Genomic DNA, 51,120 nt, shown 5'->3' with positions numbered 1-51,120 from the left:
CACCGCGACTCCCCCTGGCTCACCGACCACACCGTGTTCGGCACGGTCATCGTCCCCGGCACCGCCCTCCTCGACCTCGCACTCGCCGCCGGCCAACACCTCGGAACGCAACGAGTCGAAGAACTCACCCTCCTCGAACCCGTCGTCCTCCCCGAAAACGACGACCTCCGCCTCCAGATCACCGTCACCGACAACCACCTCACCATCCACACCCGCCACCACGACACCTGGACCCACCACGCCACCGGCCGACTCGGCGAAGTCACTGCCCTGAGTTCCGAAGACTTCGAACCCCTGCGGCAGTGGCCCGTCGCCGGCGCGGAGCAGATCGATCTGGACGCCTTCTACGAGCGCTTCTGCGATCAGGGAATCGAGTACGGGCCTGCCTTCCAGGGGCTGACGGAGCTCTGGCGCAAGGACGAGAACGTGTACGGGCTCGTCCGGCTGCCCGACGGCGAAGCCGTGGGGGACTTCTGCATCCATCCCGCCCTGCTTGACGCCGCCCTGCACGCCATGAAGGGTCTGAAGGCCGATGAGGGAGTTCTGCTCCCGTTCGAGTGGACCGGTGTGCAGGTGGAAAAGGTCGCGGGCACCGCGCTCCGCGTGCATGCACGACTGGATACCGAAGGATCGGTCGCCAGGCTCGCGGTAGCCGACGAGTACGGAACGCCGGTGGCCAGCGCGGACGGTCTGCTCCTGCGTGAGGCGAGCCCCGAGCAGATCCGTGCGGGTGTGAGGGTCGACAACCTGTTCCGGGTGGAGTTCCAGCCGGTCACCAGCCCGGTGACGGCAGCGGCCGAGCGGACCGTCATCGACGCCCGCGCCTGGACCGGCACCCTCACCGAGATCGCGTCACGCGGCCTGACCGCCCTCCAGGGAGCCCTCACCGACGCCGCGACGACCGGCGAACTCGTCCTCGTCACCAGCAGGGCCGTCGACGACCCCGCCCAGGCCACCCTGTGGGGACTCGCCCGTTCCGCACGCAACGAACACCCCGAACACGTCATCCGTCTCATCGACACCGACGACGACGAGGCACTCAGCGCAGCGCTCCAGGTGACCGGCGAGCCCGAGTTGCTGGCGCGTGACGGGCAGCTCCTCGCCCCCCGCCTCGTCCGCGCCACAGCCGTACAGGACGACACCACCCGAAGGCTGGACCCCGAGGGAACGGTCCTGATCACCGGCGGCACCGGCGAGCTCGGCCAAGCCCTCGCCCACCACCTCGTGACCCGACACGGCATCCGCCACCTCGTCCTCACCAACCGCCGAGGCGACCAAACCCCCCACGCGCAACACCTCGTCACCGAGCTGACCGAAGCCGGGGCCGAAACCGTCCGCGTCCTCGCCTGCGACGCCGCCGACCCCGACCAGGTCCGGACGCTCCTGACCGACATCGACCCGTCCCGTCCCTGGACCGGGATCTTCCACCTCGCCGCCGTCCTCGACGACGGACTCCTCACCCACCAAACCACCCAACGCCTCAACCGAGTCCTCGAACCCAAGACCCTTGGTGCGCTCCACCTGCACGAGGTGTCCACCGAACTCGGCCTCAACCTCGACGCGTTCGTCCTCTACTCCTCCGCCTCCGGCGTCCTGGGCACCCCCGGCCAAAGCAACTACGCCGCCGCCAACACCGCCCTCGACGCCCTCGCCACACACCGCCGCAACCAGGGCCTGCCCGCCACCAGCCTCTCCTGGGGCCTATGGCAACAAACCGGAACCGGCCTGACCGCAACCCTCACCCACGCCGACATCTCACGCATGCACCGCCAAGGCTTCGGCGCCCTCACACAAACCCAAGCCCTCACCGCCCTCGACGCAGCCCTCACCCAACCCCACCCCCACCTCGTCCCCGTCAAGCTGGACACCACACGCCTCGAGAACACCCCCGCCCTGCTCCGCGGGCTCGTCCGCCGGCCCACCCGACGCACCACCACCCCCACCACCGACCGCGCCGAGCAGTCCTTCACCGCACGACTGCACGCCCTCACCGAAACCGACCGGCTGCCCTACCTCCTCCGCATCGTCCGGGAAGAAGCCGCCGTCGTCCTCGGCGCACCCACCCCCGACACCATCGGCGAACACCAGGCCTTCAAAGAGCTCGGCCTGGACTCCCTCATGGCCGTCGAACTCCGACGCCGCCTCTCCACCACCACCGGCACCACCCTCCCCGCCACCCTCGCCTTCGACCACCCCACCCCCACCGCCGTCGCCAACCTCCTGCATGCACAGCTCGCCCCTGCGACCTCAGCCGCTACCGCGCCCCCGAGCCAGCGGGAGCGGCATGTGACGAAGACGCAGATAGACAGCGTCGTCGACCTGTTGCGCAGCGCGACTCCGCAGCAAATCGAGGAGCTCGGGCTAGTCTCCCGCCTCCTGGAACTCAAGGACGGCCTCGCCGTGGCCGTCGTCCCCGAAGCACTGGAGCCCGAGCTTGAGTCCGGTAGCACGGACGACCTCCTCCAGTTCCTCGACCGCAAGCTTGGAGTGAACTCGTGACCGCGTCCCAAGTCGAGAAGCTTGAGTCCTACCTGCGCCGCGCCACCACGGCTCTGGTGGAGACGGAGAAGGAGCTGAGCGCGGAGCGTGCTGCGCGTTCGGAGCCGATCGCGGTCGTGTCGATGGCATGCCGCCTGCCGGGCGGGATCGACACTCCGGAGGGGTTGTGGGAGCTGCTGGCTTCCGGTGGGGACGCCATCGGTCCGTTCCCGTCCCGGTGGGACGGGCTGGACCTGTACGACCCCGACCCGGAGGCGGTCGGCAAGAGCTACACCCGCCAGGGCGGCTTCGTGAGGGACGCCGAGGGCTTCGATGCGTCCTTCTTCGGGATCTCGCCACGTGAGGCGCTGTCGATGGACCCGCAGCAGCGGCTCGTCCTCGAAACCGCCTGGGAGGCGCTGGAGCGGGCCGGCATCCGACCCGAGTCACTGCGCGAGAGCCGCACGGGCGTCTACCTGGGGGCGATGAGCTCCGACTACGGCAATCAGCAGGGTTACGACCTGGACGCCCTCGACGGCTACGTCAGTACGGGCAATGCGAGCAGCGTCGTGTCGGGCCGGGTGTCGTACGCCCTCGGCTTGCAGGGGCCCGCGGTCACCGTGGACACCGCGTGCTCGTCCTCGCTCGTGGCGCTGCACCTGGCGGTGACTGCGCTGCGGCAGGGCGAGTGCGAGATGGCGCTGGTCGGCGGTGTGACCGTGATGTCGACCCCGTCGACCATGGTCGAGTTCAGCCGTCTCAGGGGCGCCGCGGCCGACGGACGCTCGAAGAGCTTCTCGTCCCAGGCTGACGGGACCGGCTTGTCCGAGGGTGCGGGTGTGCTGGTGGTGAAGCGGCTGTCCGCCGCCCAGCGCGACGGCGACCGCGTCCTCGCCGTCATCCGAGGCTCCGCCATCAACCAGGACGGCGCCAGCAACGGACTCACCGCCCCCAACGGCCCCTCCCAACAACGCGTCATCCACGACGCACTCACCGCCAGCGGCCTCACCCCCGCCGACATCGACGCCATCGAAGCCCACGGAACCGGAACCTCCCTCGGCGACCCCATCGAAGCCGGAGCCCTCGCCCAAGTCTTCGGACGACACGAAATCCACCTCGGATCGGTCAAATCCAACCTCGGCCACACCCAAGCCGCCGCAGGCGTCGTCGGCGTCATGAAGATGGTCCTCGCACTCCAGCACGACACCCTCCCGGCAACCCTGCACGCGGATGAGCCCAGTCCGCACGTCGACTGGGCGGACAGTGGCCTCACCCTGCTCCAGCGGGCCCGTGACTGGCCCAAGGGCGAGCGGGTCCGGCGCGCGGGCGTTTCGTCGTTCGGGCTGAGCGGCACCAACGCGCACGTGGTGCTGGAGGAAGCTCCGGTGGTCGAGGCTCGGGACGAGCCGCGGACCACTGCTCCGGCTCCTGTTCCTGTTTCTGTTCCTGTTCCTGTTCCGGTGGTGGTGTCGGGGCACACGGCCGCCGCGCGCGCGGAGAACGCGGGCCGGCTGGCGGACTGGCTGGAGGCACGCCCGGAATCGGTGCTCGCGGACGTCGCGTACTCGGCTGCCCGGCGCACGGCCTTCCCCTACCGGGCCGGTGTCGTCGCAGGGTCGATGGACGAACTGATCACCGGACTGCGAACCATCGCCCACGACGACGCCACCGGCACGGGTCCGGTCACCGCCGCACCGCGCCTGGCGTTCCTCTTCTCCGGACAGGGCGCGCAGCGCCCGGGCATGGGCCGCGACCTGTATCAGGCCTTCCCCGCCTTCGCCGAAGCCTTCGACGCCGTGTGCGCGCACTTCGGGGAGGACGTGAAGCAGATCGCGTTCTCCTCCGGCGACGACATCCACGACACGAACATCACCCAGCCCGCCCTCTTCGCCTACGAGGTCGCTCTCTACCGGCTCGTGGAGTCCTTCGGGGTCCGGCCCGATGCGGTCACCGGGCACTCGGTGGGCGAGATCGCCGCCGCACACGTCGCCGGTGTCCTGTCGCTGGCCGACGCCTGCACCCTCGTAGCGGCCCGAGCCCGCCTCATGGGCGAACTGCCCCGCGGCGGAGCCATGGTCTCCGTCCGCGCCGGCGAGGCGGACGTACGTGAACTGATCACCGGCAATGTCGACATCGCCGCCGTCAACGGGCCGCAGTCAGTGGTGCTCTCCGGTGGCGAGGAAGCCGTCCTCGCGCTGGCCGCGGTCCTGGAGGAGCGAGGCCACAAGACCCGGCGCCTGACCGTCTCGCACGCGTTCCACTCCACCCTGATGGAACCCATGCTCGACGCCTTCCACCAGATCACCCGCACGCTCACCTACAACCCGCCCACCATCGACATGCCACCCGTCGACGGCCAGCGGGACGCCGACTACTGGGTCCGGCACGTCCGCGACACCGTCCACTTCGACCAGCAGATCCACCACCTCGACCAGGCCGGCACCCGCCACTACCTCGAAATCGGGCCCCAGGCGGTCCTCACCCCCCTCACCGCCGAGAACCTGCCCGAAGACACCACCAGCCACCTCACCCCCACCACCCAACGCCACACCAACGAGGTGCAGGGCTTCCTGACCGCACTCCTCGAACTCCACACCCACGGCCACACCATCGACTGGACACCCGCCCTCGCCACCGGAACCCACCTCGACCTCCCCACCTACGCCTTCCAACGCGAGCGGTACTGGATCGAGCTCCCCCGCACGTCCAACGTGACCTCCGCCGGCCTCGAAGCCGGTGACCATCCGTGGCTGGCCGCGGTCACGGAGCTGGCTGACGGTGAAGGGCACGTGTTCAGCGGCCGGATCTCGCGCCGAGAGTTCCCCTGGCTCACCGACCACACGGTGCACGGCACCGTCATCGTCCCCGGCACGGCCGTCCTGGAACTGGCGCTTACGGTCGGTCATCACGTGGGAGCCGGCCGAGTCGAGGAGCTCACCCTGCTGGAGCCGCTCGTCCTGCCCGAGGAGGGCGACCTGCGCCTCCAGGTCACCGTCAACCAGGGACACGTCGCCGTGTTCAGCCGACGCGACGAGTCCTGGACCCAGCACGCCAGCGGCCGACTGGGCGCAGAGCAGACGCTCACCTCCGAAGGTTTCGAAGGCCTGGTGCAGTGGCCTGTGGTCGGCGCTGCACAGATCGAGCTGGACGGCTTCTACGAGCGCCTGGAGGGTCTTGGCATCGAGTACGGGCCGGCCTTCCGCGGGCTTGCCGAGCTCTGGCGCGACGAGCAGAGCGCCTACGGGCTCGTCCGGCTACCGCAGGACACGCCTGCGGGCGAGTTCGGTGTCCACCCTGCGCTGTTGGACGCCGCGCTGCACACGCTCCTTCCCTCTCACGACACCGTCGCGCTGCCGTTCGAGTGGACCGGTGTGCAGCTGGAAAAGGTCGCGGGCACCGCGCTGCGCGTACGCGCAGAGCTGGACGTCGAAGAGGGAGTGGCACGCATCTGGCTGGCCGACGAGGCCGGAGACCCTGTTGCCCGTGTGGAGGGTCTCCAGGTCCGTGAGGCCACTCCAGAACAGATCCGTGCGGGTGTGAGGGTCGACAACCTGTTCCGGGTGGAGTTCCAGCCGGTCACCAGCCCGGTGACGGCAGCAGCCGAGCGGACCGTCATCGACGCCCGCGCCTGGACCGGCACCCTCACCGAGATCGCGTCACGCGGCCTGACCACCCTCCAAGAAGCCCTCACCGACGCCACCACGACCGGCGAACTCGTACTCGTCACCAACGGCGCCATCGACGACCCCGCACAAGCCACCCTGTGGGGACTCGCCCGCTCCGCACGCAACGAACACCCCGAACACGTCATCCGTCTCATCGACACCAACGACGACGAGGCACTCAGCGCAGCGCTCCAGGTGACCGGCGAACCCGAGTTGCTGGCGCGTGACGGGCAGCTCCTCGCCCCCCGCCTCGTCCGCGCCACAGCAGCACATGACGACACCACCCGAAGGCTGGACCCCGAGGGAACGGTCCTGATCACCGGCGGCACCGGCGAGCTCGGCCAAGCCCTCGCCCACCACCTCGTGACCCGACACGGCATCCGCCACCTCGTCCTCACCAACCGCCGAGGCGACTCACAACACCTCGTCACCGAGCTGACCGAAGCCGGGGCCGAAACCGTCCGCGTCCTCGCCTGCGACGCCGCCGACCCCGACCAGGTCCGGACACTGCTGACCGACATCGACCCGTCCCACCCCTGGACCGGCATCTTCCACCTCGCCGCCGTCCTCGACGACGGACTCCTCACCCACCAAACCACCCAACGCCTCACACAGGTCATGGCACCCAAAACCCTCGGCGCCCTCCACCTGCACGAGGTGTCCACCCAACTCGGCCTCAACCTCGCCGCCTTCGTCCTCTACTCCTCCGCCTCCGGCGTCCTCGGCACCCCCGGCCAAAGCAACTACGCCGCCGCCAACACCGCCCTCGACGCCCTCGCCACACACCGCCACCACCACGGCCTGCCCGCCACCAGCCTCTCCTGGGGCCTATGGCAACAAACCGGAACCGGCCTGACCGCAACCCTCACCCACGCCGACATCTCACGCATGCACCGCCAAGGCTTCGGCGCCCTCACACACACCCAAGCCCTCACCACCCTCGACGCAGCCCTCACCCAACCCCACCCCCACCTCGTCCCCGTCAAACTGGACACCACACGCCTCGAGAACACCCCCGCCCTGCTCCGCGGGCTCGTCCGCCGGCCCACCCGACGCACCACCACCCCCACCACCGACCGCGCCGAGCAGTCCTTCACCGCACAACTGCACGCCCTCACCGAAACCGACCGGCTGCCCTACCTCCTCCGCATCGTCCGGGAAGAAGCCGCCGTCGTCCTCGGCGCACCCACCCCCGACACCATCGGCGAACACCAGGCCTTCAAAGAACTCGGCCTCGACTCCCTCATGGCCGTCGAACTCCGACGCCGCCTCTCCACAACCACCGGCACCACCCTCCCCGCCACCCTCGCCTTCGACCACCCCACCCCCACCGCCGTCGCCAACCTCCTACTGGAGCGTCTTGACGCCGCGGCCGGGCCGGAGGCGCGGGTACGCGGGTCGGCGACAGTCGGTGTACGGGAGGGCGGGGCGGCCGACGAACCTGTCGCGGTCGTGTCGATGGCGTGCCGCCTGCCGGGCGGGATCGACAGCCCGGAGGGGTTGTGGGAGCTGCTGGCTTCCGGTGGGGACGCCATCGGTCCTTTCCCGTCCCGGTGGGACGGGCTGGACCTGTACGACCCCGACCCGGAGGCGGTCGGCAAGAGCTACGTGCGTGAAGGCGGCTTCCTGGAGGGGCTGGAGGAGTTCGATGCCGCCTTCTTCGGGATCTCGCCGCGTGAGGCGCTGTCGATGGACCCGCAGCAGCGGCTCGTCCTCGAAACCGCCTGGGAGGCGCTGGAGCGGGCCGGCATCCGGCCCGAGTCCCTGCGCGAGAGCCGCACCGGCGTCTACCTGGGGGCGATGAGCTCCGACTACGACCGTCAGGGGCAGGGGCTGGAAGCCCTGGACGGGTACATGAGCACGGGCAACGCGAGCAGTGTGATCTCCGGGCGCGTGTCGTACGCGCTCGGGTTGCAGGGGCCGGCCGTGACGGTCGACACGGCCTGTTCTTCCTCGCTGGTCGCGCTGCACCTGGCTACGGCCGCGCTGCGGCAGGGCGAGTGCGAGATGGCGCTGGTCGGCGGTGTGACCGTGATGTCGACCCCGTCGACGTTCGTGGAGTTCAGCCGGCTGAAGGGCACGGCTGCGGATGCGCGGTGCAAGAGCTTCTCGGCGCGGGCGGACGGTGCGATCTGGGCCGAGGGTGCGGGTGTGCTGGTGGTGAAGCGGCTGTCCGCCGCCCAGCGCGACGGCGACCACGTCCTCGCCGTCATCCGAGGCTCCGCCATCAACCAGGACGGCGCCAGCAACGGACTCACCGCCCCCAACGGCCCCTCCCAACAACGCGTCATCCACGACGCACTCACCGCCAGCGGCCTCACCCCCACCGACATCGACGCCATCGAAGCCCACGGAACCGGAACCTCCCTCGGCGACCCCATCGAAGCCGGAGCCCTCGCCCAAGTCTTCGGACGACACGAAATCCACCTCGGATCGGTCAAATCCAACCTCGGCCACACCCAAGCCGCCGCAGGCGTCGTCGGCGTCATGAAGATGGTCCTCGCACTCCAGCACGACACCCTCCCGGCAACCCTGCACGCCGACGAACCCACACCGCACATCGACTGGGACTCCACCGGCCTCACCCTCCTCCGGCAGCCACGGCCCTGGAACCGCGGACCGCGCACGCGCCGCGCGGGCGTTTCGTCGTTCGGCCTCAGCGGAACCAACGCGCACGTGGTCCTGGAAGAGGCCCCGGTCGTCGTGGAGGCGCCGGGTGCGCCCGCCGGGGCACCGCCCGCGCGGCCCGCGCTGCCCGCGCTGCCGCTGCTGGTGTCGGGCGGGGACGAGGAGGCTTTGCGTGCGCAGGCCGCGCGCTGGGCGGACTGGCTGACGGCGCACCCGGAGACGCCGTTCGCCGACGTCGCGTTCACGGCGGCGCTGCGGCGGACGCACATGGAGCACCGTGCGGGTGTCGTCGCGTCGGGGGTCGCGGAGGCCGTGGCCGGGCTGCGTGCGCTGGCCGACGGGATCTCGCATCCGCTCCTGGTGACCGGGACGGCCGCGGAGCGGGGTCGGCCCGTGTTCGTGTTCCCGGGGCAGGGCAGTCAGTGGCGGGGCATGGGTCGCCGGCTGCTCGCCGAGTCCGACGTGTTCCGGGAGACGGTCGAGGCGTGTGACGCCGCGTTGCTGCCGTGGACGGGCTGGTCGGTGCGGGATCTGCTGGCCGCCCCGGAGAACGCCGAGGATGCCGAGGATGCCGAGGACGCCGAAGGTGCCGGGGATCGGCGCGGGTTGCCGCCGTTCGACCGGATCGACGTGGTGCAGCCCGCGCTGTTCACGGTGATGGTCGGCCTGGCCGCGGTGTGGCGTTCGCTGGGTGTGGAGCCGGCCGCGGTGGTCGGCAGCAGCCAGGGGGAGGTGCCGGCGGCCGTGGTCGCCGGGGCGTTGTCGCTCGAGGACGGTGCCCGGCTGGTGGCGCAGCGGAGTCTGGCGTTGCTGCGGGAGTGCAGCGGGCGCGGCGGTATGGCGCTGGTGGAGCTGCCGGTCGCGGAGGTGGAGGAGCTGATCGCGCCGTACGGTGCGGCGCTGTCGGTGGCGGTGGTCAACACGGCTTCGTCGACGGTGGTGTCCGGTGACGCGGACGCGGTGGAACGGTTGCTGGCCGCGCTGGACGGGCGTGAGGTGTTCTGCCGTCGGGTGCAGTCCGACGCGGCCGGGCACAGTGCCCACATGGATCCGATCCTGCCGTGGCTGGCGGAGGAGCTGGCCGGGCTGCGGCCGCGCGCGTCGGCCGTGCCGTTCTATTCGACGGTGACCGGGGCGGTCGTGGCCGGGGAGGAGCTGGACGCGGCGTACTGGTGCCGGAACCTGCGGGAGACGGTGCGGCTGGACCGGGCCCTGGGGAGTCTGGCCGCGGACGGGTTCGGGGTGTTCGTCGAGGTCAGTCCGCATCCCGTGCTGGGGATGCCGTTGACGGACGCCTGCTCGGCCGGCGGTGGTCTCGTCGTGGGCAGTCTGGTGCGGGAGCGGGGGGACGTGGCGCAGTTGCTGCGTTCGCTCGCCGTGCTGCACGCGGAGGGGCACGCGGTGGACCTGCCGGTCCTGTTCGGGGTTGGCGGTGTCCCGGTGGACCTGCCGACGTACGCGTTCCGGCGGCGGCGTTACTGGCCGGAGCCGGTGGTGCGGCGACGCGCGGGGGGTGCGGGTGAGGCCGCCTCGATGGGGCTGGTGGCGTCCGGGCACCCCTGGCTGGGTGCGGCGACGGCGCTGGCCGAGGGTGAGGGGCATCTGCTGACCGGGCGGATCTCGGTGGCGGACCAGCCGTGGCTGGCCGAGCACGCGATCGCCGGGACGGTGCTGGTGCCCGGTACGGGTCTGTTGGACATGGCGTTCGCGGCGGCGCGGGCGGTGGGTGCGGCGCGGGTCGCCGAGCTGACCCTGGCCCAGCCGATGGTGCTGCATCCGGGGGTCGCGCTGCGGCTCCAGGTACGGGTGGGGGCGCCGGACGGCGGGGGCCGGCGGGTGGTGTCGGTGCACAGCCGGCCGGAGGACGCGTCGGAGGACGTGGCGTGGTCCCGGAACGCGACCGGTGAGCTGGCGGACGGGCCGGCCTCGGCGGGTGCGGCGGGTGCGGCGGACGTCGTGGCGGGTGCTGCCGGCTGGCCGGTGCCCGGGGCGGAGCCGGTCGCGCTGGACGGGTTCTACGAGCGCTGTGAGGAGCGGGGGCTGGAGTACGGGCCGCTCTTCCAGGGGCTGGTGGAGGCCTGGCGGTCGGGTGACGCGGTGCTCGGGACCGTGCGGTTGCCGGAGGACGCGGCGGAGGACGCGGCGGAGGCCGTGGCCGGGTACGGAGTGCATCCGGCGCTGCTGGACGCGGCGCTGCACCTGCTGGCGGCGGCGGACGAGGGCGGCACGGACGGGAGCGGTACGGAGGGGAGCGGTACGGACGGCGGCGGTGCGGAAGGCGGCGGTGCGGACACCGTGCTGATGCCGTTCGCCTGGTCCGACGTGGTCCTGTACGCCACGGGCGGGACCGAGTTGCGGGTGCGGGCCGAGCGGACCGGGGAATCGGCGGTCCGGCTGGTGGTGACCGACCCGGCGGGCGGGCTGGTGCTGACGGCCGGCGGTCTGGAGGCGCGGCGGGCCGAGGTCGCCGCGCTGCGTGCGGCGACGGCGCCGCGGGCGGGTGTGGAGCACCTGTTCGTGCTCGGGCACCAGCCGCTGGAGCCGGAGCGGATCCCGGAGGTCCCGGAGGTCCCGGAGGTCGCGGAGGTCGCGGAGGGTGCCGGGGCGGCGGACGGGCCGCCGGTGCTGACCGGTTTCGGCGACGGCGGGTTCGTCGGCGAGTGGCTGGGGGTCGAGGCGGTGGCCGGGGACGGGACCCTGCCGGGGTTCACCGGGCCGGGGTCCACCGGTCCGGGGCCGGCCCGGGTGGTGGTCGACCTGACCGGGCCGGCGGCGACCGCTTCCGCGGGGAGCGCCGCGGATGCGGGGCAGGTCGGGGAAGTGACGGTCCGGGTGCTGCGGCAGGTGCAGGAGTTCCTGTCGGATCCGGTGCTCGACGGCACGGAGATCGTGTGGGTCACCCGGGACGCGTCGGTGGCCCGGCCGGAGGACCGGGCCGGGCTGCCGGCCGAGGCGCCGCTGGCCGGTCTGCTGCGGGCGGTGCGGGCGGAGCATCCGGGCCGGTCGCTGCGGCTGGTCGACGTGGGTTCGGACGTGACCGACCGGGGGCTGCTGGCGCGGGCCCTGGCGGTGGAGGGCGAGCCGGAGCTGGTGCTGCGCGGTGACGGCGTGCTGGTGCCGCGGCTGCTGCGGGCGGCGGCCGCGGACGCGGCGGTCGCGCCGGGTCCGGGCGGGCAGCCCTGGTACCTGGACATCCGGGAGCGGGGCCGGCTGGACGCGTTCGCGTTCCGGGTGGCGCAGCCGGAGCCGCTGCCGGCCGGGCACGTGCGGGTTGCGGTCCGGGCGGCGGGCATGAACTTCCGGGACGTGCTCAACGCGCTGGACGTGGTGCGGTCGCCGCGGCTGGGTCTGGAGTGCGCCGGTGTCGTGGTGGAGGCGGCGCCCGACGTGACGGGCCTGCGTCCCGGGGACCGGGTGATGGGTCTGGCCACGGGCACGTTCGGCACCGAGGTGTGCGTGGACGCGCGGCTGATGGTGCGGATCCCGGACGGCTTGTCGTTCGTGCGGGCGGCCACGGTCCCCCTGGTGTTCCTGACGGCCTACTACGGCCTGCACGACCTGGGCGGGCTGCGGGCCGGCGAGCGGCTGCTGGTGCATGCCGCGGCCGGTGGTGTGGGCATGGCCGCGGTGCAGTTGGCGCGGCACTTCGGGGCCGAGGCTTTCGGTACGGCGGGGCCCGCGAAGTGGGAGCACCTTCGGGCGCTGGGCCTGCCGGACGAGCGGATCGCCTCGTCCCGCGACACCGGGTTCGAGGGGGTGTGGCGGGAGGCCACCGGGGGCCGCGGGTTCGACGTGGTGCTGAACTCGCTGACCGGGGAGTTCGTGGACGCGTCGCTGCGGCTGATGCCGGGCGGTGGCCGGTTCCTGGAGATGGGCAAGACGGACATCCGGGATGCCGGGCGGGTCGCGGCGGACCATCCGGGGGTGGCGTACCGGGCGTACGACCTGCGGGACGCGGGCGCGGACCGGATCCAGGAGATGCTGCTGGTGGTCGCCGGGCTGCTGGCGGAGGGTGTGCTCGCGCCGCTGCCGTACGAGGCCTTCGACGTGCGGGAGGCTCCGGCCGCGTTCCGGCACATGGCGCAGGGCCGTCACGTCGGGAAGATCGTGCTGACGGTGCCGGGGGTACCGGACCCGGACGGCACGGTGCTGGTGACGGGCGGTACGGGCGAGCTGGGCCGGCTGGTGGCGCGGCACCTGGTGCGCGAGCACGGGGTGCGGCACCTGGTGCTGACCTCGCGCCGGGGTCCGGACGCGCCGGGGACGGCGGAGCTGGTCGCCGGGCTGGAGGCGGCGGGCGCCCGTTCTGTGGTGGTCGAGGCCTGTGACGTGTCCCGGCGGGAGGAGGTCGCGGCGGTGCTGCGGTCGGTGCCCGCGGAGCGTCCGCTGACCGCGGTGGTGCACCTGGCCGCCGTCCTGGACGACGGGGTGGTGCAGAACCAGACGGCCGAGCGGTTCCGGCGGGTGCTGGATCCGAAGGTGGCGGGTGCCCTGCACCTACACGAGCTGACCGAGGGCATGGACCTATCGGCGTTCGTGCTGTTCTCGTCGGCGGCGGGCACGCTCGGCGCGCCGGGGCAGAGCAACTACGCGGCGGCGAACGCCTTCCTGGACGCGCTGGCCGTGTTCCGGCACAAGCGGGGCCTGCCGGCGGTGAGTCTGGCGTGGGGCCTGTGGGCGCAGAGCGGGATCGGGATGACCGCGCACCTCGGTGAGACGGAGCTGCGGCGGGTCCGGCGGCGGGGCGCGGAGGCGCTGTCCGCGGAGGAGGGCCTGGCGTTGCTGGACGCGGCGCTGGTCCGGCCGGAGGCGCTGCTGGTGCCGTTGAAGCTGGACGTCGCGGAGCTGGGCGGTGACGGGGGTGAGACCTCGGCGCTGTTGCGTGCGCTGGTCAGGCCCCGGCTGCGGCGGGTGAGGCCGCGGGATCCGAAGGCGGGGGGCGAGTCGTTCGCCGTGCGGCTGGCCCGGATGGCGCCGGAGGAGCGGATGGCCGCACTGTTGGGCACCGTGCAGGGTGAGGTCGCCGATGTGCTGGGGCTCGCCGGTGCGGGTGCGGTGCCGGCGGACAAGCGGCTGAAGGAGTTCGGCCTGGACTCGCTGATGGCGGTGGAGGTCCGCAACCGGCTCGCGAAGTTCCTGGGGATGTCGCTGCCGAGCACGATGGCGTTCGACTATCCGACGCCGCGGGCGATCGCCGAGTTCCTGCACGTGCGGCTGGACTTCGGGGCGCAGCCGGAGGTGGCGGAGCCGCCGCGGGATCCGGCACGGGCGGCGCGGTGGGCGCTGGAGCGGGTGACGCCGGCGCAGCTGGAGGAGAGCGGTCTGCTGGGCAGGCTGCTGGAGCTGGCCCGGGCCGGGGCGGGAGCCGAGGCCGCGGACGGGGCTGCGGACGGCGGTGCCGAGGACGCGTTGCGGGCCGCCGGGGAACTGACCGCCGAGGAGATGGACGAGGCGCTGGACGCCGTCCTGGGGAGTCTGTGAGTGAGTGACATGAACGAAACGATCTCCGCGGCGGCGGTGCCGCCCGGGCGGGCGTCGCGGCGCCGCTGGCTGGCGCTGGCGGTCGTGGGTGCGGCGATGTTCCTGGACACGCTGGACGCGTCGATCGTGACGGTGGTCCTGCCGGCGATCCAGACGGACCTGGACGGCGGCTACGCGATGGCGCAGTGGACGCTGGCGGGGTACACGCTGGCGTTCGGGCTGCTGCTGATCACGGGTGGCCGGCTGGGGGACGTGTTCGGGCGGAAGCGCGTCTTCATGGCGGGCGTCGCGGGGTTCACGGTGGCGTCGGTGGTGTGCGGGCTGTCGGTGAACGGCGAGATGCTGGTGGCCGGCCGGTTCGCGCAGGGGTTGATGGCGGCGCTGATGGTGCCGCAGACGATGGCGGTGGTCGTCACGCTGTTCCGGAAGGAGGAGTGGGCGAACGCGTTCACGCTGGTGGGGGTCGGGCTCATCGTCGGCAGTGTCAGCGGGCCGCTGCTGGGCGGGGTGCTGACCGAGCTGGACCTGCTGGGGCTGGGCTGGCGGGCGATCTTCCTGATCAACGTGCCGCTGGGGTTGCTGACTCTGCTGCTGGCGGTGTTCTTCGTGCCGGAGAGCAGGTCGGAGGAGCCGCTGCGGGTGGACGTGCTCGGCGTGGTGCTGCTGGCCGCGGCGGCCGTGGGTGTGCTGTACCCGCTGGTGCAGGGGCGCGAGGAGGGCTGGCCGGTGTGGATGTTCGCCGTGCTGGCGGCGGGGCTGGTGCTGCTGGTGGTGTTCGCCGGGCAGCAGCGGTCCCGGCACCGGCGGGACGGTTCGGCGCTGATCCCGCCGCCGCTGTTCCGGCCGCGTTCGTTCCGGGTCGGGCTGACGGTGACGCTGCTGTTCTACACGGGGATCAGTTCGTTCTTCCTGGTGCTCACCTACCACCTGCAGTTCGGGCTGGGCTGGTCGGTGTGGCGGACGGCGCTGGCGACGTCGGCGTGGCCGTTGGCGATCATCGCGGCCACGCAGGTGTCGTGGCGGGTGAAGTCGGTCGCCGGGCGCACGTGGGTGGGGGTCGGTTCCCTGGTGCTGGCGGCCGGGGTGCTGTGCGCGATCGTGTCGGTGCGGGTGTCGGGGGCGGGTCTGGCGCTGTGGCAGGTGTCGTTGGCGGGTGTGGTCATGGGGCTCGGCATGGGCCTGTGTTCGCCGGTGCTGACGGCGGTGGTGCTCGGGGACGTTCCTCCGAAGGACTCGGGGGTGGGTTCCGGTGTGGTGAACGCGTTCATGCAGCTGGGGTCGGCGGTCGGGATCGCCGTGGTCGGTCTGGTGTTCTTCGGGCTGGTCGGCGGGGACGGGGACGTGGGACTGGACGGGGGCCGGGACGGGTCCGGTGGCGGCGCGGTGGTGGGTGACGCGCTGGCGGCGACGCTCTGGTACAACGTGGCCGCGTTCCTGCTGACGGCGTTGCTGAGCCGGCTGCTGCCGGGGTCGGCCGGGCCGGCGGACGGGGCGGAGGGGGCGGACGGGAAGCCGGTGGCCGGGGAGGGCGTGGCCGCGGAGCCGGTCGCGCGCTGAGCGGTGGGCGGACGGCCGGGGCGGCCGGGCGTGAGCGTGCGCGTGCCCGGGCCGGTGCCGTCGACTGTGGGTCCAGTCCGTCTCGACCGGTCTGCGTGAGAGTCCGTAGCAGCTGTGCACCGGTTCTGGAGGGCCTGGAGGTCCTGGATGAGAACGATCGCCGCCCGGCGCGTGCGGCTGCTGTGGCTGCGCCTGCGCACGGGGCTCGGGGCCTGAGCCGCCCCCGCGCGCCCCCCGTCGCCTTTCCCACCGAACGTCCCCAACGCCTTGTGGAGAGTCATGTCCCGTCGTCTGTTCACCTCGGAATCCGTGACCGAGGGCCACCCCGACAAGATCGCCGACCAGATCAGCGACTCGATCCTCGACGCGCTGCTGCGCGAGGACCCCGCGTCCCGCGTCGCCGTGGAGACCCTGATCACCACCGGTCAGGTCCACGTCGCGGGCGAGGTCACGACCAAGGCGTACGCGCCGATCGCCCAGCTGGTCCGCGAGAAGATCCTGGAGATCGGTTACGACTCGTCCCGGAAGGGCTTCGACGGCGCTTCCTGCGGCGTGTCGGTGTCGATCGGTGCGCAGTCCCCGGACATCGCCCAGGGTGTCGACACCGCCTACGAGTCGCGGGTCGAGGGTGCCGCCGGAGGGGAGGGAGGGGACGAGCTGGACCGGCAGGGCGCGGGCGACCAGGGCCTGATGTTCGGTTACGCGTCGGACGAGACGCCGAACCTGATGCCGCTGCCGATCGAGCTGGCGCACCGGCTCTCCCGCCGGCTGACCGAGGTCCGCAAGGACGGCACCGTCCCCTACCTGCGCCCGGACGGCAAGACGCAGGTCACCATCGAGTACGACGGTGACCGGGCGGTCCGCCTGGACACGGTGGTGGTGTCCTCGCAGCACGCTGCGGACGTCGATCTGGAGGGTCTGCTCGCGCCGGACATCCGCGAGTTCGTGGTCGAGCACGTGCTCGGGCAGCTGGCCGAGGACGGCATCAAGCTGGACACCGAGGGCTACCGGCTGCTGGTCAACCCGACCGGCCGGTTCGAGATCGGCGGCCCGATGGGTGACGCCGGCCTGACCGGACGCAAGATCATCATCGACACGTACGGCGGCATGGCCCGCCACGGCGGCGGTGCCTTCTCCGGCAAGGACCCGTCCAAGGTCGACCGTTCGGCCGCCTACGCCATGCGCTGGGTCGCCAAGAACGTCGTGGCCGCGGGCCTGGCCTCCCGCTGCGAGGTCCAGGTCGCCTACGCCATCGGCAAGGCCGAGCCCGTCGGCCTGTTCGTGGAGACCTTCGGCACCGAGAAGACCGACGTGGCGAAGATCGAGAACGCCATCGCCGAGGTGTTCGACCTCCGCCCGGCCGCGATCATCCGCGACCTCGACCTGCTCCGTCCGATCTACGCCCAGACCGCCGCCTACGGCCACTTCGGCCGCGAGCTGCCGGACTTCACCTGGGAGCGCACCGACCGGGCCGAGCGGCTGAAGTCCGCCGCCGGCGTGTGATCCGCCGCCCGGACCGACGCCGGGAACGCCGCTGCCCCACTCCCTCCGGAGGGAGTGGGGCAGCGGCGTTCCCGGCGTCGGTCAGGCCCTGGTGCCCGCCCTGGACTCGGCGTACGCCTTGGCGAGGTTGAGGGTGGCCGTGCTGTTGCGGCCGAGGGCCTCGCGGACGTAGCGGCGGCACTCCGCGACGCCGGCCTCGGGGCCGAGGACGCGGGTGATGTTCTCCTCGCGCAGCACCACGCTGTGCTGGGAGGTGGCGATGACCCCGCCGGCGTCCTCGGTGATCGTCCACTCGCCGGTGTGGGCGGCCATCAGCAGCGGGGTCGCCGTCTGCTTGTAGACGATGCGGTGCGCCGCGGGGAAGCAGACGCGGACGGACTCGGTGGTGTGCTTGTTGCCGTCGGCGGTGAGGGTGTCCATGGCCATCACCTGCACGCCCGGCTCCGGCTCGGTCAGGTCCAGCCGGGCCACGTGCGGGACGAGCTCCGGCCAGTCCTGCACCCGGTGCAGGAAGCCGTACACCTCCTCGGCGGGCCCGTCGACGCGGACCGAGTCCTCGAAGGACATCACCAGTTCGTCGAGCCGCTCCCAGTCCTCGGCGAGCCGCTGGAGGTTGCCCAGTTCGGCCCGGCTGTTGGTGTCGGTGGCGCGTTCGACCCAGGCGGCGTCGCCGGCGTCGTCGCCGATGACGGTGAACTCGTGGAGCAGGACCAGCCGGCAGGACGCCGCGCCGCGCGGCTCGACGATCCAGGTGCCGGACATAGACTCCACCGGGGCGGCGGACACCTCCTGCCGGAACTCGACGCGGCGGCTTCCCGGGTCCAGGGTGCGCCGCGAACGCCAGGACTTGACCTGGCCTTCGGCGGTCGCCCACATGTGCAGGCGTTCCCGGGAGCCGTCCGACTCCAGCTGCTCGACGTGGACGTTCGGCGGGAAGTACAGCGGCCACCGGGCCGCGTCGGCGATGAGGCCGTACACCACCCCGGCGGGGGCGGCGATGGTCACCTCGTGGGTGGTGCGGTGCACGCGCCCAGCGGACATCGTGGCTCCTTACGTCCGGATCAGAAGTTGCCGAGGCCGCCGCAGACGTTGAGCGCCTGGGAGGTGATGGAGGCGGCCGTGTCGGTGGTCAGGTAGCCGACCAGGCCGGCGACCTCCTCCGGGGTGGAGTAGCGGCCGAGCGGGATCTTCGCGGTGAACTTCTGCATGATCTGCTCTTCGGAGGTGTCGTACGCGGCCGCGTAGCCGGAGCGCACGCGCTGCGCCATCGGCGTCTCGACGTACCCGGGGCAGACGGCGTTCACGGTGATGCCGGTGGGGGCGAGCTCGTTGCCGAGGGCCTTGGTGAATCCGACGACGCCGTGCTTGGAGGCCGAGTAGGGGGCGCCGAGGACCACGCCCTGCTTTCCGGCGGTGGAGGCGATGTTGATGATGCGGCCGTGGCCGGCCGCGGCCATGCCGCCGTTCTTCAGGACCTCGCGGGTGATGCGGAAGACGCTGGTGAGGTTGGTGGTGATGACGTCGTCCCACAGCTCGTCGGTGAGGTCGGCGGTGGGGCCGCCGCCGCTGCGGCCGGCGTTGTTGACGAGGATGCCGATCGTGCCGAACGCCTCGACGGCGGCCGCGACGAGCGCCTTGACCGACTCGGGGTCGCGGACGTCGGCGGCGGTGCCGTCGACCTCCAGGCCCTCGGCGCGCAGCTCCTCGACGGTCTCCTTGACCTGCGCCTCGGTGCGGGCGCAGAGGAAGACCCGGTGGCCGCGGCGGGCGAGGTCGCGCACCACGGCCAGCCCGATCCCGCTGGTGCCGCCGGTGACCAGGGCCACCGTGTTGGTCGTTGTCGTCATCGGTCTACCTCCGTGAAGGGCATGGATGCGTCCGACCGTCTCCCGGCGCGCTCGACGGCCGCCCGAGCGGCACTTGAGGGCGGGCGCCGCGGCGCTCCGGCCGGGACCCGCCGGAGATCCGCTCGAAATCCGCTGAGCGGTCCGTCCAATTCCTTTCGGGAATTGTTCGACTTTCCCCGGCGGAGGCGTTTTCGGGCCTTTCCGGAGGTTGTCCGGACCACTTTTCCCGGACCAAGATTGCGCAAAGACCGGAGAGCTGGAGACCCATTTCCGTGGAGGGAATGCAATGAGCGTCCAGATAGACGCCGTGCGCCGGATGATCGAGGCGTACAACACCGGGAACACGGACGACGTGGCGGAGTACATCCACGCGGACTACCTGAACCCGGCTTCGTTGGAGCACATGGACCTGAAGGGCCCCGACGCCTTCGCGATGGCCGTCAAGTGGCTCCGGATGACGTTCTCCGAGGACGTCCGCCTGGAGACGGTGCAGCTGGAGGAGCGTGGTGACTGGGTGCGCGCCTACCTCGTCCTGTACGGCCGTCACGTGGGCGACCTCGTCGGCATGGCCGCGACCGGCCGGGTGTTCTCCGGTGAGCAGATCCACCTGATCCGCTTCGTCGACGGCAAGATCCGCGACCACCGCGACTGGCCGGACTACCAGGGCACCTACCGTCAGCTCGGCTCCCCGTGGCCCGAGGAGAAGGGCTGGAGGGACTGAGCATGTTCCTGATCACCGGAGCCACCGGCAAGGTCGGCCGCGAGGCCGTCGACCAGCTCCTCGCGCTGGGCCACCCGGTTCGGGCGCTGAGCCGCAAGCCCGAGGAGGCGAACCTGCCGGAGGGCGTGGAGGTGGTCGCGGGCAGCCCCGCCGACGCCGACTCGCTCGCGACGGCCTTCGACGGGGTCACCGCGGCCCTGGTGGTGCTCTCGGGCGACGTCGGCGGTGAGGCGGCGAACGTGGCGGCCGCCGCCCGCGCGGCCGGCACCTCGCGGATCGTGCTGCTGTCCTCCGCCGGTATCGAGCACCCGCTGCCGCACGGCATCTCGGAGGAGCACCGGGCCGCCGAGGTGGCGATCGAGGAGTCCGGCGTGCCGTGGACCTTCCTGCGTCCGGGCCCGTTCCACGCCAACACCTCGTGGTGGATCCGCACGGTCCGCGAGAACAGCTCGGTGCGGTGCTGGATCGGCAACAACCCTGGTGCGCCGATCGACGAGTACGACATCGCCTCGGTCGCGGTGGTCGCGCTCACCCAGGACGGCCACCTCGGCAGGTCGTACCTGCTCACCGGTCCGGAGACGCTGACCTCCGAGGAGCAGGCGGGGATCCTGGGCGAGGTGCTGGGGCGGGAGCTGGAGTTCTCGGTGGCGCCGCCGGAGGAGGTCGTGGACGTGTTCGCCGGGATCACCGGGGACCGGCCGGCCGCCGAGACCAACGTGGCGGCCCTGCACAGCCCCGAGGTGCCGTGGGCGAAGCCCACCTCGGTGGTGCGCGACCTGACCGGGCGCGAGCCGCGCCCGTACCGCCGGTGGGCCGAGGAGAACGCGGCCCTGTTCGGCTGAGCAGCCGGAAGACCGGAAGACCAATCCGAAGGGGAAAGTCAGAGATGAGCAGGATCCTGGTGACCGGCGCGACCGGTCTGCAGGGCGGGGCGGTGGCCCGCGAGCTGGTCCGCCGCGGCCGGTCGGTGGCGGCGCTGGTACGGGACCCTGAGTCGGAGCGGGCGCGTGCGCTGGCCGGCCTGGGCGTGGAGCTGGTCCGCGGCGACCTCGACGACGAGGCGTCGCTGCGTCCGGCGCTGGAGGGCTTCCACGGCCTCTTCTCGGTGCAGAACTTCATGACCCCGGGCGGGCTGGGGGCCGAGGTGCGGCAGGGCCGGGCGCTGGCCCGGGCCGCCAAGGCGGCGGGAATCGGCCACGTCGTGTACTCCTCGGTGGGCGGCGCGGAGCGGGAGAGCGGGGTTCCGCACTTCGACTCGAAGCGGGGCATCGAGCGGTACCTGGAGAGCAAGGGCGTGCCGCTGACGGTGCTGCGTCCGACGTTCTTCATGGACAACTTCGCGGCCCACGGGCCGGAGCTGGTGGACGGCACGCTGGTGGTGCGGCTGGCGCTGAAGCCGGACACCCGGGTGCAGTTCATCGCTGTCGACGACATCGGCTACTTCGCCGCCGAGGCCTTCGACCGGCCGGACGAGTACGTGGGCCGCGCGGTGGAGATCGCCGGTGACGCGCTGACCGCGACCGAGGTCGCGGAGGCGTTCGCGGCCCGCTCGGGCCTGCCGGCCCGGTTCGAGGAACTTCCGCTGGATGCGGTGGCGAACAACCCGTACATCCCCAACGCCCCCGAGATCGCCCTGATGTTCGAGTGGTTCCAGTACCACGGGTACCAGGCCGACATCGAGGCGCTGCGGGAGCGGCACCCGGGCCTGCAGTCCTTCGCGACGTTCCTGAAGGGCGTCGAGGTCCCGACGGCCTGACGGCGTCCGGGAGCAGGGCAGGGACAGGCCGACGAGGCCGGAAACCGCAGGGTCGGTTTCCGGCCTCGCCGGCGTTCGCGCGAGCAAAACTCCAGCGGCGGTCGCAACGGTTGGAAGGCCGTCCGCCCACCGGCCTCCGCCAGGCCGGGAAGGTGCGCGGTGCCTCCACCCCCATGTGCTCCCCGCCGCCGCGCCCACCGGCACGGCGGCGTCCGGGTGGCACGGGAGGCAGCGACAGCGACAAGCGCAGGGAATGCACGAAAGCAAGACGAAAGCGAGGCCGCCTTGGCAAGCCCGACTCTGCACCGGTCCTTATCCACCCCCGACAAGCCGCAGGAAGCGACCATCAAGGAGGAGCCGCGGCCCAGAACCCGGGACAGAAGGCAGCGGAAGGAATTCCGCCTCGGCGCCAAGGGGCGGAAGCTCACCCTGGCCCTCCACATCACGTCGTCGCTCGGCTGGATGGGCCTGTCGATGTCGATGGCCACGCTCGCGCTCATCGGCTACTTCACCTCGGACCCGGGCGTCGCCGAGGGCGCGTACTACGCGATGTACGTCTTCGACGAGAGCACCGTCTCGCTGGTCAGCCTGGTCTGCGGGGTCACCGGCGTTCTGCTGGCGTGCGGCACCCCTTGGGGGCTGCTGCGGCACTGGTGGCTGCTGGTGAAGTGGGTGCTGTCCCTGGGCGTGGCGGTGTTCGCCTGGGTCTACACCCATCCGCTGGTGCTGACCGCCGCCGAGAAGGCGGCCGCCGCCGAGGGCGGGGTCTACCGCCCGGGGCCGGAGGGCACCCTGCTGGCCTGGACCGTGCCGCCGGTCTTCGGCGTGCTGGTGTTCCTGGGCATCGTCTCGGTCTACAAGCCGTGGGGGCGGACCCGCCGCGGCCTGCGGTACGCGCGGAACCGCGGCGGTTCCGCTTCCGGTTCGGCTCCGGCCGCTGCTCCGGCCGCTGCTTCGGCCGCAGGCCCGGCCGCCGGTTCGGCCGGCTACGCCGAGGGCATCGCTCCGGCCCTGCGGGCCGGTACCGGCCCGGCCCGCACGGCTGACGTCCCGGTGACGGTCGAGGCCGCCGACCGGCTGGCCGAAGGCGTCGTGGGCCTTCGGCTGGCCCCGGCCTCCGGGGCCGCCACCGAACCCTGGCGGGCGGGTGCGCACATCGACCTCGTCCTGCCCTCGGGCAAGGTGCGGCAGTACTCCCTGCACGGCGACCCCGCGGACGGGTCGGCGTACCAGGTGGCGGTGTTGCGGGACCCGGACGGCCGGGGCGGCTCGGTCGAGGTGCACGGCCTGTCCGTGGGCGACCGGATCGCCGTGCGCGGGCCGCGCAACCACTTCCCGCTGGCCGACGCCCCCGCCTACCTGTTCGTCGCGGGCGGCATCGGGATCGTCCCGTTCCTGCCCATGATCGACGAGGCCGAGCGCCGGGGCGTCCCCTGGCGGCTGCTGTACGTGGGCCGCAGCCGCGCCTCCATGGCGTTCCTGCCACGGCTGGAGCGGTACGGCGCGGAGCGGGTCTCCGTGTACGCCCGGGACCTGACGGGCCGCCCCGACCTCGCCGCGCACCTCTCGGCCGGTCCGGCCGGCACGGCGGTGTACTGCTGCGGGCCGGACGGGCTGATGCGGGCGGTGGAGGAACTGATGGACACCGCCTGCCCCGGGGGAACCCTCCACCTGGAGCGGTTCGCGGCCACGGCGGACACCGCCGCGGGTGAGGACCTGCCGTTCGAGGTGGAACTGGCCGCCACCGGCGCGGTGGTGACCGTCGGCGCCGGGCAGTCGGCGCTGGACGCCCTCCGGCAGGAGGCGCCCGGCCTGGCCGCTTCCTGCGAGGACGGCCTGTGCGGCAGCTGCGAGCTGCGCGTGCTGCGGGGCACCCCCGACCACCGGGACCACGTGCTCTCCCCCGCCGAGCGCGGGCGGACCGACGTGATGTACCCGTGCGTCTCGCGGGCGCACGGGGACCGGCTGGTGGTCGACCTGTAGGCCCGCCCGCCGCCCGCCGGGCCTGCCGCCCCCGCAGCACGGGGACGGCGGGCCCGGCGGCTCAGGCGTCGAGGAGTTCGGCGAGGGCCTCGGCCGGGTCGGCGTGGGGCGCGGCGGCCGGCCACCACAGGCCGTCCTCCTGCCGGTACGGGTACCAGCGGCCGTCGCGGCCGTAGCGCAGCTGGAGGCCGCGGCCGGCCAGCGTCCACTGGTTGTCCCGCACCTCCAGCTCGGGCAGTTCGTTCTGCTCCCAGCCCGCGGTGAGCGCGGTGCGGGCCCGGGCGGTGTCCCGCTGCGGCGGCGTCCAGGCCTCCTCCAGTACGTCCAGTCCGGCGCTGCCGCCCAGCCGCCAGGCCTCGGCCGCCCGGTCCAGCAGCTCCGGGCTGCCGCAGGCCTCCCGGAGGCGGGCCAGGACCCGCTGGTCGGGGCGGGTCGCGGCGATCCGCACGCAGTCCCGCCACAGGTCGAGGGGGGCGGGCGCCTCGGCGGTGAACCCGTGGGCGTAGGCGAGGAGTTCACGGGCGCGTACGGCCGCGTCGGTGACCAGCTGTTCCAGCGGGTCGGCACCGGCCGCGGACGGGTCCTTGCGGGTGGGCGGTCCGGGCAGCGGCGGCAGCTCCGGCAGGGGTGCGGGCCTTCGGCCGAACAGCTCCCCGGCCGGTGTGCCGTCCGGGAGCGGCGCCGCGGAGGCCGTTGCGGCCTCCGCGTCCCCGCCCTCGTACGCGTCGCCGTCCTCGCCGTCCTCGTCGCCCTCGCCGTCCTCGCCGTCCTCGTCCCCGAAGCCGACGATGGCCTGCATCAGCAGGACGGACCGGAGTTCGTCCCTGGCCTCTTCGGGGCCGCGGCCGCGCAGCAGGAGCAGCAGCAGCGGGTCCTCGTCGAGCAGCCAGGACGCCTGGTAGCAGAGCGCGGCGGCGTGCTTGCAGGGGTGGTCGAAGGAGTCGCAGTCGCAGTCCGCCTCCAGGTCGCCGTAGCCGGGCAGCAGCCTCACCCGGGCGTCCTCGGCGGCTTCCAGCAGGTCGGGCGGGAGTTCGCCGGCGAGCAGCTCGTCGGCGACCGCCGACCGCTCGGCGGTCTTCTCCCAGAGCGACTCCCACTCCTCGGCGTCGAGTTGCTCCAGGGTGAGCACCGTCTCGAACGGGGTGTCGTCCTCGTAGCCGGCGGTGGCGATGCGCCCGGGGCTGACCGTGATCGGTCCGAGCCGGCCCGTGCGCGCGTAGGCGCGGCCCTTCTTCAGCGCCTCCTCGTCCAGGGAGGTGTCCTCCAGGGCGTCGGCCCACGCCTTGCCCCACCAGGACTGTCCGCGTGCCCGGCCGCCCCGGCGCGCGGCGAAGGCGGGGAAGCCCCGCGCGCCCGTGTCGTCCCCGCTCATCCCGCACTCCTCAGCTCGACCAGGTTGGCCAGCTCGTCGTTGGTCAGCTCCGTCAGTGCCTGCTCCCCGGATCCGAGCACGGCGTCCGCCAGGCCCTTCTTCGCTTCGAGGAGGGCGGCGATGCGGTCCTCGACCGTGCCTTCGGCGATCATCCGGTGCACCTGGACGGTGCGCGTCTGCCCGATGCGGTAGGCGCGGTCGGTGGCCTGGGCCTCCACGGCCGGGTTCCACCAGCGGTCGTAGTGGACGACGTGGTCGGCGCGGGTGAGGTTGAGTCCGGTGCCGGCGGCCTTGAGGGAGAGCAGGAAGACGGGCACCTCCCCGTCCTGGAACTGCCGGACCATCTCCTCGCGGCGGGGCACCGGGGTGCCGCCGTGCAGCAGCAGCGTGGGCACTCCGCGCTCGCGGAGGTGCGCCTCCAGCAGGCGGGCCATGGTGACGTACTGGGTGAAGACCAGGGCCGCCCCGTCCTCGGAGACGATGGTGTCCAGCAGCTCGTCGAGCAGTTCCAGCTTGCCGGAACGGCCGGCCAGGCGGGTGCCCTGCTCCTCCTTGAGGAACTGCGCGGGGTGGTTGCAGATCTGCTTCAGGCCGGTGAGGAGCTTGAGCACCAGGCCGCTGCGGGCGATGCCCTGGGTGGCCTTGATCTGCGCCATGACCTCGCGGACCTGGGTCTCGTACAGGGTGCGCTGTTCGGGGGTGAGGGCGACCGGGCGGTCCGTCTCCTGCTTGGGCGGGAGTTCCGGGGCGACGCCGGGGTCGGACTTCTTGCGGCGGAGCAGGAAGGGCCGGACGAGTTCGGCCAGCCGCTGGGCGGTGGGGCCGTACTCGCCCTCCTCGCCGGGCGGGGGCCCGAACTCGGCGCGTTCGGCGCGTTCGGCTTCGATGGCGGCGATCCAGCGGCTGCGGAAGTGGCCGTGGCCGCCGAGGAGTCCGGGGGTGGTCCAGTCGAGGACGGCCCAGAGTTCGGAGAGGTTGTTCTCGACGGGGGTGCCGGTGAGGGCGATCTTGGCGTCGGCGGGGATGAGCCGGAGGGCCTTGGCGGTGCTGGAGTGCGGATTCTTGACGTGCTGGGCCTCGTCGGCGACGACCGTGCTCCAGCGGTGCGCGCCGAGCCGCTCGGCGTCCAGGCGCATGGTGCCGTAGGTGGTGAGGACGAAGCCGGAGTCGGCGCCGTCGAGGGTGCGGCCGGGGCCGTGGTAGCGGCGGACGGGTGTGCCGGGGGCGAACCTGCCGACCTCGCGCTGCCAGTTGCCGAGCAGGGATGCGGGGCACACGACCAGGGTGGGGCCGGCGGTGTCCGGGTGCTCCTGGCGCCGCAGGTGCAGGGAGATCAGCTGGACGGTCTTGCCGAGGCCCATGTCGTCGGCGAGGCAGCCGCCGAGGCCGAGCGAGGTCATGCGGTCCAGCCAGCGCAGGCCGCGCAGCTGGTAGTCGCGCAGGGTGGCGGCGAGCGCGGCGGGCTGTTCGACGGTCTCGGTGCCGCCGTCGGGGTCGGCCAGGCGGCGGCGCAGGGCGAGCAGCCAGGCGCTGGGGGCCACCCGTACCTGTTTGCCGGAGATCTCGGTGTGGCCGGTGAGGGCGACGGCGAGCGCCTCGATGGCGGTGAGCGGCTTGAGGTCGCGTTCGCGGGCCTTGCGTGCGATGTCGGCGCCGATGAGGACCCAGCGTCCGCGCAGCAGGGCCAGGGGTTGGTCGGCGGCGGCGAGCCGGGCCGTCTCCTCCTCGGTGAGCGGGTCACCGTCGAGGTCGAGCTGCCAGCGCAGGTCGACGGTGCCGTCGCCGCCGAGGAAGGAGCGCATGTCGGCGGGCGGGGTGCGTTCACCGCCGACGACGGCGCGGGCGGTGAGGGAGCGGGCGGCGTCCTCGGGCCAGAGGACCTCGACGCCGTGGGCGGCGAGCCGGCCGGCGGTGTCGCCGAGGAGGTCCTGGACCTCGCGGTCGGTGAGTTCGAGGGCGGAGGGTACGGGCAGGAGGCGGGACAGCGGCTGCCAGACGTCGGCGGCCCGGCGTACGGCGAGGACGGTGTCGGCCTGGGCGCGCGGCCCGAACCCGGCGGCTTCGACGGCGGCGAACAGTTCGTCGGCGTCGGCGACGAGGGTGGGGTCGGCGAGGCTGGACACCTGGGGCACCAGGCGCAGGGCGGGTGCCTCGCCTTCGCCGGCGGGGGCGACCAGGTCCAGGCGCAGGGCCAGGCGTACGCCGGAGTCGAGGCCGGCGGAGATCTCCTCGGCCCACGCGCGCAGCTGGGGGACGTACTGGGGTTCGACGGCGGCGAAGGCGGGGCGGCCGGCCGCTGCGGGGGCGGCGGCGGTACGCGGCAGGGTGTCGGCGACCGCGTCGACGAAGGAGCGGAGCAGGGTGGCGGCGTCGGGCAGCAGGAGGGGGCCGCCGTCGGGGACGGGCAGCGGGGTGGCGAGGGCCTCGGCGGGGGCGGCGGCGGCCAGTTCGCGGATGCGCCGGACGTCCTCGGGGTCGAGGGGGCCGGCGCGCCAGGCGTCGTGTCCGGTGGCGGAGACACCGGGGAGGAGGCGTTCGCGGGCGGCGATGTGCAGGCCGAGGGCGGTGGCGGCGCCCCAGAACGCGGCGGACGGGCTGGGGGTGGTGGCGGGCCCGGTGCCGGTGTCGTCGCCGCTGCCGGTGGCCGTGCCGGTGTGCAGGCGGCGGGCCAGGGTGAGGGCGGGCAGGGACTCGGCGACGGTCAGCCGCAGCACGGGGCTGCGGCTGACCGTGGGGATGCCGTCGGGGGCGGAGACCAGGTCGGCCTCGCCGGGCTCGCCGAAGGGGACTTCGGCGGCGAGGCGGGGGCCGGCCTGACCCTCGGGATGCCGGAACACGAGACGTCCGGTGCGTGCGGGGTCGCCCGGTTCGAAGACGACCTCGCACTGCGCCAGCAGGCCCGCCTGCTCACGCGTCATCCACACCATCTGGTCCCGCCCCCCTGGTTCGGCTGTCCGGTCAACGTCCGCCGTCTACGCGGCGCTTTGCCCAGTCCTGTGCGTAGGCGTACCACATGGGTGCCGTGCGGTGCATGTTGAGGACGTGCCCGGTGGCCGGAACGGCCAGGGCCTCGAGCCGGGCTTGAGCGCCGTACAAGGGTGCGGCGGATTCCCTGAGGGCGGCCGAGCTGGAGCAGTCGGCGCCCTGGCCGCCGCAGATCAGCTTGTCGTCCTGGCCGACGACGACGAGGACGGGGACGCGGATCCGCTGGTTGAGCGAGATGTCGCCGTACGCGGGGTCGGCGGGGTAGACGTCCGGTTCGGTGGTGAGTTCGTCGCGCAGCAGGACGTACGGCTCGGTGGTCCGGTGGTCGTAGAACCACTTGGCCTTGCCCCCGGTGCGCAGGGCGAGGTAGCCCTCGTCGAGGCCGCGGCGGGCCAGCAGGGGGTGCTGCGCGGCGGGCACGTACATGCGGCCCATCTCCTCGAACGCCGCCATGTTGGGCGGGGCTCCCTCACCGGTGAGGACGAGTCCGTCGACGGCGTCGGGGTGCTTGACGGCGACCATGCGGGCCACGGTCGCGCCGAAGGAGTGGCCGACGAGGACGACCTTGCGGTAGCCGCGGTCGCGGAGCTCGCGGATGAGCCGGAGGGTCACCAGCTCGTGGGTGGAGTCGGTGAAGCGGGAGCTGTGGGGGGCGGAGCTGTCTCCGGTGCCGAGCCGGTCGAAGGCCAGCGCGGCGTGCCCGGCCTGGGCGGCGGCCTCGGCGTACGAGGGGCCGCCGGTGCGGCCGCGCACGGTCCAGTAGTCGCGGTCGTAGGTGCCGCCGTGCAGCAGGAGCTGGGCGGTGGTGGCGCGCTTGCCGCGGGGGGTGCAGAGGGTGCCGGCGATCCGCTGGTCGGCGGGGGCGCCCTCGGCGAGGGGCGCCTTCACGGTGAGCGGGGCGCAGTTCACCCTGGCCGGTCCGCCCGCGTGGACGGCGGAGGCGGCGGGGGTGGTGGTGGCGCCGGGGTGTTCCGGGGTGGTGGAGGCGGCCGCGGGGCTGTGTAACAGGGGCAGCAGGAGCGCCGCCACGGCGGCTGCCACCAGGGCGCGGGGGCCGAGGGCCATGGGGGGTTCCCTCCAGGGAGGTCGGTGCGGGCGTACGGGTGTGCGGGTACGCGGAAGGGGCCGGCCGGTGGTGTCCGGCCGGCCCGTCGTCACGTCAGCTCGTCAGGTTGCGGAACCGGTTGACGGCCAGCGGGAAGAAGATCGCGAAGAGCACGATGGGCCACACTACGGCCATCAGGGTGGCGTTCTGCGCGATCCAGGAGTCGCCGCCCCAGCCGGGGTTCCCGAACAGCTCGCGGGTGGCCGCGACCGTGGACGACAGCGGGTTCCACTCGGCGATGGTGCCGAGCCAGCCCGGCATGGTGGCCGGCGCGACGAACGCGCTGGTCAGGAAGCCGATGGGGAATTCGAGGGTCTGCACCATGGTGATGCCCTCCGGGCCCTTCATGAGGAGCCCGAGGTAGATGCCCACCCAGGTGAGGGCGAAGCGCAGCAGCAGGAGCAGGCCGACCGCGAACACGGTCTCGCCGACGGTGCCGTGGGCGTCCCATCCGACCAGGAGGCCGACGACGAACAGGACGACGAGGCCGAGCACCGAGTTGAGCATGTCGGTGAGGCAGCGGCCGACGAGGACGGCCGAGGGCGCCATCGGCATGGACCGGAAGCGGGAGGTGACGCCGCGGTTCTTGTCGGCGGCGACGGCCGCGACGGTCTCGCCCATGCCGAAGACCATGGTCATGACGAACATGCCGGGCATGAGGAACTCGCGGTAGTTGCCGCCGCCCGGGACCTGCATCGCGCCACCGAAGAAGTAGCCGAACATCAGGACCATCATCACGGGGAAGAGCATTCCGCTGATGACGGAGCCGGGTTCGCGGGTCCAGTGGGTCAGTCCGCGCAGGGTGACGGTCCAGCCGTCGGCGAGCGCCCAGCGCAGCCGCGACAGCGGGCTGGTGGGGAGCTCCGGGATGGTGATGCTCATGCCTTCACGGCCTCCGACTTCGACTTCGACTTCGACTGGGACGCCTGCTCGGCGTCGGCCTCGGCCTGGGCCTTGGCCTGGGCGGACCGGTCCGTCCCGGTGAGGTGGAGGAACACCTCGTCGAGGGTGGGCCGGCGCAGGGCGATGTCCTCGGCGGCGACGCCCTCGGCGTCCAGGGCGCGGACGATCTCCGCGAGGGCGGTGGCGCGGTCGCGGACCTGGACGCTGACCTGCCGGGTGTCCTCGGCGGTGACGGGCTCGGACTCGCCGATCCGGGCGACGGCGGCGGCGGCGCGCTGCAGTTCGTCGGCGCGGCGCACCACGAACTCGATCCGGTCGCCGCCGATGCGGGCCTTGAGCTGCTCGGGGGTGCCCTCGGCGATGACCTTGCCGGTGTCGATCACGGAGATGCTGTCGGCGAGCTGGTCGGCCTCCTCCAGGTACTGCGTGGTGAGCAGCACGGTGGTGCCGCCGCCGACGAGTTCGCGGACGGCGTCCCAGACCTCGTTGCGGCTGCGCGGGTCGAGGCCGGTGGTCGGCTCGTCGAGGAACAGCACCGGCGGGGCCAGCACCATGCTCGCCGCCAGGTCGAGGCGGCGGCGCATGCCGCCCGAGTAGTCCTTCACCGGCTTGTTGCCGGTGCCGTCGAGGCGGAACCGCTCCAGCAGCTCGTCCGCGCGGCGGCGGGCGACGGCCGGCGGCAGGTGGTAGAGCCTGCCGAACATGACGAGGTTCTGGCGGCCGCTGAGGACCTCGTCGACGGCGGCGTGCTGGCCCACGAGTCCGATGCGGTAGCGGACCTGGGCGGCCTGCCGGGCGACGTCGAAGCCCGCGACCTCGGCGCGGCCCTCGTCGGAGGTCAGCAGGGTGGACAGGATGCCGACGGTGGTGGTCTTGCCGGCGCCGTTGGGCCCGAGGAGGCCGCACACGGTTCCCTGCGGCACGACGAGGTCGAGCCCGTCGAGCACCTGGGCCTTGCCATAGCTCTTGCGGAGCCCCTCGGCGACCACGGCCGACTTGCTCGATTCCACGTCTGTTCCTTTCGGTCGGATGAGTCCGGATCAGTACGGTCCGATGAAGCCGGCGTCGACCCCGGTCAGCGCGGGCACGGCCGTCCCGCTGCCGCCCACCAGGTCCAGACAGGCCTCGGCGATCTTGGCGGCGCTCGGGTGGAACGCCTCCTCCAGCGGCCACGACACCGGCGCGGGGCAGTCCGGCGGGGTGATCCGGCGGACCGGGGCGCGGAGTTCGCCCGGGATCCGCTCGGCGATCACCGCGGCCACCTCGGCGGAGAAGCCGTAGCGGGCCCAGCTGGTGTCGGCGACGACGACGCGGCCGGTGCGGGCGACGGACTCGCAGATGACGTCCTCGTCCAGCGGCCGGATGCTGCGCACGTCGACGACCTCGACGCTGACGCCCTGCTCGGCGAGCAGGTCGGCGGCGCGTTCGGCCTCGTGGACCATGAGGGAGGCGGCCACCACGGTCACGTCGGTGCCGTGGCGGGCGATGCGGCCCACGCCGAAGGGGACGGGCACGAGTTCCTCGGGGACCTCGCCCTGCACCGGGTAGAGCGAGCGGTTCTCCATGAGCACCACGGGGGTGTCCGACTGCAGGGCGGACGCCAGCAGGCCCTTGGCGTCGGCCGGGGAGGCCGGCGCGGCGACGTACAGGCCGGGGAAGTGGCCGAACGTGGCGTGCAGGCTCTGCGAGTGGGTGGCGCCCTGGCCCCAGCCGCGGCCAACGACGCCGCGCATGACGACGGGGACGCCGCCCTTGTCGCCGTACATGTAGCGCCACTTGGAGGCCAGGTTGATCATGGCGTCCATGGCCAGGAACATGAAGTCGGCCCGGGTGTGCACCACCAGGGGGCGCATGCCCTGGTCGGCGGCGCCGATGCAGATGCCGGCGACGGCGTTCTCGCTGTTGGGCGTGTCGATCACCCGCGCGGCGCCGAAGCGTTCGAATGCGGGGCGGGTGGTGCCGTAGGAGCCCTTGTGGTCGTCGACGTTCTGCCCGGCGATGATGATGCGCGGGTCGGCCTCCATGGCCTGGAGGGTGCCCTCGGCGATGGCCTGCCAGTACGTGAGCGTGCGTGTCATCGTGGTACTCCTGTCAGCTCGCGCCGGCCGGGCGCCCGTAGGCCCCGTCGGTCAGCCGGGCCACGGCGGGGAACGGCGCGGCCTTGGCGGCGGTGACCGCGAGCCGGGTCTCGTCGCGGAACTCCTCGTCCCAGCGGGCGAGTCGCTCCTCGATGTCGGGTACGTCGGCGAGCAGCGCCGCGGTGCTGCGGCGGACCGGGCAGCGCACCAGCCAGTCCTCGACCTCGGCCTCGGGGCGGTCGATCCCGGTGTCGTAGCCGGGGCCGACGTGCTCGCGCCAGCGGTAGGTGTCCAGCTCCAGGACGTAGGGTCCCTGGCCGGACCGGCAGTGGGCGGTGGCCCGCAGGGTCGCCTCGTGGACGGCGAGGACGTCGTTGCCGTCGACGCGCTCGGCGGCGACGCCGTACGCGCGGGACCGCTCGGTGATACCGGTGGTCGCCGAGTTCTCCGGCTGGCGGGCGGCCAGCGGCGAGGAGATCGAGTAGGCGTTGTTCTCGCAGACGAAGACGACGGGGACGCGGTGGACCGCGGCGAAGTTCAGGGACTCGTGGAAGACGCCCTCCTCGGAGGCGCCGTCCCCGAAGAAGGTGACCACGACCTGCGAGGAGCCCTGCATGGCCAGGCCCCACGCGGCACCGGTCGCCACTGAGATCATCTCGCCGAGGATGGCGGCGGAGCCGGCGAAGCCGACGGCCCGGTCGGTGAGGTGGACGGAGCCGCCGCGCCCGTTGGAGCAGCCGGTCTCCTTGCCGTAGAGCTCGGCGACCATGCCGTCGAGGTCCCCGCCCTTGGCGAGGTAGGCGGCGTGGCTGCGGTGCCCGGTGTAGACCAGGTCGTCGGCGCGCAGCGCGGCGCAGACGCCGACGGCGGCGGCCTCCTGGCCGATGGAGAAGTGGACCGGGGTCCGCATCTGCTGTTCGTCACGGTAGAGGTCCGCGAGCTCCTCCTCGACGCAGCGGATGCGCACCATGTCGCGGAGCAGCGCGGCCGGATCCGCCACCGGGTCTTCCGGTGTGTTGGGGTTCGGCACGACCGACGTCACCTCCGGGATCGACTACACAACCGAGTCGTGATCGTCCCCCCGTCCGATCGAGCCCGTCTGGAGCCCAGCAGGAGCGCCCCCACACCCCGGCCGCCGCCGGGCGAATCCAGCCCCGCCGGCGATTGAGGCGCGGGGTGTGGGGCAGCGCCCCACGAGCCCGGGCGGAGCCGTGGCCGGGCCCGCTCAAACGCCGCCCGGGCTCGAGGTGCCCCACCGGCACTTGGCCGCGGGGCGGAGCCCCGCCCGCCGCTCCGGCCCCGCCGCGCCAATCCAGCCCCGCCGGCGATTGAGGCGCGGGGTGTGGGGCAGCGCCCCACGAGCCCGGGCGGAGCCGTGGCCGGGCCCGCTCAAACGCCGCTCGGGCTCGAGGTGCCCCACCGGCACTTGGCCGCGGGGCGGTGCCCCGCGTTGCCCGGGCGGGGCCGTGGCCGGGCCGGGTGCGGGGCTCGACCGGGGCTCTGTTCGGGGCGCCTAGCCTGCGCCGTGCCCGCGGCGCGGACGCGCCCGCGGAGGAGGGAGCCGTAATGGTCGTGGCGGAGAAGGAGCTGGGCCGCCGGCTCCAGCTCGTGCAGGGGATCCACTGGTTGTACGGGGCGCAGGGCGACCCGTACGCCGCGCTGCTGCGCGGTCACCCCGGGACGGACCCGCGGGAGGCGTACGCCCGCAACCGGGAGGCGGGGCCGCTGTGGCAGAGCCGCCTGGGTACGTGGGTGGCGGCCCGGTACGCGGCCGCCGCCGAACTGACGGCGGTCGCGCCGGCGCCCATGGCGGCGCCGCAGCCGCAGGTGGCCGTGGCCTGGGACGAGGGGCTGCCCGGTCCCGCGGACGGAGCCGGCGCAGACCGGGTGCGGGCGCTGGCCGGCCGGGCCTGCGAGCGGGTCCTGGCGGGGCTGGGCGCCGAAGTGGACCTGGTCGCCGAGGTCGCCGCCCGGATCCCGGTGGAGGTGCTCGCGGACCTGCACGGGCTGGCCGGCGCGGACCGCGGCCGGCTCGCCGACGCCTGCGCGGCGGCGGCCGGGGCGCTCGACGCCGCGCTGGCGCCGCCGTCGTACGCGGACGCCGCCCGGCTGGCGGAGGCGGTCTCCGTCCTGCGCGGGCTGCTCGGCGACCGGGCCGTGGTGCGGGCGGTGGTGGAGGTCGTCGCCGCCCGGGAGCTCGTCGCCGGGGCGCTGCACGCGGCGCTCGTCGTGCCGGGGCAGTGGGAGCTGCTCGTGGAGGGCGGGCCGGAGCGGGCTGCCGCCGTGGTGGCGGAGACGCTGCGGTTCGATCCGCCGGTGAAGGTGCACGTGTTCACCGCGGCGGCGGACACCGCCGCGGCCGGGGCGTCGGTCGCGGCCGGGGAGCAGGTGGCCGTGCTGGTCGGTGCGGCCAACCGTGACCCGGAGGTGTTCGACCGGCCCGACGTGTTCGACCCGGAGCGGGTGTCGGCGGCGGGCGGCCCGCGGCCGCTGGTCCCGGCGCCGTACGGGGTGGAGCTGGAGCCGTTCGCGGGGACGGTCGCCGCGACGGTGGTGGCGGCGCTCGCCGCGGCCCGTCCGGGGCTGCGCGCGGCCGGTTCCGCGGTGCGGGCCGGGCGGGCTCCGGTGACGGGTGGTCTGCTGGCGGTGCCGGCCGCGGGGTAGCGGCGGCCGGCGGAACGCGTGAGGGCCCCCTCCGGTGAGGAGGGGGCCCTCGTGCGTGCCGCGGGTGTCAGGGCCCGCGGCGGTGTCAGGTGGTCGCGGTGCGCTCGTACAGCGGGGTGTACAGGTTCGGGTCGCTGGTCGCGAGCGCCTGGAGGGCCGCGCGGTGGGCGGCGAACTCCGGGTGCCGCACGGCGTTGAGGAAGGACTCCTCGTCCTCCCATTCGGCCAGGTTGGCGTAGGCGGTGGGGTCCTCGTGGTGCCGCATCAGGCGGTGGCGGACGAATCCCGGCTGGGCGGTGAAGAAGTGGGAGCTCTCGTCGAAGGCCCGCTCGAACTCCTCGGCCGGTCCGTGGACCGTGAAGCGGTTGATGAAGGTGATCAAGGTGTGGTGGTCCTTCCTTCGGTACGGGGAGCTGCCGGACGGGGTCAGCGGGCGGCGGTGGTGGACCGGGCCGCCCGGTGCGCGGGACGGTCGGCGGCCGGGGCGGCCTTCGTTCCGCGCTGCGGTATCCGGGCGAGCACCACACCGGCGAGGATGATCGCCATGCCGGCTATCTCGCGGCCGGTGAGCTGGTAGTTCTCCATCACGACCATGCCCAGGGTGAGCACCACGGGCACGACGTACAGCACGCTGGAGGCCTTGGCGGCGCCTTCGTCGCGGATCAGCCAGGCGAAGCACATGTACACCAGGCCGGTGTTGAGGACGCCGAGGACGAGGAGCGCGCCGATGACGGCCGCGGAGAACTGGGGGGCGCGGTCGAAGCCGCCGTTGGGCAGGTTGATCGCGGCCCAGCCGACGCCGATGACGGCCTGGGAGGTGGCGAGCACCAGCGGGTGCATGTCCTGGCCGCCGTCCTCGGTGGCCGGCTTCATCAGCTTCTCCATGAGCAGCATGGACCAGCCGTAGGCGAGGGCCGCGACGGCGTTGACGGCCGCGGCGGCGGAGAGCCACTGGGCGCCCGCGTTCCAGGGCGCGTACAGGACGAGGACGCCGGCGAAGCCGACGAGCAGGCCCGCCACCAGGGTGGCCGGGATGCGGCCGGTGCGGCGGCGCACCAGGTAGAGGGCGACCACGCACAGCGGCACGCTGGCGTTGAACACCGAGACCATGCCCGCGTCGGCGCCGAGGGCGTCGTCGACGAGCTCGACCAGCAGCACCGGCAGGGCGTTGGCGAGGAACGCGATGAGCACCAGCTGCCCCCAGACGGCGGGGCGGCGGGGCAGCCGGGCGCTGCTGAACAGCAGCACGCCGAGCATGGCGACGGCGCCGACGAGGATGCGGAAGAAGCTGAACTGGGCGGAGTTCAGACCCTGGAAGACGATCTTGATCCAGAAGTAGCTGATGCCCCACATCAGGCCGACGACACCGAAGCGCGCCATTGGACCGAACCGCACGACTTTTTCTCCTGTCTGTTAAGAGTCCGAGGTGCGCGCGGCGGCGGCACCGGAGGGTCGGATGAACAAGGCGGCGATGAAGGCGGCCGCGGCGAAGCCGGCGCCGGCGAGGAAGCTGGCCGTCATGCTCTCCATGAACACGTGACCCATGGCGGCCTCGGGCGGGGCCCCGGCCGGGACGGTCTGCTCGGCGGCGCGGCCGGCGTTGGTGCCGACCGTCACGAGGATGGCCAGGCCCAGCGAGGCGCCGACCGTCTGCAGCGCGTTGTGGACGCTGGAGGCGGCGCCGGCCTCGTCGGTGTGCAGCCCGGAGGTGGCGAGGATGGTCGGCGGGACGACGCAGAAGGCCATGCCGGTGCCGAACAGCAGCAGGGCCGGCAGGACGCTGCCCGCGTAGCCGAAGTCGGGGGTCAGCCGGGACAGCCAGACGTTCGAGGAGATCAGCAGCACTGCGCCGGCGAGCATCAGGTTGCGGGGGCCGATACGCCGTTCCAGCCAGACGGCCGCGCCGGACATGAGGATCATCGCGGCGGCGACCGGGGTGAGGGCGACGGCCGAGCCGAGCGGGGTGTAGCCGGCGAACTGCTGGAAGAACTGGACGAGGAAGAAGCCGGTGCCGATCAGGGCGCCCTGCACGGCGAAGGTGCCGGCGTAGGCCCCGGTCCGGTTGCGGTCGGCGAACAGGCGCAGGACGACGATGGGCTGCTGGGCGCGGCGTTCGATGGCGAGGAAGACGAGCAGCAGCACCAGGCCGGCGGCGGCCGGGCCGGCGACGGTCGCGTCGGTCCAGGGGTGTTCGGCGGCCCGGGTCAGGCCGAAGACCAGGGAGACGGCGCCCAGGGTGGACACCAGGGCGCCGGCGAGGTCGAACCGGCCGCGGGTGGGCCGGGTCTCCTCGACGACGAGGGGGGCGAGCAGCAGGATCAGCAGGCCGAGCGGCACGTTCAGCAGCAGCACCCAGCGCCAGGAGCCGACCGAGGAGAACACGCCCGCGAGGAGCAGTCCGCCGGCGGTGCTGGCGGCGCCGACCGCGGTGTAGACGGCGATCGCCCGCTTACGGGGGCGGCCTTCGCCGAACATGCTGAGCAGCAGGGCCAGGGCGCTGGGCGCGGCGAGGGCGGAGCCGACGCCCTGGAGGGCGCGTACGGCGATCAGGAGGTCGCCGGAGTCGACCGCGGCGCGCAGGGCCGCGGCGACGGTGAAGAGGGCGACGCCGGTGAGGAACACCTTGCGGCGGCCCAGCAGGTCGCCCATCCGGCCGCCGAGCAGCAGGAGTCCGCCGAAGGCCAGCAGGTAGGCGGTGATGACCCAGCCGAGGTCGACGGGGGTGAGGGCGAGGCCCTGGGCCATGCCGGGCAGGGCGATCTGCACCATCGACTCGTCGAGGAGGATCATGGCGTTGCAGCCGGCCAGCAGTCCGAGGGCGACGCCCGCCCGTACCGCCCCTCGCGTGGGAGCCGCCGGTGCCGGCCGGGCCTCGGCCGGCGCCGGCCCGGGCGCCGGAAGTTCGGACGTGTGCACGGACATGCCTTGCCTCCTGGGTGTTCGACAGGGGACCGCCCGGATCGGCGGAGCGTGGAGCGGGCCGGGGTCGCGACTCCCCGGGGGGCCGGGCGCGCGGGGGAACGGTCCGGCCGATGCTTTTCGGCCTGGACACCGTCCCAACGGGCGCTAGAGCCGCCTTCGAGTACCGGTGGCTAGCGTCCGCGACCATGACGCAATCGACGCATTCCCCCATCGGCGGCGCGGACCGGAGGACGGTGGTCGTCACCGGCGGCGGCACGGGCATCGGGCGGGCGACCGCGCGGGCCTTCGCCGCCGAGGGTGCCGACGTCCTGGTCGTGGGCCGCACCGCCTCGACCCTCGCCGCCACGGCCGCCGGCCACGCCGGCATCAGGACCCTGACGGCCGACATCACGGCGCCGGACGCCGCGGAACGCGTCGTCGCCGCGGCGGCGGGTCCGTCCGGCCGGATCGACGTGCTGGTGCACAACGCCGCCGCCGTGCTGCCCGAGCCGGCCGGCTCGCTCACCCGCGCGTGCGTACTCGACCAGGTGGAGACCAACCTGCTGGCACCGCTGTTCCTGACGCAGGCGGCGCTGCCCGCCCTGGAGGCCGCCCGCGGCACCGTCGTGTGCGTGGGCACCGCGGCGGTGCTGGGCCGGCGGGCGTTCCCCGGCATGTCCGTGTACGGGGCGACGAAGGTGGCCCTGGACTTCCTGGTGCGCACCTGGGCGGTGGAGCTCGCGCCGCGCGGGATCCGCGCGGTGGGTGTCGCCCCGGGCGAGACCGACACGGGGATCGGGGAGCGGATGGGCTGGAGTGCCGAGGACATCGCCCGCTACCAGGCGGAGGCCGCCGCGCGCACGCCCTCGGGCCGGGTCGGCCGTCCCGAGGACGTGGCGTGGTGGGTGCTGCGGATGTGCCGGCCGGAGGCGGGTTACGCCAACGGCGCGGTGGTGGCGGTCGACGGAGCGGCCTCGGTGGTCTGACGCGCCGAGGCCGTCATCCGCTCCAGGACCGGCACGACGTCGTTGGGCGACGGCTCGGCGAGGATCTCGTCGCGGACCTTCGCCGCCGCCTCGGTGAACGAGGGCTCCTCCAGCAGCCGCAGGACCGCGGTGCGCAGCCCGTCCACGGTGAGCTCGTGGGCGGGCAGGCACAGCCCGTAGCCCAGTTCCTCCACGCGGCGGGCCTTGGCGACGGTGTCCCAGCCGTACGGCAGCACGATCTGCGGCACGCCGTGGAGTTCGGCCGTGGAGCGGGTGCCGATGCCGCCGTGGTGGACGACGGCCGAGCAGGTCGGCAGCAGGTCGTTGAGCGGGACGAAGTCCACCAGGCGGGCGTTGCCGGGGACGGTGCCGAGGTCCTCGCGGGCCTGCGCGCCGAGCGTGGCGACGATCTCCGCGTCCACGTCGGCGAGGGCGTCGAGGACCGCGCCGAAGGAGAACGAGGCGTGGTCGATCTCCCCGGACACGCCCAGGGTCAGGCAGACCCGGCGCCGCCCGGCGGGCGCGCGCAGCCAGTCGGGCACCACGGAGGCGCCGTTGTGCGGGACGTACCGCACGCCGACGGTGGGCACGCCGAGGTCGAACCGGGAGCTGGGCGGGGTGACGTCCACGGTCCACTGGCCGGTGACCATCGTCTCGTCGAAGCCGAGGCCGGGCGCGTAGCGGTCCATCACCCGGCCCAGCCACTCCGCGGTGGGGTCCTGGGCGGTCCCGGCCGGGAGCTGCGCGTTCAGCCGGAGGAACTCCTGCCGGGCCCGGACGGTGATGTCCATGCCGTGCAGCAGGCGGGCGTGGGCGGCTCCCACGGCGCGGGCGACGACCGGCCCGGCGAAGGTGTGCTGTTCCCAGACGACCAGGTCGGGGCGCCAGTGCCGGGCGTAGGCGACGAGGTCGTCGAGCATCGGGTCGTTGCTGACGGAGGCGTACAGCGCGGGTACCGCGACGGCTTCCAGGGCGAGCAGGGACTCGTGGGTCCACTGGGAGCGGTCCTCGCCGGTGAAGTCGAAGCCCTGGACGAGGCCGGAGCCCTCGCCGAGGATCTGGCCGAGGAGTTCGGGGGCGTACGGGTCGTTGAAGTACCAGTCGGTGACGCCGACCGGTACGGCGGTCAGGCCGGCCGCGGTGATCTGGTCGGTCAGGTCGGGGTGGCTGGCCACCCGCACCTCGTGGCCGGCGGTCCGCAGCGCGGACGCCAGCGGGACCATCGAGAAGTAGTGGGTGTTGTGCGGGAACGAGACGAACAGCACCTTCATCGGACGTTCTCCGCCCTGACGGACAGCGCGTGGCTGAAGACGTCGCGGGGGTCGTAGGCCGCCTTGACGCGCTGGAGGCGCGGGTAGGCGTCCTTGTAGTAGAGGCGGTGCCAGGGCACGCCGGAGGTGTTCCACCGCGGGTCGGCCATGTCGATGTCGGGGTAGTTGACGTAGCAGCCGTCGGTGTCGCGGCCGGGGACGGGGACGCCGCCGGTGGCGCCGAACACGTCGCGGTAGAGCCGGCGCAGCCAGTCGACGGCCGCCGCGTCCGCGTCGGGGTCCTGCCAGGTGTTCATGTACAGCGCCTTCAGGACCGAGTCGCGGTGCGAGGAGGCGGTGGCGTGGCCGGGGACGGTGTTGATGCGGCCGCCGTAGGACTGGAAGGACACCGAGGCGGAGTCGTGCCGGTTCCCGGTGCTGTTGAGGTACGTGTAGAGGACGTCGGCCTGGGCGTCGCCGTGGCCGCGCCGCAGGTACGCCGACTTGATCTTGTGGCGGCCGGTGTCGCCGTCCTGGGCGGCGGCCAGGTACTCGGTCGCGGTGAGCCAGGGCTGGCTGGTGATCTCGGAGATCTGCGGGGAGCCGCCGACGCCTTCGGTGAGGGTGCGCAGGAAGTCCGCGAGGAGGCGCTCGGCGTCGGGCCGGGTGCCGTCCATGTGGGCGAAGCCGATGGCCGCCGCGCCCGGGTCGCCGGTCTCGGGGCGCCCGTAGAGGACGAGTCCGCCGAACAGGCCGGCGTACGGGGAGTCGGCGCCGCTGTTCTGCTCGTGCCACTGGCCGTGGTTGCGGATCAGGCGGCGGAACGAGGCGCGGTCCATGCCCTCGCGGGGGAAGTAGACGCTGCCGGCCAGGACGTTGCCGGGCGGGCGGGGCAGCAGCCGGGACGGGTCGGTGCAGTGGCGGGAGGCGTCCGGGGAGCGGAACCAGTAGCGGGTGACGACGCCGAAGTTGCCGCCGCCGCCACCGGTGTGGGCCCACCACAGGTCGCGGTGGGGGTCGTGGCGCTCGCGGGTCGCGATGACCGCCCGGGCCCGGCCGGCGGCGTCGACCACGACGACTTCGACGGCGTACAGGTGGTCGGCGGCCAGGCCGAAGGCGCGGGAGAGGGCGCCGTAGCCGCCGCCGGTGACGTGGCCGCCCATGCCGACGGTGGCGCTGGCGCCGCCGGGCAGGGTCACGCCCCAGCCGTAGTAGAGCCTCTTGTAGACGTCCATCAGCTGGGCGCCGGCCTCGACCATGAAGGCGCGGCGGCGGGCGTCGAAGGTGACGGCGTTCATCCCGCCGAGGTCGAGGACGAGGCGGACCGCCGGGTCGCCGACGACGTTCTCGTAGCAGTGGCCGCCGCTGCGGACGGCGATCCTCTTGCCCTCGCGGACGGCGTCGCCGACGGCCCGCACGACCTCCTCGGTGGTGGTGGCGAGGCGGAAGGCGTCCGGGCGGGCGGTGAACCGCTTGTTGCTGCCGCGCGTCGACAGGGCCGCGTAGCGCGGGTCCTCGGGGGTGACGAGGGTCCCACCGCCCCCGGGCGTGGGGGTGGTTCCGGGGGCGGGGGTGTCCTGGGCGTGGGCGGGGACGATGCCGGCGGCGGCGAGCCCGACGGCGGCGCCCGCCGTGAGCGTGCCGGCGACGAAGCTCCGGCGGCTGGGAACGGTCATCGTTCACCTTTCTCGGTGGCTGTTCCGGTGGCGGCGCGCACCCCGCCCGCGTACTGCGCCGATGCTCGGGGCCGCTGCCGCAGTACGGCTCGGGTGGCGCTGGAGCCGCCGGGCGGTCGCCGCCGGCGTCGACCGGCGCTCGAGACGGCCCCACCACACTGGGCGGGCCGCAGCCGCGCCGTACCCGCACGCATGGAGGACAGATGAAGACCGACGGGCGCACCGCCCCGGAAGCCGCCGCCCCGATCACCGTCCGGGCGCTGGCCGTCGAGGGCGCGTTCGAGTTCACGCCGCGGGTGTACGGAGACGACCGCGGGGTGTTCCTGTCGCCGCTCCAGGGCGAGGAGTTCGTCCGGACCGTGGGCCACGCGATGCCCGTCGCACAGACCAACCACAGCCGGTCGGCGCGCGGCGTGCTGCGCGGAGTGCACTTCACGACCACCCCGCCGGGGCAGGCGAAGTACGTGCACTGCGCCCGGGGCCGGGCGGTGGACTTCGTGGTGGACCTCCGGCTGGGCTCCCCCACGTTCGGCGTGTGGGACTCGGTCGAGATGGACACGGAGTCCTTCCACGCCGTCTACCTGCCGGTGGGCGTGGGGCACGCGTTCCTGGCGCTGGAGGACGACACGGTGATGTCGTACCTGGTGTCGTCCCCGTACCGGGCGGGCCTGGAGCAGGCCCTCGACCCGTTCGACCCGGAGCTGGGGCTGCCCTGGCCGAAGGACCTGCCGCTGATCCTTTCCGAGCGGGACGCCTGCGCTGTGGGGCTGTCCGAGGCGCGGGAGCTGGGCATGCTCCCGCGCTACGAGGACTGCGCGGCGGTCACCGACACCTACCGCTGAGCGGGTACCGCCCCGGCGAGCGCGGGGGTGCCGTCCGCGACCCGGTCGGCGACCCGGTCGGCGATCCGGTCGGCGGGCAGGAAGCCGAGCAGGGCGAGCAGGGTGCGCGCCTCCACGTTGAGGTGGCTGCCGTGCCGGACGAACCCGATGAGCTGCCGCACCGTCATCCAGACGAACTCCGGCGGCGCGTCGAGCGGGAAGTCCTCGCCGGTCTCGACGAGCAGGTAGCGGTTGCGGGCGTGGTAGAAGCGGCCGCCCTCCTCGGACTGCACGGTGTCGAACCGGATCCGGCCGGGCGGGGCGGACAGCACCTCGTCCAGGAACACCGGGCGGGGCGCCGAGCCCGGACCGTGGTCCTCCGGCTGGCACTGCACGGTCGGGGCCAGCTCGACCCGGGCCAGCGCCCCGGTCTCCACGCGGGCCTGCACCAGCAGGTGCAGCACCCCGTCCACCCGCTTGGCCAGGAAGGCCGACACCCCGACGCTGTTGGGGGCGAACATGGGCTGGGACCAGCCGGACACCTCGCGGTTGGAGGCCTCCACCCGTACGCCGAGCACGGTGAAGTGGCGGCCCCGGTCGTGGGAGACGACCCCGTCGCGCAGCGACCAGCCGCCGATGCCGGCCAGCGGCACCAGGCGGCGGGTCAGGGTGCACCGCTCCTTGGCCAGCGCCAGGTGCCGCAGCAGGGCGTCGGTGCCGTGCAGGCGGCGTCCGTGCGGTTCCCAGGAGGCGGCGAGCGCACCGGCGAAGGAGTCCGGGTCGGGCGCCCGGCCCTCCGTGCCGGCGGGCGGGCGCAGGCCCACCGCCCCGGAGAGGGCCGTACGGGTGTCCATGTTGATCAGGTCGTCGGTCTGCAGGAGTTCGGCGATCTGGTCGAACGACAGCCAGCAGAACTCGTCGAGGACGGGCACGTCCTCCTCGGTCCACACGATCATGTTGCGGTTCCGCTTGGCGAGGAACCAGGACGCCTGCTCGGACTGGAGGGCGTCGGACAGGACCCGGCCCCGGCCGGGCCGCAGGAAGTGTTCGAGGTAGGGGACGGGGCGGCCGCCGTGCACCCCGGTGTAGTTGCTCCGGGTGGCCTGCACCGTCGGCGACAGCTGCACCAGGTTCGCGTTGCCGGGCTCCATCTTCGCCTGGAGCAGGCAGTGCGGCACCCCGTCGAACTCCTTGACCAGGATGCCGAGGATGCCCTGCTCGGGCTGGACCAGTATGGGCTGCTGCCAGGCCTCCACGGCGCGGCCCGAGCGGGTGACGTCCAGGCCCTGGACGGAGAAGAACCGCCCGCTGCGGTGCACCAGGTTCCCGGTCCCCTCCTCCAGCGACCAGCCGTCCATCCGGTCGATGGGGACCTGGGTCACCTCGTACGTCTGCTCCTCGCAGACCCGTCCGAACCAGCGGTGGAATTCCGTCGTGCTGGAGAACATGGGGCCCTCTCGTCAGGTCGTCTGCCGGCCCCCTGGCGGGGTCCGTGCGGGGTCGGCCGCGGCGGCCGCCTGCAGCCTCGCCCAAGCCGCTCGCCCGCCTCTCGACCCGCAATCGAGCTGCGAACGAGCCGCTGCCGCCACCGTGGGCCGCGTTCTCGCCCGACCCGGACGTCTGGAGCCCCGCCATGCCTGTTCCGTCCGACGGGAGCCCGGCCGCCGGGCCGGTACTGCGGCTGGGCGTGCTCGGCTGCGCCGAGATCGCCCGCCGCCGGATGCTGCCCGCGATGGCCGCCCACCCCGCCGTCGAACTGCGCGCCGTCGCCAGCCGGTCCGCCGCCCGGGCCGCCGCCGCGGCCGCACCGTACGGGGCGCGTCCCGTCACCGGGTACGAGCGGCTGCTCGCCGATCCCGAGGTGGACGCCGTGTACCTGCCGCTGCCGGCGGCGCTGCACGCCGAGTGGGTCGGGGCCGCCCTGGACGCCGGCAAGCACGTGCTGGCCGAGAAGCCACTGACCCTGGAGCCGGCGCGGACCCGCGCGCTGCTGGAGCGGGCGCGTGCCCTGGGGCTGGTGCTGCGCGAGAACGTGATGTTCGTCCACCACGGCCAGCACGCGGTGGTGCGCCGGCTGCTGGCGGACGGCGCGATCGGCGAACCGCGTTCCCTGCACGCCGCGTTCACGGTTCCGGCCCCGGCGGACGGGGACATCCGTTACGACCCGGGCCTGGGCGGCGGCTGCCTGGCCGACATCGGCCTGTACCCGGTACGGGCCGCGGTGCACCTGCTCGGCCCGGAGCTGGACGTGGCCGGCGCGGTGCTGTCGTCGGCCCCCGGCCGCCGGGTGGAGACCTCGGGCGCGGCGCTGCTGCGCCGTGCCGACGGGGTCGTCGCCCAGCTGTCCTTCGGCATGGAGCACGCCTACCGGTCCCGGTACGAGGTCTGGGGCAGCGAGGGGCGGATCACGGTCGACCGGGCGTTCACCCCGGCCGCCGACCACCGTCCCGCGTTGCTCCTGGAGCGCGCCTCGGGCACCGAGACGCTGGCCCTCCCGGCCGAGGACCAGGTGGCGGCGTCCGTCGGCGCCTTCGCGGCAGCCGTCCGCGGCCTCCCCGGCGGTCCCGCGGACGAAGCCGCCCTCCTCGCCCAGGCGGACCTCCTGTCGTCGATCCGCCGCGCGGCGTCCTAGCGGGTACGTGTGGGCTAACAGGGGGCGCCGGTCCGCTGGGCGAAGCGGCGCAGCCCCGGCATGTCGGGGTTGGAGGTGAGCAGCTCGGCGGTGATGGCGCGGACCTTGGGGCGGGTGGCTTCCTCGGGTGCGTACTGGGTCAGGACCCGCAGGGTGTGGAATGCCTTCCCGGGTTCGCCGAGGCTTTGCCAGACGCGGGCGACGTCCATGCACATCCGGCCACGGCGCTCGGCGTCGGGCAGCCGGCGCGGATCGATCTTCACGGCATGGGTGAGGGCCTGGTCGTCTTCGCCGAGAGCATGGTGTACGGAGATGCGGAACACGCGGGTCTGGTCTTCGCCGAAGACGCCGGGGATGCACAGCTTCTTGCCGGCCACCTCGCGGCGCTTCGCGGTCTCCTCGGCCTCCCCGATGAACTCCATGGCCGCCCCCCCCGCCATCCCGCCTGAGCAGCGCTGTAGGAAGCGGTCAGCAGGAGTGTGCCGCGCATGGCGAGTTCCTCCGGCCGTCGACCTAGCGAGGCTGCGGCCTGCTGGAGATGGTCGATCGCGGCCTGGTAGTCGCCGCTGCGTCGCATGGCGATGCCCATGCAGTGGGCGGCCTCGCCCATCACGATCGGGTGGCCGGTCATCTCGGCCTGCGTGCGGGCGCGTTCGGCGGCGACCCAGGCCATGCCCTGGTAGTTCTTGATCGCGAGCTGGGCGAGGAGTACGTGGGCACGGGCTGCGATGTCGTGGGCGTTCGATGCGAGAGAGCTGTGTACCTGCCGCGGCGCGGGCCGCCGCAGCCGAACACTGCGGCGGCGACCTCGTCCTCACCGAGGTCACCGACCGGCGTGGCTCCGCCGTCTGGAAGGCCACCGGGCACCGGCGCACCGCCGCCCTGAAGGTCGGTCGCGGCGAAGGCGTACCGGTCACCGCCCGGGAGGCCGCCGCACTGGTCGCCCTGAAGCAGGACCACTTCCTCGGCGGGGGTCTCGCCGACGGTGCCGCCTGGCTGTTGACCGCCTGGCTCGAAGGCCCCACGACATGGGAACTTTTCGCACCCGCAAGGGCGGGCGGCACCGGCCGCGAGCGGGCTCTGGAGGCGGCGGCCGACCTGTGTGCGGCCGCCGGCGTCCTCCACGCGGCCGGGTGGGTGCACGCGGACCTCCAGCCGTCCCACGGCATCCACACCACAGCAGGGGTCAGGCTCATCGACCTCGCCTGGGCCTGGCGGCCCGGCTGGGACCAGGGCAACGGCTTCGAGGGCGGCATCACGCATCTGCTCTCCCCCGAGCTCGCGGCCGCCGTCCTCACCGGGGACAAGCCCGTCGTCGTGACCCCAGCGGCCGAGGTGTACGCGCTCGCCGGGGTCGTCTGGACGTGTGCCACCGGAACGTGGCCGCTGGACTACGAGGCTGCCGGTATCGACCCGAAGGCATGCGGGCCCGGGGACCTCCGCCGGTACATCGCGACTGGTCGCGTGCCCGTCACGGCCCACCGCCCGTGGCCGAGGCTCCAGGACGTCCTGTTGCCCGTGCTCCTCGACCGCCCGGCCGACCGGCCCACCGCCGGCGAGCTCGGCAGGACGCTGGCGGCCCTGTGACCCGCCGGGTGGGACGGGTGCCCGCCCACGCCCAGCCGGTTCAGCTCACCGCTCCCGCCGTCAGGGCGTGAGGACCAGGGTGCGGGTCGGGGTGGTCGCCGGTTCCCACCAGGGGCGGTTGGCGCGGTACCAGGCGACGGTTTCGGCGAGGCCTTCGGCGAAGTCCTTGCGGGGGCGGTAGCCGAGCTCTTCGGTGATCTTGGTGCAGTCCACCGAGTAGCGGCGGTCGTGGCCCTTGCGGTCCTCGACGAAGTCGACCCGGGACCAGTCGGTGCCGCAGGCCTCCAGGAGGAGTCCGGTGAGTTCCCGGTTGGCCAGCTCGGTGCCGCCGCCGATGTTGTAGACCTCGCCCGGGCGGCCCCGGCCGCGGACCAGTTCGATGCCGCGGACGTGGTCGTCCACGTGCAGCCAGTCGCGGACGTTGCCGCCGTCGCCGTACAGCGGCACGCGGCCGCCGTCCAGGAGGCGGGTGACGAACAGCGGGATGATCTTCTCGGGGAACTGGTACGGGCCGTAGTTGTTGGAGCAGCGGGTGACCCGTAGGTCCAGGCCGTGGGTGCGGTGGAAGGCCAGGGCGACCAGGTCGCTGGCGGCCTTGGCCGCGGCGTAGGGCGAGTTGGGGCCGAGGGGGTGCGTCTCGGGCCAGGAGCCGCTCTCGATCGAGCCGTACACCTCGTCCGTGGAGACGTGCACGAAGGTCTCCAGGCCGTGCCGCACGGCCGCGTTCAGCAGGGTCTGGGTGCCGCTGACGTTGGTGCGGATGAAGTCGGACGCCTCGTGGATGGAGCGGTCGACGTGCGACTCGGCGGCGAAGTGCACGATCTGGTCGTGCTCGGCGACGAGGGCGTCGACGAGCACGGCGTCGCAGATGTCGCCGTGGACGAAGGAGAAGCGGGGGTCGGCGCGGACGGGGTCGACGTTGGCGGGGTTGCCCGCGTAGGTCAGCTTGTCCAGCACGGTGACGCTCGTGCCGGGGTCCCCGTCCGGGCCGAGCAGCGTGCGGACGTAGTGCGAACCGATGAAGCCGGCACCGCCGGTCACCAGGATCCTGGATCCGGATGTGGATGTGGTCATGTCGAGATCTGCACCTTGCTGTGGTCGCCGAGGATGAGCCGGTTGCCGGCCGGGATCCGCGGGGCGGGCGTCACGGTCACGTTGCGGCCGATCAGCGAGCCCTGGACCCGGCGCACGCCGCCGAGGTGGGTGTCGCGCTGGACGATGGAGAACTCGATCTCGCTGTCCTCGATGCGGCAGCCTTCCGCGATCGAGGTGAAGGGTCCGATGTAGGAGCCGCTGACGACCGTGCCGGCGCCGATGACGACGGGGCCGACGATGCGCGAGTCGCGGACCTCCGCCCCGGCCTCCAGCCGGACCCGTCCGACGAGCTCGCTGGCCGCGTCGGCGAAGCCCGCGGTGTGGGGTTCGATGCCTTCCAGCACCGACCGGTTGACCTCCAGCATGTCCGTGACGTTCCCGGTGTCCTTCCAGTAGCCGGAGATGGTCGTGGACCGCACGTCCCGGTCCGCGTCGATCAGCCACTGGATGGCGTGGGTGATCTCCAGTTCGCCGCGCGGGGAGGGCTGGATGGAGCGCACGGCCTCGTGCACGGCGGGCGTGAACAGGTAGACGCCGACGAGGGCGAGGTCGCTCCTGGGCCGCGCGGGCTTCTCCTCCACGCCGACGATGCGTCCGGCGGCGTCGAGCTCGGCGACGCCGAAGGCGGTCGGGTCGGGTACGCGGGTGAGCAGGACCTGGGCGTCGGGGCGCTCGGCCTCGAACTGCCGGACGGCGCCCGAGATGCCATCGATGATGAAGTTGTCGCCGAGGTACATCACGAAGTCGTCGTCGCCGAGGAACTCCTGGGCGATCAGGACGGCGTGGGCGAGCCCGAGCGGCGCCTCCTGACGCAGGTAGGTCACGTCGAGCCCGAACGCCGACCCGTCGCCGACGGCGGAGCGGATCTCCGCGGCGGTCTCTCCCACCACGACGCCGACATCGGTGATGCCTGCCTCCGCGATGGCTTCCAGCACGTAGTAGAGGACGGGCTTGTTGGCCACCGGGACCAGTTGCTTGGGGGAGGTGAGGGTGAAGGGCCGCAGGCGGGTGCCGGAACCTCCGGCCAGGACGAGTGCCTTCATGCACGGGACGCTATGCGGCCGGCCTCGACTTCGGGTCGGGACCGGGTCGCGCTGCGGCGGACCCGGTCCCGGCCCCGGCGCGTCAGGCGAGGCAGCAGGGCAGTCCGCCGTTGTACTCGATCATCTCGCGCAGCGCGGTCTGGAGGACCGGCATGGGCAGGGCGTCGGCGGCGGCGGTGCCGTCGAGTTCCGCGTAGGCGCGGTGCAGGTTGGGCACCAGGCGCTCGGGGTCGAGGAGTTCGGCGTACGGTCCGAGGTCGGCCTCGCGGGCCGTCTCGACGGGGGTGAGGCCGGCCGCGCGGCCCTGCTCGGCCAGCTCGCGCACCCGCCGCAGGTAGCCCTCGACGGTGTCGAGGACCTCGGGGCCGCAGACGGGGCCGTGGCCGGGGACGACGGTGGTGGCGCCGAACGCGCGGAGGCGTTCCACGGCGGCCAGGGAGCCGGCGATCGAGCCCATCAGCACGAAGGGGGTGACGCCCGCCATCACCAGGTCGCCGGTGAACAGGACGCGCTGCTCGGGCAGCCACACCACGGAGTCGTTGGAGGTGTGGGCGCGCGGGCCCACGTGCACGACCTCGGCCCGGACCTCGCCCACGTGCAGGGTGAGGGCGTCGCGGTAGGTGACGGACGGCGGCACCAGTTCGATGGCGCCCCAGTCCACGTCGGGCCACAGGCCGGTCAGGTGCAGGCCGGAGGCGATCATCTCCGAGCGGGTGCGCTCGTGGCCGAGGACGAGCGCCTCGGGGAAGAGGAAGTTGCCGAAGGCGTGGTCGCCGTGGAAGTGGGTGTTGACGACGGCCTTCGGGGCGGCCGGGTTCAGGTGCAGGGCGGCCTCGCGCAGGGCGCGGGCCCGGGACTCGGTCGCGACGGTGTCGACGAGGACGCTCTGGCCGCCGGAGACGATCACGCCCGCGTTGTTCAGGCACCACCCGCCGGGCGGCTGGGCGTAGGCGTGGACGCCGTCGGCGATCTCGGCGGCCCGGGTGGGCGCGGGGGCAGCGACGGGGGCGGTGGTGCGTGACGGCACGGCCGGTCTCCTCACACGGTTCGGCGGACGCGCCGAGTCTGTCCGTGGCTGCTCGCAGCGCGGTCAAGGTCCGCTGAGGCCGGGGAGGAGCGGTGGCGGCCCGCCGTCAGAGGCTGTCGCCCCAGCCGCCCTGGATCATGGTCTGGAAGGCCCAGGTGCCGTCCTTCCTGATGAGGACGTCGGCGTAGTGCATGCGGCGGGCCTCGCCGGCCACGGTCATGGTGCAGTCGGTGAAGACCACCGCCATGGCGGCGGAGAGGAAGACCGGGGTGCGGGTGGAGCGGAAGGACACGTCCTCCCCGGCGTCCCCCATGACGTGCTTCATGGTGTCGACGAACTGCCGGCGGTCCCACTGGGCGGACCGGCCGTTGCCCTGGGAGTCGTCGCTGACCAGGTTGAGCGGGAAGGCGGCCATGTCGGCCATCTCCTCGATCCGGCAGGCGGCGGAGTGGGCGTCGTACGCGGCGAACCAGGCGTCGAGGGAGGCGCGGTCCTCCGCGGTCGCGGCGTAGCCGGTGTCGACGGGCAGGGACATGGCGCGGCTCCAACGGGGCTCCGGCGCCTCTCCACGGGACGCGGAGAGGCTCGATCGGACGTGTAACGACTGCTACCCGATGGGGGTTTCGCGAGATGACGCAGACGACGGTCGACCGACCGGCGGTTTCGGCTCTTCAGCAGGCTGTGCAGGGCGCGGCGGACCGCCTCGTCGAGGCGGGCGCGGCGGGCGTGCAGTTCCGGGTCGCCCGTGGCGACGAGGCTTTCGTCGTGACCTCCGGCATCGCCGAGCTGGGCACCGACAAGCCGGTGCCGGCCGACGGCCGCTTCCGGATCTCGTGCATCACCAAGCCGTTCGTGTCGGTGGTGGTGCTCCAGCTGGTCGCCGAGGGCAAGATCGTCCTCGACGACACGGTGGAGAGCTACCTGCCGGGCCTGCTGCCGTACGGCGAGAAGATCACCATCCGCAACCTGATGCAGCACACCAGCGGCCTGTACAACTACATGGACTCGTTCCAGAAGCCGGGCGACCGGTTCCTGCGCGACCGCTACAAGCACTACGAGCCGGCCGACCTGATCGCGATCGCCGCGGCCAAGCCGCTGGAGTTCGAGCCGGGCTCCAAGTTCGCCTACTGCAACACGAACTACTTCATCATCGGCCTGCTCATCGAGAAGGTCACCGGCCGTTCCTACCGCACGGAGATCACCGAGCGCGTCCTGGAGCCGCTGGAGCTGACGGAGACGGTCCTGCCGGGCGACGACCCGAACATCCCCGGCCCGCACGCCCGCGGCTACATGCAGATCGGCGGCGAGCCGGTCGACGTCACGCTGATGAACCCGTCCGAGGCCGGCTGCGCGGGCGAGATCATCTCCACCACGCG

The 51,120-nt window shown here is 73.2% G+C and carries 34 protein-coding genes (1 of these 34 only partly in view); 14 read left to right on the top strand and 20 right to left on the bottom strand.

From position 1 onward, the window contains the following. The 4 genes from ACFY61_RS26885 to metK all read left to right on the top strand — a co-directional run. A partial coding sequence (locus ACFY61_RS26885) for a type I polyketide synthase (protein WP_389475962.1) occupies positions 1-2,499 on the top strand: 2,499 nt, incomplete at its 5' end. Further along, positions 2,496-14,252: an SDR family NAD(P)-dependent oxidoreductase gene (locus tag ACFY61_RS26880; RefSeq protein WP_389475960.1), complete on the top strand. Its 11,757-nt coding sequence runs from the start codon at positions 2,496-2,498 to the stop codon at positions 14,250-14,252. The genes ACFY61_RS26885 and ACFY61_RS26880, both read left to right, overlap by 4 nt. 9 nt (positions 14,253-14,261) lie before the next feature. Beyond that, positions 14,262-15,809: an MFS transporter gene (locus tag ACFY61_RS26875; RefSeq protein WP_389475958.1), complete on the top strand. Its 1,548-nt coding sequence runs from the start codon at positions 14,262-14,264 to the stop codon at positions 15,807-15,809. A gap of 279 nt (positions 15,810-16,088) precedes the next feature. Beyond that, a complete protein-coding gene (gene metK / locus ACFY61_RS26870) occupies positions 16,089-17,312 on the top strand; it encodes a methionine adenosyltransferase (RefSeq protein WP_389475956.1) in 1,224 nt (407 codons plus the stop codon). An 81-nt stretch (positions 17,313-17,393) separates the two neighbouring features. On the opposite strand, the gene ACFY61_RS26865 is transcribed toward metK, so the two are convergent. Both ACFY61_RS26865 and fabG read right to left on the bottom strand, forming a co-directional pair. Then, on the bottom strand, positions 17,394-18,353 hold the full coding sequence (locus tag ACFY61_RS26865) for an aromatase/cyclase (RefSeq protein ID WP_389475954.1): 960 nt from the start codon (positions 18,351-18,353) through the stop codon (positions 17,394-17,396). A 20-nt stretch (positions 18,354-18,373) separates the two neighbouring features. Further along, complete coding sequence (fabG, locus tag ACFY61_RS26860) at positions 18,374-19,159, bottom strand: 3-oxoacyl-ACP reductase FabG (RefSeq protein ID WP_389475952.1); 786 nt, start codon at positions 19,157-19,159, stop codon at positions 18,374-18,376. A gap of 286 nt (positions 19,160-19,445) precedes the next feature. Between fabG and ACFY61_RS26855 the strand changes: the two genes are divergently transcribed. The 4 genes from ACFY61_RS26855 to ACFY61_RS26840 all read left to right on the top strand — a co-directional run bounded on the left by ACFY61_RS26855 (position 19,446) and on the right by ACFY61_RS26840 (position 23,619). Continuing rightward, on the top strand, positions 19,446-19,880 hold the full coding sequence (locus ACFY61_RS26855; RefSeq protein ID WP_389475950.1) for a SnoaL/DnrD family polyketide biosynthesis methyl ester cyclase: 435 nt from the start codon (positions 19,446-19,448) through the stop codon (positions 19,878-19,880). A 2-nt stretch (positions 19,881-19,882) separates the two neighbouring features. Next, positions 19,883-20,722, top strand: coding sequence for an NAD(P)H-binding protein (locus tag ACFY61_RS26850; protein WP_389475948.1), 840 nt, complete (start codon positions 19,883-19,885; stop codon positions 20,720-20,722). A 44-nt stretch (positions 20,723-20,766) separates the two neighbouring features. Continuing rightward, complete coding sequence (locus tag ACFY61_RS26845; RefSeq protein ID WP_389475946.1) at positions 20,767-21,636, top strand: NmrA/HSCARG family protein; 870 nt, start codon at positions 20,767-20,769, stop codon at positions 21,634-21,636. A gap of 285 nt (positions 21,637-21,921) precedes the next feature. Then, positions 21,922-23,619 (top strand): PDR/VanB family oxidoreductase, encoded by a 1,698-nt coding sequence (locus tag ACFY61_RS26840; protein ID WP_389475944.1) that lies wholly within the window; start codon positions 21,922-21,924, stop codon positions 23,617-23,619. A gap of 61 nt (positions 23,620-23,680) precedes the next feature. Here the strand turns inward: ACFY61_RS26840 and ACFY61_RS26835 are convergent, their stop codons facing one another. From ACFY61_RS26835 to ACFY61_RS26805, 7 genes are all read right to left on the bottom strand, one after another. Continuing rightward, positions 23,681-24,991 carry an SWIM zinc finger family protein gene (locus ACFY61_RS26835; RefSeq protein ID WP_389475942.1) on the bottom strand — a complete coding sequence of 437 codons (1,311 nt, stop codon included), beginning with the start codon at positions 24,989-24,991 and terminating at the stop codon, positions 23,681-23,683. Continuing rightward, the gene (locus tag ACFY61_RS26830) at positions 24,988-27,918 is read right to left on the bottom strand and encodes a DEAD/DEAH box helicase (protein WP_389475941.1); all 2,931 of its coding nucleotides are present in this window, start codon (positions 27,916-27,918) and stop codon (positions 24,988-24,990) included. The genes ACFY61_RS26835 and ACFY61_RS26830 overlap by 4 nt, the downstream gene beginning before the upstream one ends. A 31-nt stretch (positions 27,919-27,949) precedes the next feature. Beyond that, the gene (locus tag ACFY61_RS26825) at positions 27,950-29,041 is read right to left on the bottom strand and encodes an alpha/beta fold hydrolase (protein ID WP_389475939.1); all 1,092 of its coding nucleotides are present in this window, start codon (positions 29,039-29,041) and stop codon (positions 27,950-27,952) included. 94 nt (positions 29,042-29,135) lie between these two features. Continuing rightward, entirely contained in the window at positions 29,136-29,963 is an 828-nt protein-coding gene (locus ACFY61_RS26820) for an ABC transporter permease (RefSeq protein ID WP_389475937.1), read from the bottom strand. Further along, on the bottom strand, positions 29,960-30,994 hold the full coding sequence (locus ACFY61_RS26815; protein WP_389475935.1) for an ATP-binding cassette domain-containing protein: 1,035 nt from the start codon (positions 30,992-30,994) through the stop codon (positions 29,960-29,962). Before ACFY61_RS26815 ends, ACFY61_RS26820 begins: the two co-directional genes overlap by 4 nt. Positions 30,995-31,024: 30 nt before the next feature. Next, positions 31,025-32,062 carry an alpha-ketoacid dehydrogenase subunit beta gene (locus tag ACFY61_RS26810; RefSeq protein WP_389475933.1) on the bottom strand — a complete coding sequence of 346 codons (1,038 nt, stop codon included), beginning with the start codon at positions 32,060-32,062 and terminating at the stop codon, positions 31,025-31,027. A gap of 13 nt (positions 32,063-32,075) precedes the next feature. Beyond that, positions 32,076-33,092, bottom strand: coding sequence for a thiamine pyrophosphate-dependent dehydrogenase E1 component subunit alpha (locus ACFY61_RS26805; RefSeq protein ID WP_389475931.1), 1,017 nt, complete (start codon positions 33,090-33,092; stop codon positions 32,076-32,078). Between the two features lie 536 nt (positions 33,093-33,628). Between ACFY61_RS26805 and ACFY61_RS26800 the strand changes: the two genes are divergently transcribed. Further along, positions 33,629-34,726 (top strand): cytochrome P450, encoded by a 1,098-nt coding sequence (locus ACFY61_RS26800; RefSeq protein WP_389475929.1) that lies wholly within the window; start codon positions 33,629-33,631, stop codon positions 34,724-34,726. Positions 34,727-34,811: 85 nt separating this feature from the next. Here ACFY61_RS26800 and ACFY61_RS26795 read toward each other — a convergent pair whose 3' ends face one another. From ACFY61_RS26795 to ACFY61_RS26785, 3 genes are read right to left on the bottom strand one after another with little or no spacing between them, the layout of a single operon-like run. Beyond that, on the bottom strand, positions 34,812-35,108 hold the full coding sequence (locus ACFY61_RS26795) for an antibiotic biosynthesis monooxygenase family protein (RefSeq protein ID WP_389475927.1): 297 nt from the start codon (positions 35,106-35,108) through the stop codon (positions 34,812-34,814). 44 nt (positions 35,109-35,152) lie between these two features. Beyond that, a complete protein-coding gene (locus ACFY61_RS26790) occupies positions 35,153-36,121 on the bottom strand; it encodes a DMT family transporter (protein ID WP_389475925.1) in 969 nt (322 codons plus the stop codon). Between the two features lie 18 nt (positions 36,122-36,139). Then, on the bottom strand, positions 36,140-37,648 hold the full coding sequence (locus ACFY61_RS26785; protein WP_389475923.1) for an MFS transporter: 1,509 nt from the start codon (positions 37,646-37,648) through the stop codon (positions 36,140-36,142). Between the two features lie 185 nt (positions 37,649-37,833). Between ACFY61_RS26785 and ACFY61_RS26780 the strand changes: the two genes are divergently transcribed. After that, positions 37,834-38,613, top strand: a complete 780-nt coding sequence (locus tag ACFY61_RS26780) for an SDR family NAD(P)-dependent oxidoreductase (RefSeq protein ID WP_389475921.1) — start codon at positions 37,834-37,836, stop codon at positions 38,611-38,613. Here ACFY61_RS26780 and ACFY61_RS26775 read toward each other — a convergent pair. Continuing rightward, complete coding sequence (locus ACFY61_RS26775) at positions 38,562-39,884, bottom strand: activator-dependent family glycosyltransferase (RefSeq protein WP_389475919.1); 1,323 nt, start codon at positions 39,882-39,884, stop codon at positions 38,562-38,564. The genes ACFY61_RS26780 and ACFY61_RS26775 overlap by 52 nt on opposite strands. Further along, on the bottom strand, positions 39,881-41,539 hold the full coding sequence (locus ACFY61_RS26770; RefSeq protein WP_389475917.1) for an FAD-binding oxidoreductase: 1,659 nt from the start codon (positions 41,537-41,539) through the stop codon (positions 39,881-39,883). Before ACFY61_RS26770 ends, ACFY61_RS26775 begins: the two co-directional genes overlap by 4 nt. A 203-nt stretch (positions 41,540-41,742) precedes the next feature. On the opposite strand from ACFY61_RS26770, the gene ACFY61_RS26765 reads away from it, so the two are divergent. Then, the gene (locus ACFY61_RS26765; protein ID WP_389475915.1) at positions 41,743-42,381 is read left to right on the top strand and encodes a dTDP-4-dehydrorhamnose 3,5-epimerase family protein; all 639 of its coding nucleotides are present in this window, start codon (positions 41,743-41,745) and stop codon (positions 42,379-42,381) included. On the opposite strand, the gene ACFY61_RS26760 is transcribed toward ACFY61_RS26765, so the two are convergent. Then, complete coding sequence (locus ACFY61_RS26760; protein ID WP_389475913.1) at positions 42,372-43,808, bottom strand: NDP-hexose 2,3-dehydratase family protein; 1,437 nt, start codon at positions 43,806-43,808, stop codon at positions 42,372-42,374. The genes ACFY61_RS26765 and ACFY61_RS26760 overlap by 10 nt on opposite strands. Before the next feature lie 185 nt (positions 43,809-43,993). Between ACFY61_RS26760 and ACFY61_RS26755 the strand changes: the two genes are divergently transcribed. Then, on the top strand, positions 43,994-44,992 hold the full coding sequence (locus ACFY61_RS26755; protein WP_389475911.1) for a Gfo/Idh/MocA family protein: 999 nt from the start codon (positions 43,994-43,996) through the stop codon (positions 44,990-44,992). A 14-nt stretch (positions 44,993-45,006) separates the two neighbouring features. Here ACFY61_RS26755 and ACFY61_RS26750 read toward each other — a convergent pair whose 3' ends face one another. Next, entirely contained in the window at positions 45,007-45,414 is a 408-nt protein-coding gene (locus ACFY61_RS26750) for a hypothetical protein (protein WP_389475909.1), read from the bottom strand. A gap of 322 nt (positions 45,415-45,736) precedes the next feature. On the opposite strand from ACFY61_RS26750, the gene ACFY61_RS26745 reads away from it, so the two are divergent. Next, positions 45,737-46,579, top strand: a complete 843-nt coding sequence (locus ACFY61_RS26745) for a hypothetical protein (RefSeq protein WP_389475907.1) — start codon at positions 45,737-45,739, stop codon at positions 46,577-46,579. A 60-nt stretch (positions 46,580-46,639) separates the two neighbouring features. On the opposite strand, the gene rfbB is transcribed toward ACFY61_RS26745, so the two are convergent. The 4 genes from rfbB to ACFY61_RS26725 form a co-directional block, all read right to left on the bottom strand. Then, the gene (rfbB, locus tag ACFY61_RS26740) at positions 46,640-47,653 is read right to left on the bottom strand and encodes a dTDP-glucose 4,6-dehydratase (RefSeq protein WP_389475905.1); all 1,014 of its coding nucleotides are present in this window, start codon (positions 47,651-47,653) and stop codon (positions 46,640-46,642) included. Beyond that, positions 47,650-48,717 carry a glucose-1-phosphate thymidylyltransferase gene (locus tag ACFY61_RS26735; protein ID WP_389475903.1) on the bottom strand — a complete coding sequence of 356 codons (1,068 nt, stop codon included), beginning with the start codon at positions 48,715-48,717 and terminating at the stop codon, positions 47,650-47,652. The genes rfbB and ACFY61_RS26735 overlap by 4 nt, the downstream gene beginning before the upstream one ends. Before the next feature lie 82 nt (positions 48,718-48,799). Then, the gene (locus ACFY61_RS26730) at positions 48,800-49,744 is read right to left on the bottom strand and encodes an MBL fold metallo-hydrolase (protein WP_389475901.1); all 945 of its coding nucleotides are present in this window, start codon (positions 49,742-49,744) and stop codon (positions 48,800-48,802) included. A gap of 106 nt (positions 49,745-49,850) precedes the next feature. Then, on the bottom strand, positions 49,851-50,279 hold the full coding sequence (locus ACFY61_RS26725; protein ID WP_389475899.1) for a nuclear transport factor 2 family protein: 429 nt from the start codon (positions 50,277-50,279) through the stop codon (positions 49,851-49,853). Between the two features lie 95 nt (positions 50,280-50,374). Between ACFY61_RS26725 and ACFY61_RS26720 the strand changes: the two genes are divergently transcribed. Beyond that, a protein-coding gene (locus tag ACFY61_RS26720; RefSeq protein ID WP_389475897.1) for a serine hydrolase domain-containing protein crosses the window boundary here: on the top strand, positions 50,375-51,120 show its 5' portion. 331 nt of this gene lie beyond the right edge of the window; only the first 746 of its 1,077 coding nucleotides appear in the window; its start codon is at positions 50,375-50,377; its stop codon lies beyond the right edge, outside the window.

It is taken from the genome of Streptomyces sp. NPDC012888 (genome assembly GCF_042900645.1).
Lineage (GTDB): Bacteria > Actinomycetota > Actinomycetes > Streptomycetales > Streptomycetaceae > Streptomyces.
Note: the sequence above shows the minus strand (reverse complement) of the source record. Positions and strands in the feature narration are given on the sequence as shown.

Coding starts and splice junctions, on each gene's coding strand:
- ACFY61_RS26875 (WP_389475958.1), top strand. CDS start 14,262: ATGAACGAAACGATCTCCGCGGCGGCGGTGCCGCCCGGGCGGGCGTCG.
- metK (WP_389475956.1), top strand. CDS start 16,089: ATGTCCCGTCGTCTGTTCACCTCGGAATCCGTGACCGAGGGCCACCCC.
- ACFY61_RS26865 (WP_389475954.1), bottom strand. CDS start 18,353: ATGTCCGCTGGGCGCGTGCACCGCACCACCCACGAGGTGACCATCGCC.
- fabG (WP_389475952.1), bottom strand. CDS start 19,159: ATGACGACAACGACCAACACGGTGGCCCTGGTCACCGGCGGCACCAGC.
- ACFY61_RS26855 (WP_389475950.1), top strand. CDS start 19,446: ATGAGCGTCCAGATAGACGCCGTGCGCCGGATGATCGAGGCGTACAAC.
- ACFY61_RS26850 (WP_389475948.1), top strand. CDS start 19,883: ATGTTCCTGATCACCGGAGCCACCGGCAAGGTCGGCCGCGAGGCCGTC.
- ACFY61_RS26845 (WP_389475946.1), top strand. CDS start 20,767: ATGAGCAGGATCCTGGTGACCGGCGCGACCGGTCTGCAGGGCGGGGCG.
- ACFY61_RS26835 (WP_389475942.1), bottom strand. CDS start 24,991: ATGAGCGGGGACGACACGGGCGCGCGGGGCTTCCCCGCCTTCGCCGCG.
- ACFY61_RS26830 (WP_389475941.1), bottom strand. CDS start 27,918: ATGGTGTGGATGACGCGTGAGCAGGCGGGCCTGCTGGCGCAGTGCGAG.
- ACFY61_RS26825 (WP_389475939.1), bottom strand. CDS start 29,041: ATGGCCCTCGGCCCCCGCGCCCTGGTGGCAGCCGCCGTGGCGGCGCTC.
- ACFY61_RS26820 (WP_389475937.1), bottom strand. CDS start 29,963: ATGAGCATCACCATCCCGGAGCTCCCCACCAGCCCGCTGTCGCGGCTG.
- ACFY61_RS26810 (WP_389475933.1), bottom strand. CDS start 32,062: ATGACACGCACGCTCACGTACTGGCAGGCCATCGCCGAGGGCACCCTC.
- ACFY61_RS26800 (WP_389475929.1), top strand. CDS start 33,629: ATGGTCGTGGCGGAGAAGGAGCTGGGCCGCCGGCTCCAGCTCGTGCAG.
- ACFY61_RS26785 (WP_389475923.1), bottom strand. CDS start 37,648: ATGTCCGTGCACACGTCCGAACTTCCGGCGCCCGGGCCGGCGCCGGCC.
- ACFY61_RS26780 (WP_389475921.1), top strand. CDS start 37,834: ATGACGCAATCGACGCATTCCCCCATCGGCGGCGCGGACCGGAGGACG.
- ACFY61_RS26775 (WP_389475919.1), bottom strand. CDS start 39,884: ATGAAGGTGCTGTTCGTCTCGTTCCCGCACAACACCCACTACTTCTCG.
- ACFY61_RS26770 (WP_389475917.1), bottom strand. CDS start 41,539: ATGACCGTTCCCAGCCGCCGGAGCTTCGTCGCCGGCACGCTCACGGCG.
- ACFY61_RS26765 (WP_389475915.1), top strand. CDS start 41,743: ATGAAGACCGACGGGCGCACCGCCCCGGAAGCCGCCGCCCCGATCACC.
- ACFY61_RS26760 (WP_389475913.1), bottom strand. CDS start 43,808: ATGTTCTCCAGCACGACGGAATTCCACCGCTGGTTCGGACGGGTCTGC.
- ACFY61_RS26755 (WP_389475911.1), top strand. CDS start 43,994: ATGCCTGTTCCGTCCGACGGGAGCCCGGCCGCCGGGCCGGTACTGCGG.
- ACFY61_RS26750 (WP_389475909.1), bottom strand. CDS start 45,414: ATGGAGTTCATCGGGGAGGCCGAGGAGACCGCGAAGCGCCGCGAGGTG.
- ACFY61_RS26745 (WP_389475907.1), top strand. CDS start 45,737: ATGCGAGAGAGCTGTGTACCTGCCGCGGCGCGGGCCGCCGCAGCCGAA.
- rfbB (WP_389475905.1), bottom strand. CDS start 47,653: ATGACCACATCCACATCCGGATCCAGGATCCTGGTGACCGGCGGTGCC.
- ACFY61_RS26735 (WP_389475903.1), bottom strand. CDS start 48,717: ATGAAGGCACTCGTCCTGGCCGGAGGTTCCGGCACCCGCCTGCGGCCC.
- ACFY61_RS26725 (WP_389475899.1), bottom strand. CDS start 50,279: ATGTCCCTGCCCGTCGACACCGGCTACGCCGCGACCGCGGAGGACCGC.